Origin of the sequence: Pseudomonas bohemica, assembly GCF_002934685.1 — a bacterium.
Lineage (GTDB): Bacteria > Pseudomonadota > Gammaproteobacteria > Pseudomonadales > Pseudomonadaceae > Aquipseudomonas > Aquipseudomonas bohemica.
On the sequence record NZ_NKHL01000109.1, the window covers coordinates 7,655 to 63,609 of the forward strand.

At 60.4% G+C, this 55,955-nt stretch carries 55 protein-coding genes, 2 pseudogenes and 1 riboswitch (1 of these 58 cut by a window edge); of the genes and pseudogenes, 30 read left to right on the forward strand and 27 right to left on the reverse strand.

Annotation, left to right across the window (positions count from 1 at the left end):
* On the forward strand, positions 1–444 hold a 444-nt coding region (locus tag CE491_RS30270; RefSeq protein WP_199885117.1), incomplete at its 5' end, for a lysis system i-spanin subunit Rz.
* Positions 445–846: 402 nt separating this feature from the next.
* Here the strand turns inward: CE491_RS30270 and CE491_RS14765 are convergent.
* From CE491_RS14765 to CE491_RS14810, 10 genes and pseudogenes are all read right to left on the reverse strand, one after another.
* Positions 847–1,224, reverse strand: a complete 378-nt coding sequence (locus CE491_RS14765; protein ID WP_110949065.1) for a hypothetical protein — start codon at positions 1,222–1,224, stop codon at positions 847–849.
* 169 nt (positions 1,225–1,393) lie between these two features.
* The gene (locus CE491_RS14770; protein ID WP_110949066.1) at positions 1,394–1,609 is read right to left on the reverse strand and encodes a hypothetical protein; all 216 of its coding nucleotides are present in this window, start codon (positions 1,607–1,609) and stop codon (positions 1,394–1,396) included.
* Positions 1,610–1,780: 171 nt separating this feature from the next.
* Positions 1,781–3,742, reverse strand: a pseudogene (locus CE491_RS14775) (transporter substrate-binding domain-containing protein); the annotation flags it as partial.
* A gap of 8 nt (positions 3,743–3,750) precedes the next feature.
* Positions 3,751–4,374 carry a response regulator transcription factor gene (locus CE491_RS14780; protein WP_110949068.1) on the reverse strand — a complete coding sequence of 208 codons (624 nt, stop codon included), beginning with the start codon at positions 4,372–4,374 and terminating at the stop codon, positions 3,751–3,753.
* Positions 4,375–4,756: 382 nt separating this feature from the next.
* Complete coding sequence (locus CE491_RS14785) at positions 4,757–5,155, reverse strand: response regulator (RefSeq protein WP_110949069.1); 399 nt, start codon at positions 5,153–5,155, stop codon at positions 4,757–4,759.
* Between the two features lie 313 nt (positions 5,156–5,468).
* Positions 5,469–6,803: a deoxyguanosinetriphosphate triphosphohydrolase gene (locus tag CE491_RS14790; RefSeq protein WP_110949070.1), complete on the reverse strand. Its 1,335-nt coding sequence runs from the start codon at positions 6,801–6,803 to the stop codon at positions 5,469–5,471.
* An 84-nt stretch (positions 6,804–6,887) separates the two neighbouring features.
* Positions 6,888–8,051, reverse strand: a complete 1,164-nt coding sequence (locus tag CE491_RS14795) for an EAL domain-containing protein (RefSeq protein ID WP_110949071.1) — start codon at positions 8,049–8,051, stop codon at positions 6,888–6,890.
* 122 nt (positions 8,052–8,173) lie between these two features.
* Entirely contained in the window at positions 8,174–8,515 is a 342-nt protein-coding gene (locus CE491_RS14800) for a hypothetical protein (RefSeq protein ID WP_110949072.1), read from the reverse strand.
* Entirely contained in the window at positions 8,512–8,898 is a 387-nt protein-coding gene (locus tag CE491_RS14805; RefSeq protein ID WP_110949073.1) for a phage holin family protein, read from the reverse strand. Before CE491_RS14805 ends, CE491_RS14800 begins: the two co-directional genes overlap by 4 nt.
* 5 nt (positions 8,899–8,903) lie before the next feature.
* The gene (locus tag CE491_RS14810) at positions 8,904–9,218 is read right to left on the reverse strand and encodes a DUF883 family protein (RefSeq protein WP_110949074.1); all 315 of its coding nucleotides are present in this window, start codon (positions 9,216–9,218) and stop codon (positions 8,904–8,906) included.
* Positions 9,219–9,573: 355 nt separating this feature from the next.
* Here CE491_RS14810 and CE491_RS14815 point away from each other — a divergent pair, with 355 nt between their 5' ends.
* Both CE491_RS14815 and CE491_RS14820 read left to right on the forward strand, forming a co-directional pair.
* Positions 9,574–10,782 carry an ammonium transporter gene (locus CE491_RS14815; RefSeq protein WP_110949075.1) on the forward strand — a complete coding sequence of 403 codons (1,209 nt, stop codon included), beginning with the start codon at positions 9,574–9,576 and terminating at the stop codon, positions 10,780–10,782.
* A 322-nt stretch (positions 10,783–11,104) separates the two neighbouring features.
* Positions 11,105–11,356 (forward strand): glutaredoxin family protein, encoded by a 252-nt coding sequence (locus CE491_RS14820; protein WP_110949076.1) that lies wholly within the window; start codon positions 11,105–11,107, stop codon positions 11,354–11,356.
* A gap of 27 nt (positions 11,357–11,383) precedes the next feature.
* On the opposite strand, the gene CE491_RS14825 is transcribed toward CE491_RS14820, so the two are convergent.
* Entirely contained in the window at positions 11,384–11,647 is a 264-nt protein-coding gene (locus CE491_RS14825) for a hypothetical protein (protein WP_234407603.1), read from the reverse strand.
* Between the two features lie 442 nt (positions 11,648–12,089).
* On the opposite strand from CE491_RS14825, the gene CE491_RS14830 reads away from it, so the two are divergent.
* Positions 12,090–12,980 carry a pseudouridine synthase gene (locus CE491_RS14830; RefSeq protein WP_110949078.1) on the forward strand — a complete coding sequence of 297 codons (891 nt, stop codon included), beginning with the start codon at positions 12,090–12,092 and terminating at the stop codon, positions 12,978–12,980.
* A gap of 71 nt (positions 12,981–13,051) precedes the next feature.
* A complete protein-coding gene (locus CE491_RS14835; protein ID WP_110949079.1) occupies positions 13,052–13,852 on the forward strand; it encodes a DeoR/GlpR family DNA-binding transcription regulator in 801 nt (266 codons plus the stop codon).
* 29 nt (positions 13,853–13,881) lie between these two features.
* Here the strand turns inward: CE491_RS14835 and CE491_RS14840 are convergent, their stop codons facing one another.
* Positions 13,882–14,511 (reverse strand): histidine phosphatase family protein, encoded by a 630-nt coding sequence (locus tag CE491_RS14840; RefSeq protein ID WP_110949080.1) that lies wholly within the window; start codon positions 14,509–14,511, stop codon positions 13,882–13,884.
* A gap of 212 nt (positions 14,512–14,723) precedes the next feature.
* On the opposite strand from CE491_RS14840, the gene CE491_RS14845 reads away from it, so the two are divergent.
* The 6 genes from CE491_RS14845 (at position 14,724) to CE491_RS14865 (ending at position 20,434) form a co-directional block, all read left to right on the forward strand.
* Positions 14,724–16,076, forward strand: coding sequence for an MFS transporter (locus CE491_RS14845; RefSeq protein WP_110949081.1), 1,353 nt, complete (start codon positions 14,724–14,726; stop codon positions 16,074–16,076).
* Between the two features lie 49 nt (positions 16,077–16,125).
* Positions 16,126–17,085 (forward strand): 3-hydroxyacyl-CoA dehydrogenase family protein, encoded by a 960-nt coding sequence (locus tag CE491_RS14850; protein ID WP_110949082.1) that lies wholly within the window; start codon positions 16,126–16,128, stop codon positions 17,083–17,085.
* A 179-nt stretch (positions 17,086–17,264) separates the two neighbouring features.
* The gene (locus CE491_RS30980) at positions 17,265–17,390 is read left to right on the forward strand and encodes a hypothetical protein (protein ID WP_267894487.1); all 126 of its coding nucleotides are present in this window, start codon (positions 17,265–17,267) and stop codon (positions 17,388–17,390) included.
* A gap of 110 nt (positions 17,391–17,500) precedes the next feature.
* Entirely contained in the window at positions 17,501–18,691 is a 1,191-nt protein-coding gene (locus CE491_RS14855; protein WP_110949083.1) for a GAF domain-containing sensor histidine kinase, read from the forward strand.
* Between the two features lie 91 nt (positions 18,692–18,782).
* Positions 18,783–18,951, forward strand: a riboswitch (yybP-ykoY riboswitch).
* A gap of 3 nt (positions 18,952–18,954) precedes the next feature.
* On the forward strand, positions 18,955–19,521 hold the full coding sequence (gene mntP, locus CE491_RS14860) for a manganese efflux pump MntP (protein ID WP_110949084.1): 567 nt from the start codon (positions 18,955–18,957) through the stop codon (positions 19,519–19,521).
* 79 nt (positions 19,522–19,600) lie between these two features.
* Positions 19,601–20,434, forward strand: coding sequence for a hypothetical protein (locus CE491_RS14865; protein WP_110949206.1), 834 nt, complete (start codon positions 19,601–19,603; stop codon positions 20,432–20,434).
* 111 nt (positions 20,435–20,545) lie between these two features.
* Here CE491_RS14865 and CE491_RS14870 read toward each other — a convergent pair.
* Positions 20,546–21,472: pseudogene (locus CE491_RS14870) on the reverse strand (DMT family transporter); the annotation flags it as partial.
* 74 nt (positions 21,473–21,546) lie between these two features.
* Here CE491_RS14870 and CE491_RS14875 point away from each other — a divergent pair.
* The gene (locus CE491_RS14875; protein WP_110949086.1) at positions 21,547–22,401 is read left to right on the forward strand and encodes a LysR family transcriptional regulator; all 855 of its coding nucleotides are present in this window, start codon (positions 21,547–21,549) and stop codon (positions 22,399–22,401) included.
* Between the two features lie 128 nt (positions 22,402–22,529).
* On the opposite strand, the gene CE491_RS14880 is transcribed toward CE491_RS14875, so the two are convergent.
* Both CE491_RS14880 and CE491_RS14885 read right to left on the reverse strand, forming a co-directional pair.
* Positions 22,530–22,841 (reverse strand): cupin, encoded by a 312-nt coding sequence (locus CE491_RS14880; RefSeq protein WP_110949087.1) that lies wholly within the window; start codon positions 22,839–22,841, stop codon positions 22,530–22,532.
* A gap of 34 nt (positions 22,842–22,875) precedes the next feature.
* Positions 22,876–23,646 (reverse strand): class I SAM-dependent methyltransferase, encoded by a 771-nt coding sequence (locus CE491_RS14885; RefSeq protein ID WP_110949088.1) that lies wholly within the window; start codon positions 23,644–23,646, stop codon positions 22,876–22,878.
* Positions 23,647–23,820: 174 nt separating this feature from the next.
* On the opposite strand from CE491_RS14885, the gene CE491_RS14890 reads away from it, so the two are divergent.
* Positions 23,821–24,174 carry a LysR substrate-binding domain-containing protein gene (locus tag CE491_RS14890; RefSeq protein ID WP_199885118.1) on the forward strand — a complete coding sequence of 118 codons (354 nt, stop codon included), beginning with the start codon at positions 23,821–23,823 and terminating at the stop codon, positions 24,172–24,174.
* On the opposite strand, the gene CE491_RS14895 is transcribed toward CE491_RS14890, so the two are convergent.
* Positions 24,108–25,004, reverse strand: a complete 897-nt coding sequence (locus CE491_RS14895) for a LysR family transcriptional regulator (RefSeq protein ID WP_110949090.1) — start codon at positions 25,002–25,004, stop codon at positions 24,108–24,110. The genes CE491_RS14890 and CE491_RS14895 overlap by 67 nt on opposite strands.
* A gap of 112 nt (positions 25,005–25,116) precedes the next feature.
* On the opposite strand from CE491_RS14895, the gene CE491_RS14900 reads away from it, so the two are divergent.
* Positions 25,117–25,980 (forward strand): aldo/keto reductase family oxidoreductase, encoded by an 864-nt coding sequence (locus CE491_RS14900; protein WP_110949091.1) that lies wholly within the window; start codon positions 25,117–25,119, stop codon positions 25,978–25,980.
* 102 nt (positions 25,981–26,082) lie between these two features.
* Here CE491_RS14900 and CE491_RS14905 read toward each other — a convergent pair whose 3' ends face one another.
* Positions 26,083–27,009, reverse strand: coding sequence for an SMP-30/gluconolactonase/LRE family protein (locus CE491_RS14905; RefSeq protein WP_110949092.1), 927 nt, complete (start codon positions 27,007–27,009; stop codon positions 26,083–26,085).
* Between the two features lie 327 nt (positions 27,010–27,336).
* On the opposite strand from CE491_RS14905, the gene CE491_RS14910 reads away from it, so the two are divergent.
* The 4 genes from CE491_RS14910 (at position 27,337) to CE491_RS14925 (ending at position 31,763) form a co-directional block, all read left to right on the forward strand.
* A complete protein-coding gene (locus tag CE491_RS14910; RefSeq protein ID WP_110949093.1) occupies positions 27,337–28,278 on the forward strand; it encodes a hydroxymethylglutaryl-CoA lyase in 942 nt (313 codons plus the stop codon).
* Positions 28,275–29,474, forward strand: a complete 1,200-nt coding sequence (locus CE491_RS14915; RefSeq protein ID WP_110949094.1) for a CaiB/BaiF CoA transferase family protein — start codon at positions 28,275–28,277, stop codon at positions 29,472–29,474. The genes CE491_RS14910 and CE491_RS14915 overlap by 4 nt, the downstream gene beginning before the upstream one ends.
* An 88-nt stretch (positions 29,475–29,562) precedes the next feature.
* Positions 29,563–30,882: an MFS transporter gene (locus CE491_RS14920; RefSeq protein WP_234407604.1), complete on the forward strand. Its 1,320-nt coding sequence runs from the start codon at positions 29,563–29,565 to the stop codon at positions 30,880–30,882.
* Between the two features lie 116 nt (positions 30,883–30,998).
* On the forward strand, positions 30,999–31,763 hold the full coding sequence (locus tag CE491_RS14925; RefSeq protein ID WP_110949095.1) for an IclR family transcriptional regulator: 765 nt from the start codon (positions 30,999–31,001) through the stop codon (positions 31,761–31,763).
* Between the two features lie 45 nt (positions 31,764–31,808).
* On the opposite strand, the gene CE491_RS14930 is transcribed toward CE491_RS14925, so the two are convergent.
* Positions 31,809–32,558 carry a creatininase family protein gene (locus CE491_RS14930; protein WP_110949096.1) on the reverse strand — a complete coding sequence of 250 codons (750 nt, stop codon included), beginning with the start codon at positions 32,556–32,558 and terminating at the stop codon, positions 31,809–31,811.
* 13 nt (positions 32,559–32,571) lie between these two features.
* Positions 32,572–34,293, reverse strand: coding sequence for an amidase (locus CE491_RS14935; protein WP_110949097.1), 1,722 nt, complete (start codon positions 34,291–34,293; stop codon positions 32,572–32,574).
* A gap of 319 nt (positions 34,294–34,612) precedes the next feature.
* On the opposite strand from CE491_RS14935, the gene CE491_RS14940 reads away from it, so the two are divergent.
* Positions 34,613–35,596, forward strand: coding sequence for a GlxA family transcriptional regulator (locus tag CE491_RS14940; protein WP_110949098.1), 984 nt, complete (start codon positions 34,613–34,615; stop codon positions 35,594–35,596).
* A 23-nt stretch (positions 35,597–35,619) separates the two neighbouring features.
* Here CE491_RS14940 and CE491_RS14945 read toward each other — a convergent pair whose 3' ends face one another.
* Entirely contained in the window at positions 35,620–36,216 is a 597-nt protein-coding gene (locus CE491_RS14945) for a cupin (protein ID WP_110949099.1), read from the reverse strand.
* A gap of 333 nt (positions 36,217–36,549) precedes the next feature.
* Here CE491_RS14945 and CE491_RS14950 point away from each other — a divergent pair, with 333 nt between their 5' ends.
* Both CE491_RS14950 and CE491_RS14955 read left to right on the forward strand, forming a co-directional pair.
* Positions 36,550–37,887, forward strand: a complete 1,338-nt coding sequence (locus CE491_RS14950; RefSeq protein ID WP_199885119.1) for a PQQ-dependent sugar dehydrogenase — start codon at positions 36,550–36,552, stop codon at positions 37,885–37,887.
* 208 nt (positions 37,888–38,095) lie between these two features.
* On the forward strand, positions 38,096–38,977 hold the full coding sequence (locus CE491_RS14955) for a DMT family transporter (protein ID WP_199885120.1): 882 nt from the start codon (positions 38,096–38,098) through the stop codon (positions 38,975–38,977).
* A gap of 24 nt (positions 38,978–39,001) precedes the next feature.
* On the opposite strand, the gene CE491_RS14960 is transcribed toward CE491_RS14955, so the two are convergent.
* The gene (locus tag CE491_RS14960; protein ID WP_110949101.1) at positions 39,002–39,898 is read right to left on the reverse strand and encodes a DMT family transporter; all 897 of its coding nucleotides are present in this window, start codon (positions 39,896–39,898) and stop codon (positions 39,002–39,004) included.
* 134 nt (positions 39,899–40,032) lie between these two features.
* On the opposite strand from CE491_RS14960, the gene CE491_RS14965 reads away from it, so the two are divergent.
* The 5 genes from CE491_RS14965 to yghU all read left to right on the forward strand — a co-directional run bounded on the left by CE491_RS14965 (position 40,033) and on the right by yghU (position 46,274).
* Entirely contained in the window at positions 40,033–41,367 is a 1,335-nt protein-coding gene (locus CE491_RS14965) for an aminotransferase-like domain-containing protein (RefSeq protein ID WP_110949102.1), read from the forward strand.
* Positions 41,368–41,541: 174 nt separating this feature from the next.
* Positions 41,542–42,237, forward strand: coding sequence for an ATPase (locus CE491_RS14970; protein WP_110949103.1), 696 nt, complete (start codon positions 41,542–41,544; stop codon positions 42,235–42,237).
* A gap of 276 nt (positions 42,238–42,513) precedes the next feature.
* Complete coding sequence (locus CE491_RS14975; RefSeq protein ID WP_110949104.1) at positions 42,514–42,924, forward strand: ester cyclase; 411 nt, start codon at positions 42,514–42,516, stop codon at positions 42,922–42,924.
* Between the two features lie 116 nt (positions 42,925–43,040).
* Complete coding sequence (locus tag CE491_RS14980) at positions 43,041–45,260, forward strand: bifunctional diguanylate cyclase/phosphodiesterase (protein WP_110949105.1); 2,220 nt, start codon at positions 43,041–43,043, stop codon at positions 45,258–45,260.
* A gap of 174 nt (positions 45,261–45,434) precedes the next feature.
* Positions 45,435–46,274, forward strand: a complete 840-nt coding sequence (gene yghU, locus CE491_RS14985; RefSeq protein ID WP_110949106.1) for a glutathione-dependent disulfide-bond oxidoreductase — start codon at positions 45,435–45,437, stop codon at positions 46,272–46,274.
* A 95-nt stretch (positions 46,275–46,369) separates the two neighbouring features.
* Here yghU and CE491_RS14990 read toward each other — a convergent pair whose 3' ends face one another.
* Positions 46,370–48,475: a TonB-dependent siderophore receptor gene (locus tag CE491_RS14990; RefSeq protein ID WP_234407606.1), complete on the reverse strand. Its 2,106-nt coding sequence runs from the start codon at positions 48,473–48,475 to the stop codon at positions 46,370–46,372.
* A gap of 318 nt (positions 48,476–48,793) precedes the next feature.
* Here CE491_RS14990 and CE491_RS15000 point away from each other — a divergent pair, with 318 nt between their 5' ends.
* From CE491_RS15000 to CE491_RS15015, 4 genes are all read left to right on the forward strand, one after another.
* The gene (locus tag CE491_RS15000) at positions 48,794–49,057 is read left to right on the forward strand and encodes a hypothetical protein (protein WP_110949108.1); all 264 of its coding nucleotides are present in this window, start codon (positions 48,794–48,796) and stop codon (positions 49,055–49,057) included.
* Between the two features lie 49 nt (positions 49,058–49,106).
* The gene (locus CE491_RS15005; RefSeq protein ID WP_110949109.1) at positions 49,107–49,346 is read left to right on the forward strand and encodes a hypothetical protein; all 240 of its coding nucleotides are present in this window, start codon (positions 49,107–49,109) and stop codon (positions 49,344–49,346) included.
* 22 nt (positions 49,347–49,368) lie between these two features.
* Positions 49,369–49,509, forward strand: coding sequence for a hypothetical protein (locus CE491_RS30275; RefSeq protein WP_199885121.1), 141 nt, complete (start codon positions 49,369–49,371; stop codon positions 49,507–49,509).
* A gap of 163 nt (positions 49,510–49,672) precedes the next feature.
* Entirely contained in the window at positions 49,673–51,895 is a 2,223-nt protein-coding gene (locus CE491_RS15015; RefSeq protein ID WP_110949111.1) for an OsmC domain/YcaO domain-containing protein, read from the forward strand.
* Between the two features lie 147 nt (positions 51,896–52,042).
* Here the strand turns inward: CE491_RS15015 and CE491_RS15020 are convergent, their stop codons facing one another.
* The 5 genes from CE491_RS15020 to CE491_RS15045 form a co-directional block, all read right to left on the reverse strand.
* On the reverse strand, positions 52,043–52,564 hold the full coding sequence (locus tag CE491_RS15020; protein ID WP_234407607.1) for a GNAT family N-acetyltransferase: 522 nt from the start codon (positions 52,562–52,564) through the stop codon (positions 52,043–52,045).
* Between the two features lie 165 nt (positions 52,565–52,729).
* Positions 52,730–53,092 carry a hypothetical protein gene (locus tag CE491_RS15025; RefSeq protein WP_110949112.1) on the reverse strand — a complete coding sequence of 121 codons (363 nt, stop codon included), beginning with the start codon at positions 53,090–53,092 and terminating at the stop codon, positions 52,730–52,732.
* A 385-nt stretch (positions 53,093–53,477) separates the two neighbouring features.
* Positions 53,478–53,984: a thioredoxin family protein gene (locus CE491_RS15035; RefSeq protein ID WP_110949114.1), complete on the reverse strand. Its 507-nt coding sequence runs from the start codon at positions 53,982–53,984 to the stop codon at positions 53,478–53,480.
* Between the two features lie 314 nt (positions 53,985–54,298).
* On the reverse strand, positions 54,299–54,580 hold the full coding sequence (locus CE491_RS15040) for a hypothetical protein (RefSeq protein WP_110949115.1): 282 nt from the start codon (positions 54,578–54,580) through the stop codon (positions 54,299–54,301).
* A gap of 104 nt (positions 54,581–54,684) precedes the next feature.
* Positions 54,685–55,955 carry the 3' portion of an NAD(P)/FAD-dependent oxidoreductase gene (locus CE491_RS15045; protein WP_110949116.1) on the reverse strand. 553 nt of this gene lie beyond the right edge of the window, so the window shows 1,271 of its 1,824 coding nt (coding positions 554–1,824); its start codon lies off the right edge, out of view; its stop codon occupies positions 54,685–54,687.

The window sequence follows — 55,955 nt, forward strand, 5'->3', positions numbered from 1 at the left end:
CTCTGGCAGGCCAACGCATACGGGAAGGTGATCGCCACCAACGAATCCAGTTACCAAGCCGACCGGACGCTGATCGCCAATGCTGCCTCAGCCCAGGCCCGCGATGCCCTGGCCAAACAGCAGGAGGCAGAATCTCGGGCCGCTGCCAGCGATGCCAAATACACGAAGGAGAAGGCTGATGATCTTGCGAAGAACGAATCTCTGCGCCGTGCTGTGGCTGATGGCACTCGCCGGCTGCGCATCGCCGGCACCTGCTCAACTGGTTCCGGTAGCAGCAACGTGTCCAAGACCACCAGCACCGCCAGCGTGGGTGATGCAGGCACCGTCGAACTCCCTGCAGCAGTTGGACGATCTGTTCTCGATATCCGAGCCGGAATCATCGCCGACCAAGCAGCCCTGAAGGCGGCACAGGCGTATATCCGGGATGTGTGTCAACGAATGTGATCCGCTCTTGCTTATCGATTGCCGACTCATTACCGGACCAACGGTACGCTAACAACTGAACGCTAACCTCAGGTGTTGCTCAATGTATAAGGTAAATCATTGCCTCATCATGCAGGTTAAGCACATGAGCAGCTCAGATAGGTTGTTGAGATGGCATTCTTTGTGGCGTTTGGATGGCCCCCAGGTTTATTGCAGGATCTGCGACTCGAAGCGGCATGAGTCTGAGGCAGCGTTGCCCTTCGAGCACAGCCGGAAGTGCGGGTACGAACGCTATGACGCATTTCCCTGGCAAGACCTCAACCGTATCTCAAAAGGTTTTTCAGTCCAAAATGGTTAAGCCACGACGCCGGTAGTGTTCAGTGCCTATCGTGAGGCCCCGCTTGTCGTGGCGCCTGCCAAACATTATGGATGACTGCCAAGTTCCATAACCTGGCTGTTCGCCTCAATCCTTTTGTGCGCTTCCTCCCGCTGAACCTTGTGAATTTGTTCAAGTTGATCGCGGCAGCTTTCCAGGCCCCTGATTCGATTGCCCATCAGTGCGTTTTCGCACAGGCAGTCGGACAGTCGCGCTTCGGTCTCTTTAAGTTTGGCCCGAAGGCTGTTGCGCTCGATCGCCAGTTCATTGTGCATGTCGATTAGCTTGTCCTGGTTCTTCCTGTGCCGGACCAATTCGGTTTGGAGGTCGTGGCACTCCTCCTCGAGCAGGTGAACGTATCGGCGCATAATTTCTTCCGGCGTCGGGTTACCCGGCCAGTTCTCAGCGTCGTAATCAATGGTCATGGGTGAATCTCTGATCGTGTTTGGATCCACAATAATCGAGGCGTTGAGAAAAATGCCAGCCGGGCTGACGAGTTGCAGTTGGGGATTGGTGGAGCGGTCGGCAGAACGCCAGGGGAAAGAGCTCAGCAAGGGAGAGGGGATAGAGATCGGCAGCACGCCCTGAAGAGGGCTAGCCGTCGAGATCCGTCGAGGGATATTCCCCACTGAGAATATGCGCAAGTGCGGTTGATCGCTGGATGAGTGACTGCATATTGATTCTCGCTTCCGCTGCCATGTCACTTCGTCCCAACTGCTCGGAAACCTCCGCGAGTTCGTTGATCGCCGCGGCGATCTCAATCTGGCATTGGACCAGGTTCGAAAGAGCTTCAGTGTACGCGTCCCTCATCGTGAACCTCCTTCGCCCTGGCGCGTTGCCAATGCCTCAAGAGTGGCTGAAATTATCCCCAATAAGCAACCATGAAAGACCGATTTTATTGGGGTTTTATCGCGCGTAAATCACCGGATGAAAATCAGTTATTATTGAGTATAACCTTTTGATAAATATTGAGAATATAGATAAAGCTGTCGTGTCCTCGGCCATTACCTGTTGGTAATCGGCGACATACTGCCGGGCTTCCTGAATATCGCTGAGCGTGCCGTCGAGTATGCTCTTGCCGATGACCTCTTCGCGCTTGGCCGAGAATGCGGTGAGGTAGCTCTCGTTGCACATCTGCAGCAGCCCGGCGCGATCGCGCACATAGATCGGATGGGGGGTGCCGTTGACCAGCGCACTCATGAATTCGAACTGATCGTTCAAGGCGCGCTCGGCCCGTTCGCGTTGCTTGATCTGGCGGCGCATCCACGCATTCCATGCCAGAGAACCCAGCAGTAAGAGGCCCGCGCCAATGACGATCTGATAGACCAGCAATTGATAGTCTTTCCAGGCACCTCGGCCGGAGGGCATGTAAGTGCGCCAGCGATTGTTGATCACCGACAGGTCTTCCGGCGCGATGCTTGACAGCGCCTTGTCGATGATGCCGCTCAGCTCGGTGGCATTGCGCGAGGTGGCCATGGCGATGCGCGCGGGCTCGCGGCCCACCGTGACGCGCATTTGCAAGGCGTCGTTCAGGCCGCGCGAGGATATGAAATAACTCGCGCTGAACAGTGAGGTCACCGCGCCCTCAACGCGACCGTGGGCCAGCAGGTCCAGGGCCTTGGCCGGGTTGTCGACCTCCACCGGGTAAATTCGCGGGTGGGCCTGCTGCAGATATTCCAGCACCGGGCTGCCCAGGGTGAGGGCGACGCGTTTGCCTTCCAGCTGATCGAGGTTGGAAGGACTGGAGGTTTCCTTGCGGGTGACCAGTACGAAGGCGTTGTCCATGTAGGGGCGGCTGAAGTTGAAGCGGTTTTGCCGCTCGTCACTGGGCACCATGGCGCCGATCAGGTCGGCCTGACCCTGAGAAAGGCGACTCATCATGTCGCGCATGCTCGGGGCATGGCTGACTTCGAAACGCAGCCCGGTGCGCAGCTTTATCAGATCCAGCAGATCGGCGGTGACTCCGCGGAAATTGCCGCTGGCGTCGAAAAAGGTCAGGGGGGCGTAGGCGTCATTGATGACCACCCGGACCGTGGGATGCTGGGCGATCCAGCGTTCCTCGCGCTGGGTCAGCTGCAGTTTCTGATCGGTGAGCAGCAGATCGGCGCCTGCGCCCCAGCGCTTGGATATGGAAAGCCGCTCCTCGATGGGAATGCCCTTTAGGATCAGGTTGATCACATCCAGCAACGAAGTGTTGTCGGCCTTTACGGCAAAGCTGAAACCGTTGGGTTCGTGCTTGCCGAAGTTGGCCATTTGTACGTTGTTCAGATAGCCCTTGTTGATCACGTAATGGGTGGAAATGGCATCGCCCAGAAACACGTCCGCCTGATTGAAGGCGACGGCGTTGATCGCGCTCTGAAACGAGGGAAAGGTCTGCAGGCTGGCCTTCGGATACAGAGCGCTGATCTCGTTGGGCGGCAGGTAGTGATAAACCATGCTCAGGCGCAGACCGTTGAGGCCGTCGGTCAAACCGCGGGTTTCCCCGGTTCGGGTGACCAGGACCGGCTGGTCCACCGCGTAGGGCGACGACAGCTTGATGTCGGATCTGGTTGCCTCATAGCCATTGGCGCTGCCCAGAATGTCGACTTCGCCGCTGAGCAGAGCCTCGATCGCCTCGTCCCGGGACTCATAGCGCAGGACCCTGATCGGCAGATCCAGCGCCCGCGCCAGAATGCCCGCGTAATCTGCCGTGAAACCCTCGTAGTCGCGCCCTGTGGGAGTCATGTCAAAAGGTGGGTAGTCCGGGGCGGAGGTGCCCAGAATCAATTCGCGCTTGTTGCGCACCCATTGCCACTGCGCCCGATCCAGCGTGACATCCATGTGTGCCGGATTGGCACGACTCAGCAGGGTGTAGCGTTCGGCCACTGCCGAATGGGCCTGGGCACTGATACTCAGACACGCAACTACGATCACTATCCAATAGTCCTTTAACCCCTTCGGCATCCTATCTCTCACACTAGCGAGTTGCGTTTTGCCATCTCTATAAGTTCTACCAGAGTTTTGGCTTTGAGTTTCTGCATTAAACGGGTTTTGTAAGTGCTCACCGTCTTGTTGCTGAGAAACATGCCCTTGGCAATTTCCTTGTTTGTTCGCCCTTGAGCAAATAACTGGAGGACCATCAATTCGCGATCATTGACCAGTTTGAAACGTTCAAGTTCGTTCGGGTCGCCATCGCCGGTCGATACCCCGAGTGCCTGGCTTGGGAAATAATTGTAGCCGGAGAGTACGGCTTTCACCGAGCTGACCAGTTCACTGAGGTCTTCCTGCTTGCACACATAGCCGGCTGCACCCGATTGCATGCAGCGTATTGCAAATAAACTTGGCGCCTGCGCAGTCAGTACCAGAATCTTGGCTGGAAGGTTCATCGCATTGAACCGCGCCAGCACCTCCAGGCCGTCCAGCTTGGGAATGCTGATGTCGAGGATGATCAGGTCCGGCATGCATTCGCGGACCATTTGCATTGCATCCACACCGTTATCGGTCTCCCCGACGATCTCATAATTTTCGTTCTCCAGCAGCATCCGGATGGCGAGGCGAATGACAGGATGATCATCGATGATAAAAACTGTGTTCATAATTCAATCCATAACGAGCAGCGAAGAAAGCGCGCACCTTATCTCAGATGCTGGAAGGCGCGCATGAACAGAAAGGGCTCACAGCCCTATATAGGAAAGTTCCTACAAAAATTAGCGTATTACCGTACGTCAATAGCCAGGTAGCCCGAAAATGTTTAAAGAATTCGAGATTTTCCAATACGCGAAAAGTTATCAGGAAACGAGTGTTTATTGCGATTCGGAATGATCCTACATTGATGTCAGGAACCGGCTACATAACTAAACCTGTTATGTTTTTGATACAGCGCTGGCCGCCCTTAAATCGAACATTTCCGCAATATGACAATACAATTCGTTATTGGGTTGGTAGCGGTGCAAGCGCGAGTGAGATGTTTCGAGGACGTCAGCGGTCACTGGGCGCAGAAGAAACAAGCCGCAATAATTCAAGCGTGTTCAAGGGCTTGATCAGGCAACCGAGCAAGGGGAGGCCGTTCTTGATCGCCTCGTTTTCGATGTCGAGCAGTTGCGAGGGCTCAAGGCCGCTGAGCATCACGGCATGACGGATCAGGCCCTGGCGAGCGGCGATGTCGATCAGTTCGACGCCGCTCATGTCGGGCAGGCGCTGGTCGCATAGCAGCAGATCGTAGGGTTCGGCACTGCGTTCGAGTGCTGCGATGGCGTCGCCGGCGTTTAGGGCGGGTGTCAGAAAATACAGGCCGTGGTTGTTGAGCAGGATTTGCAGCGAGATGAGCTGAAACGGGTGATCCTCTACCAGCAGAATTCGAAGATTGTGTTTGGACATCGGGCTTTCCTGACGAAGCGATGGGCTCGCATCGAGGCGCGGGCACAGGGCGGGGCGCTCGATTGGAGCATGCATGGGTGAGGTGCTATGGCGGGTGAGGGAATGAGTCGCCTGCGTTCACGGGCTGGCGGATTATTCGGCAGAGGTCAGGGAGCGGCGATAGGGTGTTTCCGGGGTCTGCGTGGGAAGTTTCCGAAGATTTGGTTTTCTTTTCCTTTGTGCATGAAAAGAAAAGCCCGATCTCCACTAGGATTTCGGGCTTTTGCCAGTAGCCTGAGCGGTATCGGCTAGCTGATTTCGCTGAGCGGGATACTCATTGGATGGGGCTTGAACGACCGGTCATCTCGCGCGCCATCTCGCTGGCATAGCTGTCGGTCATGCCCGCGATGGAGTCGATGACTCGCAGAAACGACGTGTGCAACGGCCATGTTGGGTCGGGCGCGTTGTTGCCGAGCAGATCAAGAATGCGCCGGCTCTTGAACGACGGCGTGTGCCCGCCGTACTGTTCCAGCGCCGCGCCGCAGAAAGCGTTGAGCAGGATCTCCAGGGTGGTGTAGGCGCCGATCTCGTGCAGGGTCTTGCGCTTGTCCTGGAAGATTTTCTTGCGCGCCATGTCCTTGGCGTTGAGCACGCAGCGTTTGGCCGGGCCATGCATGTGTTCCACCAGGTCACCCTGCAGCGTCCCGGCCAGCAGGGCGTCCTGCTGCTCGACGAAGGCGCGGGCGGCAGCATTGGTCAGGTGCTCTATAGCCTTGCCGCGCAGGATCGCCAGCTTGCGTCGGCGCGAGTCGTCGGGACCGAGCTGACGGTAAGTCTCCGGGAGGTCGTCGCCCACCAGTCCCAACAGCAGGGATTCGACTTCCGGATAGCTAAGCAGCTCCATTTCCAACCCGTCTTCGAGGTCGATCAATGCGTAGCAGATGTCGTCGGCGGCTTCCATCAGGTACACCAAGGGATGCCGCGCCCAGCGTTGCTCTTCCAGCTGTGGCAGGCCCAGCTTGCTGGCGATCTGTTCGAGGATCGCCAGCTCACTCTGGTAGCAGCCGAACTTGTGTTTCTTGTAGCCCAGCGAATCGGCATGGCGCGCGGTCCACGGGTACTTCAGGTAAGTGCCGAGGGTGGCGTAGGTCAGGCGCGTGCCGCCTTCGAACTGGTGATATTCCAGTTGGGTCAGCACGCGAAAGCCCTGGGCGTTGCCTTCGAAGTTGAGGAAGTCATCGCGTTCGACGTCACTCATGGCATCGAGCCAGCCGCGGCCCGCCGCCTGTTTGAACCAGTTGCGGATCGCGTCTTCGCCAGAATGGCCGAAAGGTGGGTTGCCGATGTCGTGCGCCAGGCAGGCCGATTGCACGACCATCCCCAGATCACTCGGCTCGCACCAGTCGGGCAGGGCGCTGCGCAGGGTTTCGCCGACGCGCATGCCCAGTGAACGTCCGACGCAGCTGACTTCCAGCGAGTGGGTCAGCCGCGTGTGGATGTGATCGTTGCTGGTCACCGGGTGGACTTGGGTCTTGCGTCCGAGGCGGCGGAAGGCACCGGAAAATATGATGCGGTCATGGTCCTTGTGGAACGGACTGCGCCCCAGTTCTTCAGGGCTGTGCAAGGTCTTGCCGAGGCGCTCGCGGGTGAGCAGGGTCTGCCAATCCAAGGCCGGTACTCCATCGAGTGATTACCGGCCTAGCTTCCCGGTTCGTTCAGCGGGCTGCAAGCAGAAGATCGCGGCACTGACGAATCAAAAGCCTGCTGCATCGACGTCAATCAGCAGCAGGCGTTGACCGTTATCGAAGAACTGTCCGGCAGTCAGGCAATACTGGTTGCTCGTGGCGTCGCGGTAGGTATTGGACAGGGTCAGGCGGCGCTCATGCCAGCCCTCGGCAAGCAGATGATAGAAGTAGGGGCGCCATGACCAGTTGTGCCCCATGTAGCGGGTGTCGGCGATCCAAACACCGTCGCGCAACTCCAGATTCGGCGTGAGTTGCGTGCCATGTCGGTCGCACTGATAGAAGCGCAGCAGCCAGGGATAGTCCTGCACATCCGGGAGGTTTTCCAGTGGCGCGTCACCCTCGGCCCATGCCTGGAGCCGCTGCATAAGCTGGCTGAGCTGTTTGCGCAGGTTCATCCAGCGCTCGCGGTCCACCACCTTTTGCATCACGTAGCGATCACGCAATTCGGCGAAGCGTTCGACGAAAGCGTCGGCGAGGAAGAAGTCTTCCTCGGCCTGAGCGAAGAGAAAGCCTTGAACGTAGCGAGAACCGCATTCGAGCGCGAAATTCAGTTCTGCCTCGGTTTCGACGCCTTCGGCAATGATCCAGCAGCCGGTTTTTTCTGCCATCTGTGCCAGGGCCCTGACCACATCACTGCTGGGGCCACCACGGGCTGCGGCCTGGAACAGACGCATGTCGAGTTTGAGGATGTCCGGCTGCAACGCCAGTACGCGGTCAAGCTGGGAATAACCGGCGCCAAAATCGTCGATGGCGATGCGAGCGCCGGCCTCACGGTAGCGCGCCACCACTTCGCTCAGGCGCTGGCTGTCGCCGCCCAGTTCGGTGATCTCGAAAACGATTCGTTGCGCAGGAATGCCGTGCTGCTGCAGCTGCATAAGGCTGGGCAGCGGCTGGCCCGGGCGCATGCGACTGATCCAGCGCGGGGAAATATTCAGGCTCAGAAACCAATCGTTCGGCACTTCATGCAACCGCCCCAAGGCGTCATCGCGAATCAGTCTATCCAGCCGGCGGAGCTCTGCCGCAGGTCTTCGCGGATCGGCGAACAGAGGACCTACCGATTGCAGGCGGCCGTCTTCCTGACGCAGACGTCCCAGTGCTTCGACCCCTGCAATACGGCCCGTGGCGGTATCGATGAACGGCTGAAAGCAAGCTAGCGGTTGCCCATCGATCACATGGCCTCCTTAGGGGTTATTGGCTTTGTTGTTCAGACGAACGCCGCAGCTTCGTCCCCCGTGAATCAGGGGACAAAGATGCGGACGGGGTTTGTTTGCAAGAATGCAGCCAAATGGCCAGCTCAGGGGCGTCGACCGGAACTCTGGATAATGAGCCTGATGATCGGCATGAGACTGGCGCTCAGTTTGATCAGCCGCGTGACGCGGCCGGTGCGTTTGCTGCGCGCGCCTTTACCCGTGAGGAAGCCCAGCAGCGATACCGCTCCGACACCCCACAACGGCGCATGCTTGATGCCCAGCGAGCCGGGCAGGTTATGGGCCATGCCGCGCATTCGATGCAGAGGTCGCATCAATTGCGTCGATTCGTGACGGATCTCCTGACGATGCATTTCCATGCGCAAGCGGATCAGCGCCTTGCGCAATTCGCGACGATTATGAGTCTGCGGCGAATCAGGGGTACTCATGGCATCAGTCGCTCGCGGTCGTTGGCCAGTTCTTCCAGGGTGGAATGAAACGGCGAAGATTCATCGAATATCGCGGCCCTCAAGCGCATCGCGCAGAACAGTGCGGCGAGTGTATAGAAGACGCAAAGGCCGATGATGCCGGCGAGGCGATAGCTGTCCCACACCAGAATCAGCAGCAGCGCCGACAGCCCGATCAGCAGCAGCAACGCGAACACCAGCGCCAGCCCTGCAAACAACAGCAGACTGACGGTGCGCGCTTTCTGTTCCTGCAGCTCAATGCCGAACAGCTCGATATGACTGTGCAGCAAGCCCAGAAACGCTGCCCCCAAACGGCGAGGCGAGGAAGTGTTGTCGGTCTCGGTAGGACCTGTCCCTGGTGTCATAACGATCAGCGCCTGGTAGCCAGCAGACCCAGCAGGAAGCCGACACCGGCAGCGATGCCTACTGACTGCCACGGATTGGCCTGTACATATTCTTCGGTCGCAACCACTGCTTCCTTACTGCGCTCGCGCAAAGTGGCTTCGGCCACGGCCAGTGTCTCACGTGCACGCACCAGGCTTTCATTGATCTGGTCGCGCAGCTCGTCAGCCTGTTCCCCGGCCAGAGAGGCCGTGTGTGCCAGCAGCTTTTCCGTGTCGGCAACCAGTGTCTGGAAATCTGACATCAAAATGTCCTGGGCGTTCTCTGCTGTAGGGCGAGCCATAGTCTTCTCCGTGTGGGTGGCGATATTGGCTTTCGAGTATGGCCTATTCCTGAAGGTTCATTCCAATTGCCGCAAGTTGCGATCTCACCGGCTGGTACAGCTTTTGCTTCTCGCTGGTGCGCCAGGGAGGCGGGGTGCTCCAATGCGGAGCGCATCTGTCGGCAAAACGCCGAGACATTGACCCAAAACCATAAAATCGACAAAAACGCCTTGGCGTGCAATTTTTCTGTCTGCTGGCGTGCGCCAAATCGGTTCGCGCTGACTTCGCGTTGCGCCAGTTTGGTGCCATATGTGCGGTCGGGACGGAAGGTTGTTCTGCCTTGGTGCTTTTCATCACTTGCAGGCCTGCCCCTCGATGGAAAATGTGCAAAGTGCGGTGGACACCCTGATCCACAGCTCCAACACCCTGTTTATCCTGATCGGCGCGGTCATGGTCCTGGCCATGCACGCCGGTTTTGCCTTTCTGGAAGTCGGCACGGTCCGGCAGAAGAATCAGGTCAACGCGTTATCGAAAATTCTCAGTGACTTTGCCGTATCGACCCTGGCGTATTTCTTCGTGGGCTACTGGATTTCCTATGGCGTCAGCTTCCTGCAGCCTGCCAGCGTGTTGGCGACCGATCACGGTTATGGGCTGGTGAAGTTCTTCTTTCTGCTGACCTTCGCCGCGGCCATTCCCGCGATCATCTCCGGCGGCATTGCCGAGCGCGCACGCTTCGCACCACAGTTATGCGCGACGGTCTTGATCGTGGCGTTCGTTTATCCGTTCTTCGAGGGCATGGTGTGGAACGGCAACTTCGGCCTGCAGGCCTGGTTGCTGAAGACTTTCGGCGCCAGCTTTCATGATTTCGCAGGCTCAGTGGTGGTTCATGCCATGGGTGGCTGGTTGGCGCTGGCTGCGGTGACGCTGCTCGGCGCCCGCAACGGCCGGTATCGCGACGGCAAGCTGATGGCCTATCCGCCGTCGAGCATTCCGTTTCTGGCATTGGGCTCGTGGATTCTCATCGTCGGCTGGTTCGGTTTCAACGTCATGAGCGCGCAGACTCTGGACGGCGTCAGCGGGCTGGTCGCGGTCAACTCATTGATGGCGATGGTCGGCGGCACGGTCGCGGCGCTGATTGTCGGGCGCAACGACCCAGGCTTCCTGCACAACGGTCCGCTGGCCGGGCTGGTCGCGGTGTGCGCTGGCTCCGACCTGATGCATCCGGTGGGCGCACTGATCACCGGGATCATCGCCGGTGCGCTATTCGTCTGGTGCTTCACTGCGGCGCAGGTGCGCTGGAAGATCGACGATGTGCTGGGCGTCTGGCCGCTACATGGCCTGTGTGGGGTCTGGGGTGGCGTGGCCTGCGGCATCTTCGGCCAGACCCGTTGGGGCGGCATCGGCGGCGTCAGTCTCATCAGTCAGTTGATCGGCAGTGCCTTGGGCGTGCTGATCGCGCTGGCCGGGGGCTTGCTGGTGTATGGCGTGATCAAATTGTGCCTGGGATTGAGGCTCAGCCAGGAGCAGGAGTACTACGGCGCGGACCTGTCGATTCACAAGATTGGCGCCGTCAGTCACGACTGATGCATGAGGTAAGCGCTTGGCTATGCTTACCCCCGAGCGCGTGGGCATGGCCGGATGCAGCGCTAACCATTTCTGATTTTTCGCATTCCTGAAGAGGGGGTCTGGCGCAGGGGCGTGCCGGTGCCGGGCGTGGTCCTGTTTCACAGGACCACCGTGGAGCGCAGCACCGGCGCTTCCTGTTCAAACGCGTTTCGCTTTCGAGCAGCCGGTGCTCGATCGAGGCAGCGACTACTCCAGACGACGCGTCCGTCTCGACGGGATTTCGGGCCGAGCCTAAACTGGCCATCCAGCTTCTGAATTTCTGTATGCAGAGGGCCAGAACATGCCACCGGAATGCCAACTGTTCGGAACACCGGGGTGTCATTTGTGCGAGGCCGCCGAGGCCGAGTTGATGCCCCTGGTGGAGCATGGCCTGTTGGTCGAATTGGTGGATATCGCTGAGAGCGAAGCGTTGGATGACGCTTACGGCTTGCGCATCCCGGTGTTGCGACGCACCGACACCGGTGCCGAACTGGACTGGCCGTTCGACACCGGGCAGGTGGTGGTGTTCTTGCGCGATCAGGTCAGTGGCTGAGCAGCAAGGCTCCGCTCAGCGACCCGGTCAGAGATACTGAGTGTCGACGACCATCGCTTTGGCGACCGCTTCTTTCTGCGCTTCGCTCATGCCATCCCAGACATGGACTTTGGCGTAGTAGCCAAGACCGGCAACGATATACAGGCTCAGGGTGAAGACGATGAACACCGACATGAATGTCCAGCGCCCTACATCGTTTTCCTCGTCGGAGAAGGATTGCGAGTAGCCTTCTTCGCTTTCAGAGGTGCCGGTGGAAAGGCGTTTGATCCATTGGAACAGTTGAACCAGCATGTGCATAACCTCAAAGTTGAAATACAAAATCTGTCGTGGGCAGTGCAGGACACCGGGGTGTCTCGAGTCTTCAGTGCCGACGTTGCAAGTCCGGCGTTCGCGCTTGGAGGCGCTGAACAAACGCTGAAAACGAAAAAAGCCCGTCGAGGACGGGCTTTCTTTTTATGAGTTCAGGTCTGACAGGCGTTTTCGAGTTCGATCATGACGGTGATCATGTGGATTCGGTTTCGCGCCTGCTTGCCGATTTGGAAACATTTTAGAACAAATCATTTTCCGCTTCTACCGCTGTCATGTAGATGTCTGACAACTGGTATGTCTTGAGGCTGCGACAAATCGTCGCGCGCGGTTGCAACGCTCGCGCAGGGCGAGTCGCATAATTTGCCAGGGCCAGGTGATAATGCCGGGCATGTCGTGTCCGCCACCCCCGATCCTGAGTTGCCCCATGTCCGAATCCTTTTTCATCCCCGCCGCGCATCAGGCCAGCACCCTTTATCTGCCGCCGGGTCCGTGGCTCACGGTGCTCGATTGCCTGTGTGAGCGATTCAGTGCGATCAGCCGGGAGCAGTGGCTTGACCGGATCGCCCGCGGTCGGGTGCTCGATGCCCAGGGCCAGCCTATCGCTCTGGATCTTGCGTATCGCGAGGGATTGCGCATTCATTATTTTCGCGAAGTGCCTAATGAGACGCCAATCCCGGTGCAGGAGCAGGTCCTGTACGCGGACGAACATCTGGTGGTCGCCGACAAACCGCACTTTCTGCCGGTGACACCTGCCGGGGAATATGTCGAGCAGACCCTGTTGCGGCGGCTGATTCGCACTTTGGACAACCCCGATCTGGTGCCGCTGCATCGCATAGATCGTCATACCGCAGGCCTGGTGTTGTTCTCCGCCAACAAGCAGAGCCGTTCGGCGTATCAAGCGCTGTTCCCGACCCGACGCATCGACAAGCGTTACCAAGCCATTGCCCGCGCGCTGCCTGAGCTTGAGTTTCCCAGGGTGCATAAAAGCCGGTTGGTGGATGGCGAGCCGTTCTTTCGCATGCAGGAGGGGCAAGGGCAGAGCAACACCGAGACGCGAATCGAGGTGTGCGAGCGCAATGGGGATCTGTCGCGCTACGGCTTGTATCCGGTGACCGGCAAGAAGCATCAGTTGCGGGTGCACATGGCTGCGTTGGGCGCGGGTATCTGCAACGACCCGTTTTACCCGGAGGTCATCAAGGACGCCGTGGATGATTACGACAAGCCCCTGAAACTGCTTGCACAGGGATTGCGTTTCGTCGATCCGGTCACCGGTGAAGAGCGGTTTTTCGAAAGCCGGATCAAGCTGGATTGGTAACTCCGGGTTCGCCACCGCAGTGTCAGCGATGTACGTTAATCTACGCCTTCAACCCAATCCCAAGAGCCCTCATGAACGAAGATCGACTCCCGTCACCTGATGCCCCGCCGATCCAGCCGGCCCAGCGTCGCGAGATGATCATTCGCCGGTTGCGGCGCGAGCAGACCCTGAGCGTGTTGCAGCTCACCGAAATCTTCAATTGCTCGCACATGACCGTACGCCGCGACATCGCGCTGCTGGAGCAGGAAGGTCTGGTGTTCTCGGTGCCTGGTGGCGTGCGCCTGGCCAGTCAGATGGTCAACGAGCCGTCCCATCACAGTCGGGTGATCCTCGAGCCGGAACAGAAGCGGCGCATGGCGGTGATCGCCGCGCAGTACCTCAAGCCGGGAATGGTGGTGTACCTCGATGCGGGCACGACGACCCTGTGCCTGGTGCCGCACATCATCGAGCTTGGCGCAATCACCGTGGTCACCAATGACTTCAGCATCCTCATGGCGCTGTCTGAGGCGCGGCACGTGAAGGTGATTCATACCGGCGGGGAGCTCGATCACGACAACATCACCGGTATCGGCACGTTGGCGGCGGACACGTTGCGCAATCTCGCTACCGATATCGCGTTTATCTCCAGCAGCTCCTGGGATCTGCAGCGCGGCATCACCACGCCGTCGGAGGCCAAGGTCGAGGTGAAGAAGGCCGCTATCGCCGGTGCCTCGCAAGTGGTGTTGATGGCGACCAGTTCCAAGTACGGCACCTTCGGCATGTACCGCGTGGCCGGTCTTGAACGTTTCGATCCGATCATCTCCGACGACGCCCTCACCCCGGATTCCGCTGCGGGTATTCGCCGATCCGGCATTGAACTGATTCTTGCCTGACGGTCCCTACACGCCGGCCATTGAGAAGGTCAGCGGCTGCCATCCATCGCCGTGCTGACCTGCATCCAGGCAAAGCGTCCGCCGCGAATCATCAGCACCTGGTCCTGAGGAATTTCCAGTAGCGGCACCTCAACGTCCGGCACCTGAGTCAACAACGCCAGGCAGCTGCGCAGCACGCCGGCGTGAGCCACCAGCACCGTGTCCCGTCGCAATGAATCGAGCAGGCTGCCCACTCGCTCGAAGACATGAGGGTAGTTCTCGCCGCCCAACGGAATGAAATTCAGCGGATCGGCCTGACGCGCTGCGAAACGCTCGGGCTGACGCTCGGCAATCTGCTGCCAGTCCAGGCCTTCCCATTCTCCGAAATGAATTTCCACCAGACGCTCGTCGGTTCGGTAATTCCCGGCGTCGAGCGCAAGTTGCTGACGAACGATTTCCATGGTCTGCCGCGTACGCCCCAGAGGACTGGCGATGAAGTCAGTCTGTGAGGCATCCGGCAGCAGCCATTTCAGGCAGGTCCCCGACACCACAGCCTGGCCCTGACCGACGCTGTTCAGCGGAATATCGCGGCGCCCCTGCAGCAGGCGTCTGGCATTCCAGTCGGTCTCGCCGTGGCGAATGAGATAGAGGGTGGGAGAGGTCTGGTCGCGGTTATCCATCAAAAATCCCGAGTGTGAAAAGTAATAGCAATCTTGTTAAATATTAACGCATAATGCTTGACATTGTTAAAAAATAACAACTAATGTTGTCCTGTCACGCCACACGCTTGATGACACAACCGCGTTGCTCATGACAGAGCGCAAAGGCCGACGGCCTGCCGAGGACGTTCGCGCGCTTTGCCTGTCCCAATAAAAATAACGGAGGCAGCTTCATGTCTACACTCGACGGCACCCTGGTTGGCGGTTCTGCCAGCCCCAATGTTGATTCGGTAGCGCAAACCGCCGCGCAACCCACAGCGCATCAGCTCAGGCAGCGCCGCCGGGCCTCGGTGGGCAGCCTGATCGGTACTACCATCGAGTGGTACGAGTATTACATCTACGGGGCCACCGCCGCGTTGGTGTTCCCATTGTTATTTTTTCCCACCCATGATCGGCTCGTTTCGCTGATGCTGTCGTTCGCCTCCTTTGCCATCGCTTTCGCGATTCGTCCGATCGGCGCTGCAGTGTTCGGCCACTTCGGCGACCGGGTAGGGCGCAAGACCACGCTGATCGTGACCCTGGTCATGACCGGCCTGGCGACCTTTCTCATCGGCTTGCTGCCCAGCTACGAAAGCATCGGACTGTGGGCCCCGGCGATTCTGATCCTGCTGCGTCTGATCCAGGGATTCGGTGTCGGCGGCGAGTGGGGCGGCGCGGCCTTGATGTCGCTGGAATGGGGCGATCAGAAGAAACGCGGCGCGGCCGGTGCCTGGCCGCAGCTGGGTACGTCCATCGGCCTGATCCTGTCGACATCGGCGGTAATGGGCTCGAGCTATTTCACTGGCGAGCATTTCCTTGAGTGGGGCTGGCGCATTCCGTTCCTGCTGTCGGGGGTTCTGGTGGTGGTGGGCTTGTTCGTGCGTCTGTCCATCGAGGAAACCCCGTCGTTCGCGGCGAAGAAACAGAGCCAGCAGATCGAAAAAAGTCCGCTCAAATTCGTGGTCAAGCACCACTGGCGCGAGATCGTCAAAGTGGCGTTCCTGCGCATGTCCGAGCAGATGCCGTTCTACATCTTCACTGCGTTCATTCTCGATTACGCGACCCAGACCGCACACGTCTCGCGCACCTTCGTGCTGCTCGGGACCCTGGCGGCCGCGGTACTCGACCTGATCCTGCTGCCGATCTTTTCCAACCTGGCTGATCGTGTGGGGCGGCGCACCATGTATTACACCGGTTGCGCGGTGCTGATTCTCATGGCGTTCCCGTATTTCTGGGTGCTGAACTCCGGTAACGAGACCTGGATCTTCATCGCCATCACGCTTTCGCTGGTGCCTCACGCCATCCAGTACGGCGCACAGGCGTCGCTGATTTCGGAACAGTTTCCGGTGCACGTTCGCTACACCGGCGCGGGGGTTGGTTATCAGATGTCCTCGCTGGTGGCAGGCGGTCCGGCGCCGCTGATCGCTTCGTTCCTGTTGGTCAGTTTTGGTTCCGGGTATGCGGTAGCCGCGTACCTGGCGTTGGGTGGCGTGGTTGCCGCGCTGGCCCTTTCGAGTCTCAAGGACCGCAGCGATCAGCACCTTTGATCGGCGAGTCTTTCATTTATAGCTTGGGTATTGAGTTGGGAGTTAGGTCATGACCATCAAGAAAATTGCGGTTGTCGGTTCCGGTTACATGGGCGGAGGTATCGCTCAGGTTCTGGCTTTGGGCGGTGCGCAGGTGGTGTTGGGCGATGTGTCCGGCAGTGTCGCCAGGGACAATCTGGAGCGTTTGCTCAAGCAGGGCAAAGCGTTCGCCGAAGCCGGGTTGTTTCCGGAAGATGCCCATGAGCGTCTGACCGCCAACCTGAGCGCCGCCGGTTCCATCGAGGAGGCGGTCGAGGGCGTGGATTACGTTACCGAAGCGGTGTTCGAATCCCTGGAGGTCAAGCGCGACGTGCTGGGGCGTGTGTCGGCGGCCTGCGCGGCTGAGACCATCATTGGCACCAATACCTCGGCGATTCCGATTGGTGAACTGGCCAAGTTCGTCAGTCATCCGGAGCGGTTTATGGGTGTGCACTGGATGAATCCGGCGCCGTTCATTCCCAGCGTGGAACTGATTGCCAGCGAGCACACCTTGCCTGCCCATGTCGATACGCTGGAAGCGCTGATCCGTAAGGTGGGAAAAGTGCCGGCGCGGGTGGCCGATACCCCCGGTTTCGTCGCCAACCGTCTGCAGTTCGCCCTTTATAAAGAGGCGGTGATGGTGGTGGAGGAAGGGTTGGCGACGCCGGAACAGGTCGATCTGGTGGTGAGCAATGCCTTTGGTTTTCGCCTGGCATTGTTCGGCCCGTTTGCCATTGGCGACATGGCCGGGCTGGACGTGTATGCCTCGTCCTACAAGACCCTGGCGGGTACGTATGGCGAGCGACTGGCGGCGCCGAAAGCCTTGCAGGATCTGGTGGACGGCGGCAATTACGGACTGAAAGCCGGGCATGGCTTTCTGGACATCGACCCCGCGAAACGCGCTGAATTGCTGGCCTATCGCGACAAAGCCTATGCCGCGTTGAGCAAGCTACGCGCTGAACTGGGTCCGGCCCCGGGTTTAGTGAGCTGAGTTCGACAGTATTGGATTCGATCATCGGCCAACAACGGTTGCGCTCGTAAGCGCGTGCCGGCGTGGTAGGAATACACTCGCCACGCATGGTCGGCAATCGCTGGGCGCGCACCGGCAGGCTTTTTCCGATAGTCATGCATTGACCCGAGGAAACCGTCCAGGGACAAGGCCGCTACATCGTGCCGGTAAACGATGGCAGCGCCTTCATGGCCGCCGGGTTGGCAGGGGGGATCTGGCTTGCGGTCTACATGGCCAGCCACTCTGGTGCTGGGCCGTACGAATTGCTCATGGAAGGTGGCGATTGACCCGGATTGGGCAATGGCTCAAGCAGCAAGTTGGGTTAAGATCAGTGCGCGGCGAATCCTGCCGGCGGTGACGAACACGTTGCTCACTCATCTTCCATGCGGCGACCGTTATGCCCGAAACCTCCCCGTTTGCCCAAGACATCGCCTCGGTTGCGAAGATCGACGCCGTTCCGATCATCCTGAGCATGGTCAAACACGTGACTGGCATGCGCTTCGCTGCTATCGCTCGGGTCACGGACCAGCGCTGGGTCGCGTGCGCAGTCGATGACTCGATCAATTTCGGCCTCGAGCCCGGCGGCGAACTGGTGCTGGAGTCGACTATCTGCCACGAAATCCGGCAGAGCCACCAGCCCGTGCTGTTCACCCATGCCAGCGAGCACCCGTTTTATTCGCTGCATCACACCCCCCGCACCTACCAACTGGAAAGCTACGCCTCGATTCCCATCGTCAAGGCCAATGGCGAGTTTTTCGGGACTCTTTGCGCCATCGACACCGTGCCCGCGCACCTCGATGAAAATGCCGTGCTCAAGACGCTGACCCTGTTCGCCCAGTTGATTGCCATGCATCTGGACCTGCGCCAGGACCTGGAGAAATCCGAAAAAGCATTGGCCGACGCCACTGAAGCGGGGCGTCTGCGTGAGCAATTCATCGCGGTGCTGGGCCATGACCTGCGCACACCGCTCAGCGCGATTCGCATGAGCGCCGATCTGCTCGAAACCCGGCTCCACGACAAGCGCGAGCGCGGTCTGGCCAGCGCCATTCGCAAGAGTTCGCAGCGCATGGGAGCGCTGATCGAAGACGTGCTGGATTTCGCTCGTGGCAAGCTGGGCGGCGGGATTCCGGTGCGGCGCACGGTGGTCGATGACCTGCAAGGCGTCTTCATCTCGGTGGTGGCGGAGATCTGTGCCTCTGAGCCAGAGGTGCAGATCCATCAGAACATGGCCATTCCATCGGGCATTTATTGCGATCCGGCGCGGGTGGGCCAGTTGCTCTCGAATTTATTGGGCAATGCGGTGAAGCACGGATCTCGGGAATGCCCGGTCGAGGTCACGGCGTATATGGATGACAGCGAGTTCGTGCTTTCGGTCACCAACCAGGGTGCCTGTATTCCCGAGGCATTGATGCCGTTGTTGTTTCAGCCATTCAAGCGTTCCGAAGGGGGAGCCAGAGAAGAGGGGCTTGGCCTGGGATTGTATATCGCCGCGCAGATCATGAATGGCCATCGCGGCACGCTTTCTGTCAGTTCATCGACCGAACAAGGCACCTGCTTCGTTGCGCGTTTTCCGGCAAGACTGGAGTAATACGCGCCGACGGGGTGCGGGTTCGTTCCGCGGATGCATTAAACGTCTGCCGTTTATATTTTTTTCACATGAATGTGCCTATAGTGGCCACCCTTGTTGGGGAGTAGCCTGCTCTGGAGCCTTGGTTCAGAGCGTTCGCGTCAACATTCTCGGCTGCATGCCGTGGTGCGAACACTTTCGGGTTGGCGAGACCGACGGTGCATCCATACCCAAAGTCGGGCGTGTGGTTGCGTCGTTGACTCATAGCCCGACTGGACGTCACCGTGAACCCTATTTCCCTTATCTTCCTCGCCCTGGCTATGTCCACCGACGCTTTCGCAGCGGCCATCGGCAAGGGGTCGAGCCTGCGCAAGCCGCGTCTGACCGAGGCGTTGCGCACCGGTTTGATTTTCGGCGCTATCGAAGCCATTACCCCCATCGTCGGCTGGGCCATCGGTCAGGTTGCGACCCGATTCGTCGAAAGCTGGGACCACTGGATAGCGTTCGTGCTGTTGCTGGTGCTCGGGCTGCACATGATCTACAACGGCGTCAAGCACGACGACGAAGCAGAAGAGAAGCCTGACCAGCACTCGTTTCTGATTCTCGCCGTCACCGCGTTCGCCACCAGCATCGATGCGCTGGCGGTGGGTGTCGGGCTGGCCTTCGTCGACGTGAACATCCTCGTTGCCGCTGCGGCGATCGGCATTGCCACCACGGTTATGGTCACCCTTGGCGTGATGCTCGGACGGGTATTGGGCACGGTGGTCGGCAAACGCGCCGAGATTGTTGGCGGCATTGTGTTGATAATGGTCGGCGCAACCATCCTTTATGAGCATCTGTCGGCAGTCTGATTCAATGAATAAATCACTCGAAATTCCCACCCTCATACCTGTGAACCCCACCCGCCCGCCCAAGCGACTGTTCACGCTGATGCTGGTCGTGCTGGGCCTGCTGGTTCTCGCGGCGGCGGGCTTTTTTGCCTGGCAAAGCTTTTACCCGGTGCAGGCCACCGACGGCTGGCGGTATCAGGTCCTGCACAAGGACGTGCCCAAGGCTGCGGGGGTATTGTCCGCCAGCGATGGCTCACTTGTGGTCAGTCAGGAGCTGCGGGACGGCATGGGCAGCATCGTGCGCATCATGCCGAACGGTAAGCGGGTGACGCTCGTAGAGGGGCTGTCCAAGCCTGATGGCATGATCTCGGCGCGCGGTGGCTGGGTGTTCAGTCAGGAAGTCGAGGGCGCGATGGTCAACTTCTTCAAGAACGGAGAGGTAACCGCGCTATTCAAGGGCGCGGATGTGCAGGGGCTATGGAACGAGGGTGATGACCTGTACGCCATCGAGGATCGTAAGGGCGATGGCCGACTGCTGCGATACCACTGGGGCGATGGCACGCTGACGGTGCTGCGCGAGGGGCTTTCCGAAACCGAGTCCATCACCCGCTGCACCGATGGCCGCATGCTCTACACCGAAAAGGAGAAGGGCGTGGTGCATCAACTGACCGAGGACGGCAGTGATCCGGTGGTGCTGAGCGACCTCAACCAGCCGACGTTCCTGATGTGCGACCGGCGCGGCCTGTGGATCAGCGAAGACGCCACTCACCGCGCACGGCTGCTGTTGATCGATCCTCAGGGCAAGCGTCAGACCATTCTCTCGTTTCTCAAGGCTCCCCAATCCATCGTACCCACTGCCCGCGGGACTTACCTGCTGGCCGAAGGCGGACGCGATCGTATTCTGGAGCTGGTGCCAGGGCAGGGCGCTCACTGAGGTGGCAGGCAGTCAGCGTTGTTCGACTATCGCCTCCGGTGAGGCGATGTTGCTGCTGTCCGAACGACCAGGGCCAGGCTGAAGTGGCATTGAGCCTTCTGGAACGCGCTTCGCCTGCCGCGCTTGCGCACGCACCACCAGCCAGATTCCGATGGCGGAAATGGCCATCCCGGACGCCATTTGCCAGGACAGCGGCTCATCGAACATGGCCCAGGCCCACAGCATGGTCAGGGGCGGGCTGAGGTACAGAACGCTGGCGACCCGTGTGGCGCTGGCACGACGCAGGCAGATCCAGTACAGACCGTAGCCGCCGATGGTCGACAGACCTACGGTCCACAGCACACTAAGCGCAAAGCCCATGTTGGGGATGGGCAGCAGACTGCCGCGCGTGCCTTCGATGGCGGCAAAGGCAAAGCTGGAAACGAAGCATTGAAGCCACAGGCTGGACAGCAGGCCCATGGGCTCTGACGTGCCCGCGCGTTTTTGCCAAAGGGTCGCCACCGCGAGCGACAGCATGCCTGCCAGCGGAAGTCCGTACGCCCACAACGGCGCGTTGCCCCAGACCAGAGCGCCGTGAGTCACCCACACCACACCTATCAGGCCGATGACCAACCCCGCCCAGACCTGTCGAACCAGCCGCTCGCCGAGCACCACCGCTGCCAGCACTGCCATGCCCAGCGGCAGCAAGTCCGCGAACAGCGCCGCCAGCCCTGCCGGGACGCCCAGCGCGATACCCTGGGTGACCCCCGCCAGGTAGCCGCCCATGGCCAGCAGGCCAATCCCGGCATTTTTCAGCAAGACGCCAAAGGGTGTCTGACGCAGTTGCCTGGTGACGAACGGAAGCAGGACGAGGCTGACAACGATGCAGCGCCAGAACACCACCAGCAGTGCCGGGGCGTAGTCGATGGAGAGACGTGCGCCAATGAAGCCCGAGCTCCAGGTCAGTAGCAGCGCGGCCTCGAGCAACGGCAGCGCAAGTGTCTGACGCCAATGGGAGCGTGTCGGTGTGTTTTTTGAGATCGAAGTAGGCTGGTTCATTTCCACAGGCTACGGAATCGGCGTAGTCTAATAAATCAAAATAATATGCAGCAGTTATTCACAAAGGTTAAAGCATGACAGCAATCCTCGACATCGATCTGGTTCGCACCTTTCATGCCGTTGCGCGTATCGGCAAGTTCAGTGCTGCCGCCGAACAGTTGCATAAAAGCCCGGCGGCGGTAAGCGTGCATATCCAGCGTCTCGAGACGGTGGCGGGCGGTCGGCTGCTGAACCGCGATAACCAATCGGTCTCCCTGACTGCGCTGGGCAAGCGCCTTCTGGTGTCGACCGCCGAGCTGCTGCGCGCCCATGACCAGGCGTTGGCTGACTTGCACGGCACTGACCTGGCGGGGCGAATAACCCTCGGTGTACCCGACGAGTACGCGCTTCACGTCATCAAGGAGATTCTGCCGACGTTCACGGCAGCCTGGCCGAATGTCGTGCTGGAACTCAGGACCGCGCCCAGTTATGCGCTGAGAGACCAAGTACAGCGCGGCAAACTGCAGACCGCCGTCATTGCTCAAAGCAAAGGGTATTCAGGGGCAGAAACACAGGTGCTGGTCGCCACGACCCCTGTGTGGGTAGGGCCGATCAATGTCAGCCTGGCGTCGCTCGATCCGCTGCCGTTGGCGGTTCACGCTGCCCAGTGCCCTTATCGCCAGGCAATGAACGAATCGCTCAAGGACGCTGGCCGCCGCTCCCGCATCGTGCTCGAAAGCCCCTCCAATCAAGCGGTCAAGGCATGCGTGGAAGCAGGACTGGCAATCAGCCTGATCGACCGCGCCAAGGTCACCGAACAGATGCAGATCCTTGACGGCCTGCCGGTCATTGCCGAGCACGAGGTGGTGTTCCTGCGCAGTCAATCTTCGCAGGGGGACGAGGCTGTCGATCTGCTTTCTCGGGCAATGCAGCAGTATTTCCGGATCTAGCCGTACATTGAAAGCGCGTGGAACATATCTGTAGCTGCGGCTTGCCAGCGGTGCCCGCGGGGGATCGCTGCCGTCGGCGAGCCGTGCTGCTAAAACTCGACCAGTGTTTGTCGTGGTTTTCGACGCCGTCAGACGCTTCCCTCGCTCTCCACCACCAGAATCCGCGCCACACCGAGGGGGTGAGCGACATGGGCGGTGCCGACCGAAGCGTAAAACACGTCGCCGGTTTCCAGGATCGTCGACTGCTCGAGGCCATCTGCCTTGTAGTGCATTTCCACACGACCATCCAACACCGCGAAAACTTCCTGGCCGTCGTTCACATGCCAATTGTACGGCTGGTCGGTCCAGTGCAGGCGTGTGGTGATACCGTTCATGTTGGCGATGTCCAACGCGGCCCAGGGACGCTCGCCGGTAAACGATTTACTGCGGATGATCTTCACGCGGTTTCCTTCAGTCAATGAATCGATCAGTCAGTCAATCCAGGCGACGGCACAGGTAGGCCTGGGTCTGGTACGGAAACTCTATGGTCTGGCGGCCGCGCAGGGCGGGGTGGGTCTGAATCAGTTCGCGCAGTTGCCCGGTGACGACAGCCTTGCCGGCCTCCGGCAGCGCCGCGATGAAGCTCACCGACAGGAACCGGTTCATGATCACGGTCTCGGCAGTGCCGCAATGGCTGTAGTTGAAGCAGGTCGGTTCAGGCTGCGCGAAATACGGTCCGTTGAATGGCAGACGCCAGTTGCCGGTGTGAAAGCGCGGCGTGTCACCTTCGTACGGGGTGATGATCCGGGTGATGTCGGCGACCCAGTCCACCGATTCGTCGCGCACGTTCCAGATCAGACCCAACCGACCCCCGGGCTTGAGCACACGATGAATTTCGGCCAGTGCAGCTTCATTGGCAAACCAGTGGAAGGCTTGAGCACAGACCACTGCGTCGGCGCTGGCATCGGCCAGGGGCAGGGATTCGGCAGTGCCGTGGACAATGGTTGTATCGGGAAGACTCTTGGCGAACTCCTGGCGCATGGGCTGCAGCGGTTCGACGGCAGTCAGGTGATCGGTCAGCGGTTTGAGCAGTCGGGTGAATTTGCCAGTTCCGGCGCCCAGATCCACCACCGCCGACTGCGCGTCGATGCCCAGCGTATACCTGAGCCAGGTACTCAGTTCATCCGGATAATCCGGCCTTCCCTGGGTGTATGTGCCCGCTTGCGTTGAAAACCCCACCTGAGCTGCTTTGTGAACGACTGGCATGGTCGGCAATCCTCTTCGTGGAAAAGTGGCCGGCGCATTATGTGGCAAATGGCAAGCGCGCATCAGCCGATTCTCGGGTTCTCGATTAATTCCGATCGCTCGTCAATCCACTGTCGCTCAATGGAATTGCACTGCAGCGCGGGTGCTCACGTCCTGGGCGAAGTAGCCGGACGCATGGGCGGCGAAGTCACAGTGGCCGGCGTGCCTTCTGTCGTGCGCTCTTTTCTGCCGCAGGTCTTGCGCGAATTTCACGAATGCTATCTGCGCATCGTCATCGGCGTGACGGACGAGGGCGCAAGCGAAGTGCTGTCCAGCGTGGTGTGCAACGAAGCCGATTTGGGCCTGAACAATATCGGCGTGCAGCAAGCCAGCATTGAATGCCAGCCGGGGCTCAGAGAGCCGCTCCTGCCGGAAGGCTCTCATTCGCGTGTAGGCAACAACCGTCGACCACCTGGCCCGTTTCAGCCCTCCTTGATGAAATCCACAAACGCCCTTAACGGCGACGGCACGTATCGGCGGCCGGGGTAATAAAGAAACGGGCCGCTGAATGTCTGCCACCAGTCTTCCAGCACCGGCTCCAGCGCGCCGCTTTCCAGGTGCGGGCCCAGCCAGTCTTCGAACAGAAAAACCACGCCCAGGCCGTCGACGGCGGTTTGCACGGCGAGGTCGACGGCGCCGGCGATATTGACGACCAACGGGCCGGTCGGGTCGACGCGGACGATTTCGCCGTCCTTTTCGTACTCCCACAACGGCATCGAGCCGCTGGGGAATTTGCCCCGCAGACAGTCGTGGTCGAGCAGGTCCCGTGGGTGTTGCGGGCGGCCTCTGGCGTTGAGGTAGGCGGGCGCGGCGGCAGTGGCGAAGCGTTGGAAGCGCGGGCCGATGGGTACGGCGATCATGTCTTGTTCCAGGCGTTCGTCGTAGCGAATCCCGGCGTCGCAGCCCGCCGCCAGCATGTCGACGAAGCTCTCTTCGACGATGACTTCCAGGCGGATATCGGGATGTGCCTGCAGGAACGGGGTGACGATTGCTGGCAACACCAGCCGCGCGGCACTGGCGGGGACGTTGAGTTTGAGTGTGCCGGAGGGGCGATCGCGAAAATCGTTGACCACGTCCAGCGCCGACTCCACTTCGCCGAGCGCAGGCACGATGCGCTCCATCAGCCGCGTGCCTGCTTCAGTGGGCACCACGCTGCGGGTGGTGCGGTTGAGCAGCCGCACGCCAAGGCCCGACTCGATACGCCGCACGGCGTCACTCAGGCTCGACGTCGATTTGCCGCTCGCCCTCGCACCTTCGCGAAAGCCACCGGCCTTGACTACGGCCACGAAAGCCATCAAATCCTGAATATCCGCTGCCATTACCCGCCACCATTGTCCGATAAGCCGTACAGCCCGTGCCGATTGCACCCGATTATCGATCGGTGGGTCAACGCCTATAGTGGTTGGACTCACCTTGATAGAGGCAAATGACATGAGCGACGCCAGCAAAGCAGGTACTTTCCAGATCGGCGACCGGACCGTGAACCGCATGGGTTACGGCGCGATGCAATTGGCGGGGCCAGGGGTGTTCGGGCCGCCCAAAGACCCGAAAGCAGCGCTTGCCGTGTTGCGTGAAGCGTTGGCGCTGGGCGTAAATCACATCGACACGTCCGACTTCTACGGCCCTCACGTCACCAACCAGTTGATCCGTGAGGCGCTGCATCCTTATGCCGATGATCTGACGATCGTCACCAAAGTCGGCGCCAAACGTGGTGACGACGCGTCGTGGAACCCGGCACAAAGTCCGGCCGAACTGGTTCAGGCGGTGCACGACAACTTGCGCAATCTGGGCCTGGAGGTGCTGGACGTGGTCAATTTTCGCGCATGGGGCAATATGCATGCGCCGGACGAAGCCTCCATCGCCGAGCAATTCACGGCGCTGGCCGAGCTGCAACAGCAAGGGCTGATTCGGCATCTGGGCCTCTCCAACGTCAGCGCGGTACAGGTCAAGGAAGCGCAAGCCATTGCCCAGGTGGTCTGCGTGCAGAACCATTACAACCTGTCCCATCGCGACGACGAACAACTGATCGCGCAACTGAGCGAGCAGGGCATCGCCTACGTGCCGTTCTTTCCACTGGGCGGTTTTACGCCTTTGCAGTCGGATGTGCTGGCCAGTGTCACCCAGCGCCTGCAGGCGTCGCAGCTGAATGTAGCATTGGCCTGGCTGCTGCAGCGCTCGCCGAATATCCTGCTGATTCCGGGTACGTCTTCCGTAGCGCACCTGCGGGAGAACCTGACAGCCAGTGAGCTGAAGATCGCGCCGGAACTGTTGGCCGAGCTGGATGCAGTCGCCTGAGCATCGGCAGGACAGCGACGTTTTGGGTGCCAGGCATGCTCGCTTTCTTCGGCCCGAACGAAACCCCGTGCGCAGGGCGCACAGGGTCTCGCGCGTAACGGGTTAGCGGTGGGAGAACATCGGTTGGCCGGCGTGTTCCAGATCGGCCACCAGAATCGAGCCGGTGGATGAGTCGGTGATGAACAACTGCCGGTTGCCCTCGCCACCGAACGCCAGATTGGTCAGGGTGCGACCTTCAGTGCAGCTGCGAATCCGGTACAGCGGCACGGCATGGGGATCGAACACCCACACGCAGCCATTGCCAGCGTCGCAGACATACAGGTTGCCTTGGGCGTCCAACGCCATGCCGTCGGCACCGCTGACACCTCCGGCCATGGCCGTGAAAATCCCCACTTTGCTGGTGCCGCCGTCACGCTGAATCGGCAGGCGCCAGACCGCGTTGCCACGGGTCATCGCCACGAACAGCGCGTTCTGCGCCAGGTCCATCACCAGCCCGTTGGGGCTCGGGCCGTTATCGATCAGGCGCGTCAGACTCTCTTTTTCCAGATCGTAGGCGTACACGCGGCCGGTCGGGTCTTGCTGGCCGGTTTGCCCCTGATCGGTGAAATACAGCTTACCCCCGGCATCGAAGAACAGGTCATTGACCCCTTTGAAGCCCTCGCTGCGGCTGTGGGTGAGGAAGGGCGTCACTGCGCCGGTTTCAGGGTCCAGGGTGAGGATTCCCTGCTTGTAATCGGCAATGAAGATCCGGCCGTCACGATGAATTTTCAGGCCGTTGGGCCAGCCATCGTATTCGGCGATCAGTGTCCAGTTACCTTGTGGATCGATGCGCAGGACCCGGCCGTAGGGAATGTCGGTGACGTAGAGATTGCCAACCAGATCGAAGGAGGGCCCTTCGAGAAAGCTCTTGACCCGTTGTCCGGGCTTGTTGGCGCGTACCCAATCGGAGTTTCCGTCTCTCCAGAATGGCTCCGGCAATGTGGTGAACACGCGGGTCGGCAGGTCGCGAGGCGGGGCATACAAACTCACAGGATCAACTCCTACGGGACGAACAGGGAAAGCACCGATCTTGAATGTGCCGAAGCCGTTTCGCTATGTTGTTATTGTTCTGTCAGACAGAACGGTGTGTTTTCTAATAGAACAAATGTCGACTTTATCTTTTCGACTGTCAACCCGTTGTTAGCAGCAGACTACTCACCAGAAGCCTACCAAAGTCGATGCCTTCGGTTCCGAAGCCGGCCCGTGCCGCGGGTGCCATTCCACGCATTGACATACCGACTGTGTACGCTCATGATTATTTCAGAACATCGTTCTGCTAGATGGAACAGCCGCAATCTAATTCCCGGAGACCCGGTGATGAACCATAAAAACAACATCGACATCCTTATCAGTGAGGTCGGGCCCCGTGATGGGCTGCAAAGCGTCGGCGCTACCATGCCGACAGCCCTGAAGCTCAAGTGGCTGACCGCTCTGGCCGATGCCGGGCTGAGGGAGATCGAGGTCGGCTCTTTCGTGTCGCCCAAGCTATTGCCGCAGATGGCGGATGCGGCCGAGCTGGTCACCCATCTGCGCCAACGCCCGCAGGTGTTCGTCACCGCGCTGGTGCCGAATCTCAAGGGCGCCGAAGCGGCATTCAACGCTGGGGTGCAGAAGATCACCCTGCCGATTTCCGTCAGCGAGCCGCACTCGCTGGCCAACATTCGCAAGACCCATCAACAGGTGTACGACGAAGTGCGTTCGGTCATCGCCCTGCGCAATGAGCGTTTTGCCCATGTGGAAGTCGAGGCCGGGCTGTCCACGGTGTTTGGCTGCACGATTCAGGGCGAAGTGCCGGAGGACGACGTGATCCGCATGGCCTTGACCATGGCGGAACTGGGCGTCGATGAAGTCGGGCTGGCCGATACCGTCGGCTATGCCAATCCCGCTCAGGTCCGTCGTCTGTTTACCCGCTTGCGCAACGAAATCGGTGGCAAGGCGGGCAGCGCGCATTTTCACAACACCCGCGGCCAGGGGCTGGCGAACGTGGTGGCAGCACTGGACGTCGGTGTCACCACCATCGATGCCTCTCAAGGCGGCATTGGCGGCTGCCCTTACGCGCCCGGCGCTTCGGGCAATATCGTCACCGAAGATTTGGTCTACTTGCTCGAATCCATGGGCCTGCGCACCGGCGTCGATATCGACAAACTGGTCGCCGCGCGCCAATGGCTGATGCAGGGGCTGCCGGGCGAGCCTTTATATGGCTTCATCCCCGACGCGGGCGTGGGCAAGAATTTCCACTATGCCGGAGGCGCCCGATGAGCCTGCTCAACGACAAACTTCAGGCCTTGCCGCTGACTGGCGTGCGCGTGATCGAGTTCGTGCACATGGTCATGGGCCCGACCTGCGGTCTGGTGCTCGCGGACCTGGGCGCTGAAGTGATCAAAGTCGAGCCGACCCCCGAAGGCGACAACACCCGGCGCCTGACCGGTTCCGGGGCTGGCTATTGGATGACCTACAACCGCAACAAGAAAAGCTTCGCGGTCGACATCAAGACCGAGGAAGGCATGGCAGCGGTGCGTAAGCTGATTGAAAGCGCCGACGTGGTCACCGAGAACTTCCGCCCCGGCGCCATGGAAAAGCTCGGCCTGGGCTACGAGGACGTGAAGGCGATCAAACCCGACATCATCTACAGCTCCATGAAAGGTTTTCTCCCCGGTCCTTACGAACACCGCACCGCGCTGGATGAAGTGGTACAGATGATGACCGGTCTGGCCTACATGACCGGCCCCGAAGGCCGACCGTTGCGCGCTGGAGCTTCGGTCAACGATGTGATGGGCGGCATGTTCAGCGCCATCTCGATCCTGGCCGCGCTGTGGCAACGCAAGCATACCGGGGAAGGGCAGTTCGTGCAGACCGGGCTGTTCGAGAACTCGGCGTTTCTGGTCGGCCAGCACATGATGCAAATGGCGACCACCGGCAAGCCTGCCGCGCCGATGCCCAGCCGGCTCTCTGCGTGGGCCATCTATGACGTGTTCGACACCCGTGATGACGAGCAAGTGTTCGTGGGCGTGGTCAGCGACAGCCAGTGGCTCAATTTCTGTCGCAGTTTTGGATTCGATGCCTTGGGGTGCGACCCGGAGCTTGCGAAAAACACCCAGCGTGTCCAGGCGCGGGCGAAGATTCTGCCCACGGTCAAGGAGCGTATGGCGCAGATGACCAAGCAGGAAGTCATGACCCTGTGCGAACAGGCCGGGCTGCCGTTTTCGCCGATCCAGCGACCGCAGGATCTGTTCGAAGACCGCCACCTGAACGAGTCCGGCGGGCTGGCGCATCTTGCGCTGGAAAGCGGCGAACAGGTGAAGGTGCCGATGCTGCCGTTCGAGATGAATGGGCGCCGTTTCGATACCCGGCTCAACGTACCGCAGCTGGGCAGTCACTCTGCCGAGCTGCTTGAGCAGATGGGTTACGCAGCGGGTGATATCGAGGCGCTGCGCGGGCGTGGCATCGTCCGCTGAAACGCCCCCTGGAACGGACTCCCGAGTAAAGTCGCTGGCGGACATTCCGGCCGCCAGCCTTATAAAAACAATGTTGAGGAAACCGGTCATGGCTATTGTCACGACACCCCCGCACAGCAGCACCAACAGCAGCGTGCAACCACTGAATGCCGAGCAGACCCGCGTCTTGCACAAAGCTGCCTGGCGCCTGATTCCCTTGCTGGCCCTGGCGTACTTTTTCAACTATCTGGACCGCACCAGCGTTGGCTATGCCGCGTTGCAGATGACCGAGCAACTGGGCCTGACCGCGACGCAGTTCGGCCTGGGTGCAGGCATCATGTTCTTCGGCTATTGCCTGTGCGAAGTGCCGAGCAACCTGGCGATGTACCGCTTCGGCGCGCGTCTGTGGATGGCACGGATCATGATCACCTGGGGCCTGGCTGCCGCCGCGACGGCGATGATCGTCGGGCCGTACAGCTTTTATGCGGTGCGTCTGGTGCTCGGCATCGCCGAGGCGGGCTTCTTCCCAGGGGTGATCTTCTTCCTGACCCTGTGGTTTCCGGCGCAGTACCGCACGCGGGTGCTGGCCTGGTTTACCGTCGCCACGCCGATTTCTTTTCTGGTCGGCGGCCCGCTATCGATCTGGCTGTTGCAGATGCATGGCCTGTTGGGGCTGGCCGGCTGGCAATGGATGTTCCTGATCGAAGGCGTGCCGGCCTGCATTCTCGGGTTCATCACCCTCAAGGTGCTGACCAATCACCCCGCCGAGGCTAAATGGCTGACGGCCGCCGAGCGTGACGTGCTGACCGGCCTGCTGGCTGAAGAACAGAGCAAGGGCCAGCACAACCACGGCTTCAAGGCCGCGCTGAAAGACCCGCGGGTGTGGATTCTCAGTTCGATCACTTTCAGCTTCACCCTGGGCTCCTACGGCATCGGCATCTGGTTACCGCAGATGCTCAAGGCCCACGGCGTGGAAGTGAGCATGATTGGTTGGGTCGCCGCGATTCCTTACTTCTTCTCCACGGTAGGTCTGCTGATCTGGGCCAAACACGTCGATCGCACTGGCAAGGGCATTTTCAACCTGACGCTGGCGATGTTGCTGGCCGGGTTCGCGTTGCTGTTCGCCCTGAAGATGGATGCGCTGATCCCGGCACTGGCGGGCATCACCTTGGCGTTGGTGGGGACCATCGCGGGCAAGACCATCTTCTTCACGCTTCCGGGCAAGTTCCTGCGCGGTCAAGCGGCGGCGGGCGGCATCGCCCTGATCAACGCCATCGGGGCTTTCGGCGGGTTCGTCGGGCCGTATCTGATGGGCTTTTTGAAGGACTACACCGGCTCCTTCACCGCCGGCCTCATGGCCATGGGCTGCATCATGTTCGTGGCCGCGGCGATGGTGGTTTCGCTGCGGTTTTTCCTGCGCGAAGAGTGAGGGCCAGGCAGTTTTTTTCGATAGGGATCGAGCACCTCTGATATTGTCTTGCGGGCGGGCAGGGTGGCCTTAAAGCCATCCTTCGCCCGCCAGCGATAAATCGACAATGAGTGTCTATGAATACCGAATCCGAAAAGAACCTTCCCGACCAGGCCGCTAATGCAGAGGGTGGGGTAGCGGCAGTCGACCGCGCATTCGCCATCCTGTCGGCCTTCAATATCGATCAGGACTCCCTGACCCTGGCGGAAATCGCCCGGCGTACGGGGCTGTACAAAAGCACGATCCTGCGCTTGATCGCCTCTTTGGAAAAGGCCGGTTTCGTTCGTCGCCTCAGCGATGGTCGTTACTCGGTGGGGCCCGAGCCTTTGCGGCTGTCACAGCTGTACCAGACCTCGTTCCGCCTTCGCGACGTGATTCATCCCTTGCTGGAGTCGATCACCGAGGAAAGCGGCGAAACCTCTTCCTTTTATGTGCTGGAAAACGGCAGCCGCGTAGTGCTGTTTCGGGTCGAACCCAAGCGCGCGGTTCGTGTTTCGGTCCTGGAAGGCGCGCGCTTTACCCTGCAGACTGGCGCATCGGGCAAGGTCCTTCGTGCGTTTTCGCGCAATGCCGATCCTTCGTTGACCGAGGTTCGCGAGCGCTTCTGGGCTTGTTCGTTCGGTGAGCGCGATCCTGAGACCACCGCTGTGTCGGTGCCTGTGTTTTCCATGGGCCATGAACTCAAGGGCGCACTGACCTTGTCGGGGCCGTCTGATCGACTGGTGAAGGAACACATCGAGCATGCTGCCTCGATTCTATTGCGCAACGCAGCCATCGCCACCAGTGCGCTGGGCGGCAGCGATGGGGAGTTGCGAGAGGCGTTGAAGCGGCTGAACCCCTGACGTTCGACACACTTGGAGCCACTTTTGCGGCGGCTGCAAACGTCGTCAGCCGGGAACGGATTCCCGGCTGAACGCATCGACTTCCCGCACCAGGCCCTTGGCCGCCAGCATCACCAGTTCACCGCCTTTTTCCGGAGTGGCCAAGGCCGGGTCCGAACCCATGCGCCCGTCGGGGAAACGTGCGCGAAAATCGCGGGCCTCCCGAATCGGACCTGTCGGGGCGATTTGTGGCGAGTAGGGCGCGGATTTGATCGCATCGGGATACGCCCACTGAGTCACGGCGATTTCTGACGGCGTGGCATGGGAGCCGTGGCCGGTCGGGAATTGCTCGTGGGCCAGCCTGCCGACGCCTTCCAGATCCCACCAGTTGCACAGCTTCAGCGCAAAACCCGCTGGACGACGGGCAAAGCTGGCTTCGGCGTACAACTCCGAGAAGGCCGCTTCGATCGAGGCAATATTCCCGCCGTGGCCGTTGAGGAACAGGATCTTTTCGAAGCCGTGGCCGGCCAATGAGCGTACCCAGTCGCCGATGGCGGCGATGAAGGTTGAAGGGCGCAGGGAAATGGTGCCGGGAAAGCCCAAGTGGTGCTGCGCCATGCCGATATTGAAGGTCGGGGCGATCAGGATGTCTGCGCTTTTCTGTGCTTGATGCGCGATGATTTGCGGGCACATCCAGTCGGTGCCCAAGAGGCCGGTCGGACCGTGCTGTTCGTTGGAACCGATGGGCACGACGATGGTACGGCTGCGGGTCAGAAACGCTTCGATCTCCAGCCACGTCGACGAATGTAAAAGCATGGGAAATCCTCTCTCAGGCGGGCTCGTTTTGGGGGGTCAACGGCGGGGTGCGCGGCGGCACCTTGCGCTTGCTGCCCGTCGATTCAAACGCCGACGCCAGGCGCAGCAGCGTCGAGTCGTCATAGGCGCGACCGGCGAAAGTCAGTCCCACCGGCATGCCGATGTCCGGCATCACGCCCATCGGCACGGTGACCGTCGGCACGCCCAGATGGCGAATGGCGAGGTTGCCGTTGGCGACCCACACGCCGTTGCTCCAGGCGATGTCTGCCGACTGAGGGTCAACATCCGAATTGGCAGGCGCAACGTCCGCCACCGTCGGGAACAAGACCGCATCCAGCCGCAACCCATCCATCCATTCTTCCAGGTCGATGCGCCGGGTTTTCTCCAGGCCGCGCAGGCCATCGGCCAGGGTCTCGATCTGGTCCCAGGGCCTGATGCCGCGCTCGGCCATGCGCACGTATTCGTCCATGCCCGCGGCCAGATCGCCTTCGCGATTGGGCAGGGTGCCGGGGTCGTGAGGGAAGATTTTCGGTCCGTCTACATCAACCAGTCGGTTTAACTTGGGGTCGCCGTTGGCGCGCAGGAAATCATCGAACGCCCAGGCGGTCAGGTCCCACAACTCGTGGTGCAGGAACTCTCTGGAAACGATGCCGCGGTTGTACACGGTCGGTGTGCCGGGGCGATCGCCTTCGCAGTTGGACACCAGCGGGAAGTCGACTTCGATGACCTCGGCGCCGGCCGCTTCCAGCGCCTTGCGTGCTTGCTGCCACAGGCCGATCACCGATGGACGGGTGTTGATGCGTTGCCCTGTCGGGCCGCCGATGCCGGGAGCGTCGCTGGTGCCTGCTTCAGGGTCGGCATTGATGTACATGCGTGGCACGCCGAGACGTTTGCCTGCCAGCGCGTCGGCTTTCACCGCCAAGTCAGCGTAGGAGGCCGGGCGCACGGAAGCGACGCTCGGGATCGGCACCCAGGGCTGCAGCCGCCAGAGATCGCCACGGGTGTCAGGGTCTTCGGCGACCACCACGTCGAGCACTTCGAGCAGGTCGGCCATGGTTCGCGCGAATGGCACGACCACGTCCATGGTCGGGGTCAGCGGCCAGTTGCCCCGCACCGAGATCACCCCGCGCGACGGCGTGTAGGCACACAGCCCGTTGTTGGACGCCGGCCCGCGGCCGCTGGACCAGGTCTCTTCGGCCAGGCCGAATGCGGCGAAGCTGGCAGCGGTTGCCGTGCCTGCGCCGTTCGAAGAGCCGGAGGCAAAAGGCGCGGTGAGGAATTGCGCGTTATACGGGCTTTGCGCGCGACCGTAGACGCCGCGCTGCATGCCCCCGTTGGCCATCGGCGGCATGTTGGTCTTGCCCAGGCAGATCGCGCCGGCCGCGCGCAGGCGCTCGATAGTGAACGCGTCGCGATAGGCGACCAGATCGGCGAAAGCCGGGCTGCCCGACGCCGCGGTCAGGCCCTTGACCAGGTAGCTGTCCTTGGCGGTGTAAGGGATGCCGTCGAGCGGGCCGAGGGTCTGGCCGTTCGCGCGGCGTGCATCGGCAGCCTGGGCTTCTTTCAGCGCATCAGGGTTGAGCACGACAACCGCGTTGAGCGCTGTGTCGGTTTCAGGGCCGTCGTAGGCGTCGATTCGGGCCAGATAGGCTTGCACCAGTTCCACCGAAGTGGTCTGGCCTGACTCCAGCGCGGCGCGCAACTGGGCGATGGAGACTTCAGTGACTTCGATCATAGGGTCACTGCCAGTGCTCTGGAATGAAGGGAACGGGATGTTTCGAATGGACTTTTCATTGTGCTTTCCGTTTCGTTGCGTGCTTTCGGGCAAAGCCGGAGCAGTGTACGGGTAGTGCGGGTGCTGTATTTAACACCAAGTACAGCGGCGCAGGCAGGGGGGATCGTGGCGATCTCTCGGAACGTCCACGAACGGTACGCGGTCTCGAACTCAACATCGTCCAGCCTCTACCGCAGGTGATCGTTGACCGTTACTCTCTGCCGAGCGAATTCAGGTGACGAGGCGAACGTTGAGCGAAAGACGAGAGTTCAGTGGCGGCATGAAGGGCAAGAACCTTCGTTACCTGGACGATGATAAGAAAACGCCAGGTGCGACCACCCGCGCCGGATTCCTGTTGCTCGAGCATTTCTCCCTGCCGGCGTTCACCCAGGTGCTGGACACCCTCGTCACCGGTAACCTGCTGCGCCCGAAACTGTTTTCGTCGCGCACGTTCGGGCTGCAGGAAGGCGAGGTCGTCAGTGATCTGGGGCTGGTCATTCGCCCCGACGCTCGGCTTGATGCCACGGCGCTGAAAGACCTCGACCTGCTGGTGATCTGCGGCGGCTATCGCACGGAACTCAAGGCCGACGACGCGCTGATCCATCTGCTGGTCAGCGCTTGCGAGCAGGGACTGACATTGGCCGGACTTTGGAATGGCGCGTGGTTTCTCGGTGCGGCCGGTTTGCTCGAAGGCTATCGGTGCGCGATCCATCCCGAGCATCGTCCGGTGCTGGCGGAGATTTCCAGAGTCACTCATGTCACCAGCGAGCCGTTCGTGGTGGACCGCGACCGGCTCACCGCTTCCAGCCCGTCCGGGGCCTTTCATATGGCGCTGGAGTGGATCAAGGCGCTGCACGACAAGGCGCTGGTGGAGGGCATCGAAGACATCCTGTCATTCGAAGAGTCACGCTATCGACGTATAAAACCCAGCCGGCACATCTCGATGAGTGCGCCGCTCAGGGAAGTCGTCAAACTGATGGACGCCAACCTCGAAGAGCCGCTGGAAATGGAACAGTTGGCGGTTTACGCCGGGCGCTCTCGGCGGCAGATCGAGCGTCTGTTCAAGGAGCAACTGGGGACTACGCCGCAGCGCTACTACCTCGAGCTACGCATCACTGAAGCCAGGCGTCTGCTGCAGCACACCGAGCTGTCCCAGGTGGAAGTGCTGGTGGCGTGCGGATTCGTTTCGCCGAGTCATTTCAGCAAATGCTACAGCTCGTACTTCGGCTACCGGCCATCGAGGGAAAGACGCCTGGTGAGGTGAACGGCGGACGACGTACGGCTGGCTCAGGCCAGAGGCCAATAAGTGCTCAAAGGCGGCGTCCGCCCTGTCACCGGGTCGGTTTCAGGAAACGGCAGCTTCGCCATACGCTCGACCATCGCCTCAGTTGGCGCTTCACGGCAGATGTCCCAGTTCTGACCTGGCGGGTAGCCGCCGACCACCAGAAAATCTTCGCTGGCCCACAGGCGGCAATGGCCGGTGCCGGTGGGCAGCAACACCACATCGCCCTTGTTGACCGTTACCTCATGGCCATTCGGTCCGCCCAGCATCAGCCGGGCACTGCCCGCCGCGAAGCCGAGTACTTCATGGGCCGTGGAGTGGTAATGGTGATAATCGAACACGCCGTCACGCCAGGCCGGTTTCCAGCCGTTGCGGGTGAACAGCGCCTCCATTGCCGATGCCACATCGCCCTCGGTGATCACGTCGGTGTAATGCAGTACCGGCAGGCGCGGGTTGTTCGGCACCCAGTCGTTGCGTTGCAGCAAAAGTGTTTTCGGTGCTTGCATGGTTTTCGCCCAGGCAAAACCGGTCGGCAGCGCTAGCGAACCTGCGCCGAGGACCAGTGCCCCTTTGATGAAGTTGCGTCTGTCGAAGGTCGTCATGAGCATTTCTCCCGTTTCAGCTGACCTGCTCACGCCCATCGGCGTTCCATGAAACATGCACGCCTGATGCAACACGGCTTGCCGGCGGCGGATTGGCGAGCGCCACGGCCGGAAGGCCTGTGCCAGACGCACGCATTCGCAGCGCCAGCCAGCCTGGAAGGGAACCCTTGAGCCCACGGCGCGGTCGGTTGATTCGTGCCTGAAGATCAAATGTCATTTGTGACACGTGAACTGTTCGGCGTTGGGAGACAGGGCAATACTTCGCAAGACTTTGAAAAATCAAACTTTGAAAATTCAGCAAGGCCCACGGATGGCCGCCGCGAGGTTCCAATAATGATTGCAATGCATCGATTTGCACTGCTGATGACCGCTGCCATGTTGCTCAGCGCCTGTGGAGATACTTCCAAGTTGCCGTTCCAGGCGGGCATTGGTCCCAAGCCACAGTTGCCTGAGCCGACCAGTTCGTTGATTCCGACGCTGAAAGTGTCCAAGGCCGTGGGCTGGAGTGGCAGCGACACGCCCAAGGCGCCCGACGGTTTCAAGGTGCAGGCGCTGGCCGATAACCTGCAGCACCCGCGCTGGCTGTACAAGCTGCCGAACGGTGATGTGCTGGTGGCCGAAAGCAACACGCCACCCAAGCCTGAAGGCTCGACCGATGGCGGCACCGGCCTGATGGCCTGGGCCAAGCGCACCGCTTCGGGCATCGTCATGGGCCGCGCGGGGGCCGAAGCGCCTAGCGCCAATCGCATCACCCTGCTGCGTGACGCCGACGGCGATGGCAAGGCCGAAGTGCACAAGGTGTTCATCAGTGGCCTGACCTCGCCCTACGGCATGGTCCTGGTGGGCAACGAGCTGTTCATCGCCAACGCCGATGCCGTGGTCAAAGTGCCGTACACCGAAGGCCAGACCGAAATCACCGCGACCCCGGTTAAGGTCACCGACCTGCCGGCGGGCATCAACCATCACTGGACCAAGAACATCATCGCCAACAGCGACGGCAGCAAGCTCTACGTGACAGTCGGCTCCAACAGCAACGTCGGCGAGAACGGTATCGAGGCTGAAGAGGGCCGCGCGGCGATCTGGGAAGTCGATGCCAGGACCGGCCAGAAACGCCTGTTCGCCAGCGGCTTGCGCAATCCCAACGGGCTGATCTGGAAGCCGGGCAGCACTGAGCTGTGGACCGTGGTCAACGAGCGTGACGAAATCGGCAGCGATCTGGTGCCCGACTACCTGACTTCGGTGAAAGACGGCGCCTTCTACGGCTGGCCGTGGAGCTATTACGGCAACCACGTCGATGCTCGCGTGCAGCCGCCGCGCCCGGACATGGTGGCCAAGGCCATCGCCCCGGACTATGCGCTGGGCACTCACGTTGCGCCGCTGGGCCTGACTTACTCCAACGCTCGCGGCATGCCGGATAGCTTCGCAAACGGCGTGTTCGTCGGCGAGCACGGCTCGTGGAACCGCAATCCGCAAGCCGGCTATAAAGTCGTGTTCATTGGTTTCCAGAACGGCCAGCCGTCAGGCATGCCGATCGATTTTCTCACTGGGTTCCTGAATGCCGATGGTGAAGCGCAAGGGCGTCCGGTGGGCGTGATCCTCGATCAGCAAGGCTCGCTACTGGTAGCGGACGATGTGGGCAACAAGGTCTGGCGGGTCAGCCGCAACAAATAGCCGCTGATGGAAGCAGCGCGGCTTGCCGGCGGGGGCTTCTTTGAGATTGCTACCGCCGGCAAGCCGAACTGCTACAGGGGCCTGGGCGCAGGCGCCAATCTGCGTGTTGGACGGCGGAGCCACCTGTGGTGTACTTCGCCGGATGATCTGCATATTCAGGCTCTGCACACGTAAGCTGTGCACACTTATTCAGTCCCCGGACGGCCCGATGAATGCTTCTACCCGTTCCCACAGCCACGTCATCGGCATGTGGTTGATGGTCGGCGTGACCTTTATCTTCGCCAGCCACGATGCACTCTCCAAAACCCTGATCCTTGCGCTTCCCGTGATATTCGTGGCCTGGGCGCGTTATCTGATCCACACCCTGCTGGTCACCAGCGTGATCCTTCGGGAAAAGCGCAAAGACGCCTTCCACACCACGCGTCCCTGGCTGCACCTGCTGCGGGCGGTGTTCCTGCTGGGCGACAGCCTGACGTTTCTGTTCGGCCTGACCCATGTGCCGTTGGCCGAGTCCACGGCGCTGGTGTTTCTGGCACCGGCCTTCGTGACGATCCTCTCGCCGTTGCTGTTCGGCATCAGGGCAGACCGTTTGCAGTGGCTGTCGGTTGTCATCGGGTTTGTCGGCGTATTGGTGGTGATCAACCCGGGCGGTGATGGATTTTCGCTGTGGATGCTGTTCCCGCTGGCGTGTGCCTTCTGCTTTGCGGTTTATCAGATGCTCACGCAACTGGCCGGTGAGTTGGACAGCCCGTCGGTGTGCAGCTTTTATGTAGGTGTGTTCAGCACCGCGTTGCTGAGCCTCGCGGTGCCGTTTTTCTGGGCTGCGCCAAGCCCGTCGCAGTGGCTTATGTTGCTGGTGCTGGGCAGCCTGGGGTTGTCGGCCCATTTCCTGATCGCCAAGTCGTATCGCTACGCGTCGTCGTCGGTGCTCGCGCCATTGGGCTACCTGCAGATCGTCTTCGCCACCGGCTATGGTGTGGTGTTTTTCGACAGCTATCCCGGGTTGTCCTCAGCGTTCGGCATGGCACTGATCTGCGTGAGCGGGCTGCTGGTGTACGCCAAACGCACATCGGCGGTGGTCACCAACTGAGCCGAGGCGCGGGCTGGGTGTCGGTCAGCGGGAGAATTTGCGCGCGCCCGCCACGCACAGGATGACTGCAACCGTCACCACGATCATGCCGAGGCTGACTCGCTCGTGCAGCAGGGTCGCCGCCAGCGCCAGGCCGAAAAACGGCTGCAGCAGTTGAAGCTGACCCACCGCTGCAATCCCGCCTTGCACGAGCCCGCGATACCAGAAGATGAAGCCAATCAGCATGCTGAACAACGAGACGTAGCCCAGGCTGATCCACACGGCCAGGCTGATGTGCGCGACGGAAGACGGCGCGGTGAGCCAGGTCAGGGCCAACATGACCGGCAATGAAAGCACCAGCGCCCAGCAGATCACCTGCCAGCCGCCCAGGCTCCTTGAAAGCCTGGCACCTTCGGCATAACCCAGCCCGCAGACCAGAATCGCCAACAGCATCAGCAGATCGCCTGCCGGTGAAGCGGTGAGGCCCTGAGACACGGCAAAGCCGACCACCAACGAACTGCCGAGCACCGAGAACAGCCAGAACACCGGCCTCGGCCGTTCGCCGCCGCGCATGACCGCAAACACGGCGGTCGCCAGCGGCAACAGGACAACGAAGACGATGGAATGCGCGGACGTCACATACTGCAACGCCAACGCCGTAAGCAGCGGAAAGCCCACCACCACCCCCAGCGCGACGATGCACAACGGCAGCAGTTGATGCCTGGCCGGGCGCGTTTGCTTGAGCAGCAACAACATGCACAACGCCACCGCACCGGCAATCGACGCACGGGCGACGGTCAGGAACACCGGGGCAAATTCCTGAACGGCGATGCGCGTCGCCGGCAGCGAGCCGCTGAAGATCACCACACCGATCAGCCCGTTAAGCCAGCCGCGGGAGGTCTGGTTCGTACTGCGAGGTTGCAGGTGCGATGCGTGTTCCATGATGGCAGGCTCGATTGAGGCAGTGGTTAATTGGCAGGGTGCAGGGTTATTGCGGCAAGCCCGACCGGTTGCAGTCATCGAATCCTAGGGCGCAGAATCAGCACAATCAAAAAATTGTCATGGATACATCGCCAGTGCCCCGCGCCCGCTACAAGACCATCGTCGATGCCTTTGCCAGTGGTATCGCCTCTGGCGCGTTGCCCCCGGGCACGCGTTTGCCCACGCACCGCCAACTTGCCGAACAGCAAGGATTGGCACTGGCGACGGCGTCCCGGGTCTATGCCGAGCTTGAGGCGATGGGGCTGATCAGCGGAGAAACGGGCAGGGGCACCTTCGTGCGGGAAATCGCGCTGCCGCTCAGTCATGGCGTCGATCAACAAGCGGCAGCAGTGGGTGTGCTGGACCTGAATTTCAATTACCCGGCATTGCCTGGCCAGGCCGAGTTGCTGCGCAGTGGTTTGCGGCAATTGGCGCTTTCGGGGGATCTGGAGGCGCTGTTGCGGTATCAGCCCCATGCCGGGCGAGCCCATGAGCGCGCCTGCATCGCCCGGCATCTGGCGGATCGCGGGCTTGAAGCAGATGCCGAGCACGTGCTGATCGTCAGCGGTGCTCAGCATGGCCTGGCCGCGACCGTCATGGGCCTGCTCAAACCGGGGGATGTGGTCGCGGTCGATGCGCTGACGTATTCGGGGTTCAAGGTGCTCGCCGATGCTCACCGGCTGGAACTGGTGCCCATTGCGCTGAACGAAACCGGTCCTGATCTCGACGCTCTGGAAAAGCTTTGCCGCAAGCGCCGGCTCAAGGCGGTGTATGCCATGCCGACCTTGCACAACCCCATGGGCTGGGTAATGGACCTGCCGTGGCGTGAGCGGTTGGTGCGCATTGCGCGTGAACATCAGCTGCTGCTGATCGAAGACGCGGCCTACGCCTTTCTGGCTGACGCGCCGCCTGTTCCGTTGCGGGCGCTGGCACCGGAGCTGACGGTTTATGTGTCTGGCTTCTCGAAAAACGTCGCCACCGGATTGCGCGTCGGTTTCGTGGTCGCGCCCTTGAACTGGGTGCCTGCTCTGGAGCGAACGATCAGGGCCACCACCTGGAACACGCCGGGTGTCATGACCGCGCTGGTGTGTGGCTGGATCGAGGACGGCACCGTCGCGCGGCTTGAAGCTGAAAAACGCCAGGACGCGATGCAGCGACAGGCGATGGCGAGAAAGGCACTTGCCGGGCTTACCGTCATCGGTCATCCGGCCTCGTATTTTCTGTGGTTGCCGTTGCCCGAAGAGGTGCGAGCCGATCAAGTGGCCGTAGCACTGTTGGCAATGAATGTCGCTGTTTCCACCGCTGAAGCGTTTGCCATTTCCAGCCCTGTTCCTCATGCGATTCGCCTGGCCCTGGGGTCGGTTGAAATGGATGCGCTACAACTGGCGCTGCATAAAGTTCGCCAAATAATCGGCAACTTTGCCTTCTGAGTTAGTGTGGATAAGCATATTGAAAAGTTGCTTTATTCAGGAAAACGTAAAGGACTCTCTCAGTGCGCATACCATTCGTGAAATCGATAGTGAACATCACGGATTGCGAGTTCTTTTTTTCCATTAAACGAGCACGATAGCGTCATACCGCACTGGCTTTAGAAGGACACCGCGATGAGAATTTCAACCCTGCTGACTCTTGTCGCTGCCTTGGCCGGCAATATCGCCTTCAATGCTCCCGTCTATGCCGTAACGTCATCTACAACTGCGGCGGTCGATGAACAGTCCTGCCACTTCATGCCCGTTGCTGACAGCGGCGTTGCCCTCAGACATTCGCAGTCGGTGGGTGTGCTTTACAGCGAAAACACCGTCAGCACGCTCCAATATCTTGAGCACTACCACTCGGTTGCGTTGAACGGCGTGAAGAACGGGGCGCTGGATTCCAGAATTCGCGAAGCGTTCGTCAACAGTTCCGATCCTAAACTGGCGATCGACTGGCTCAAGGCGTCGATTGCCAAGGAATTCGCTTCCGTCACTGTGTACGACAATCTGGATGCATTGATGCAGGCGCGGCCTGACGTGGTGGTCACGCTCGACACTTACAACCAGCTCGTCACCCAACGCAACAGCAAGGTCGAGGCACGCTTTATCGCCACGTTCTACGACTCGAACCTGCAATACATCGGCAAGGCCGAAGGCCTGGGTGCAAAAGAGCTGAGCTCGGTGTGGGTCCACGACAAAGCCGCCCCGGAAATCGCCGCGCAGATCGATCAACAGCGTGATTTGCAAATCCATGCGCTGAAGCAGTTCGATGCCTCGCTCAAGGCGCTGGTGACCTCGGGTGCAGTGGCGCAGGTTGCGGGGAATTGATTGATACGCTGATCAAGTCCCTGTAGCAGTCCGGTTGCGTCAGACTCGGCTAAACGAGCACAAAAAAACCCGCTGCCACCTGACAGGCGCCAGCGGGTTCTTTGTGCGTGGTCGTCTACTGGCTGTCGGACTCTTGTTGACCGCATAAGGGTGCCCTTGAGCGGCACCGCGCCCATGCCGGTATTCAGCGCTTCGCCACCGCTTGAACTATCCTCCCCACCACGCGCCCAAAATCCCAAAGGCTTGAAGCCGCAGCGACATGACAAGGAACCACCCATGGCCGAACCAGAAATCCTCAACCTGTACCGCGCCTACATCGACTGTCTCAATCGTCAGGACTGGCCTGCGCTGGGCCGTTTTGTCGATCAGAATGTGCATTACAACGGTGAGCGCATCGGGCTGTCCGGTTACCGGGAAATGCTGGAAAACGATTTTCGCGCCATCCCCGATCTGCAATTCGTCATCGACCTGCTGATGGCCGATCCGCCACGCATTGCCGCCCGGCTGTGCTTCGATTGCACACCGTTAGGGGAATTGTTCGGGTTTGCGGTCAATGGCCAGCGCGTCAGCTTCACCGAGAACGTCTTCTATGAATTCAGCGACGGGCGCATCCGCAACGTGTATTCGGTGATCGACAAAGCGACTGTCCAAGCGCAGCTGACTCACGCGTCGCAGAATGACCGCTAGCCCCTGCATACACGGACAGTTACGATAGCCATTGGCAATCATCGGTCGTCGTCGGCGCGCTTGGTTGCCCGGTCCAGAGCGAGTCGCTGCGTTCGTTGAAGCATTCAGGTGCCTGCATGTTTAAACCCACACTTGCCAGCTGGGCCGCTACCCGTCGCAGCCGCCAGTTGATCCTGCGCCTCCTTCCGGCAATCTGCGCGTTGCTGTTGCTGATTGGTCTGAGCGGTTACCTGTTGGTGCAGAACGCCCTGAATCAGGATCGCGACGTGCAGCAGCGCTCACGCACGTTCATTTCTCGCACGCTGGAACAAGTGCGCAATGAAGTGGGGCGCAATATCATCAACTACGCCAAGTGGGGCGAGGCGTATCGTCATCTGCACATGACTGTCGACAAGGTCTGGGCGGACGAGCAGCGCAATGTCGGCGCGGTGCCCTACGAACTCTACGGCTACAACGGCGTGCTGGTGATCGACGCGCAGAATCGGACCCGTTACGCGGTGATCGATGGCAAGCCGTCGATGATGCAGGCCAGTGACTGGCTCGACGGCGATCTGGACGCACTGATTGCCGATGTACGATTGTCCACCCATGAAAACGACGGGCTGGTGCGCGTGTTCAAGGTCGGCGGCGTGCCTGCGCTGTTGGCGGCCGCGACCATCAGCCCCGTGTCGGACCCGATGATCGAACCGGTTCCCGGCCCCATGTCGGTGATGATGTTCGTCTCGGTCCTTGACCCCGCCAAGTTGACCCATTTGAGTGAGACCTACGGCTTGCCGACCATCGCGGTTTCCCAGGGGCCGAAGGACGGTTACGATCAGATGCCGCTACTGGACTCTGACATTCAGCTGGCCTGGATGCCACCGAAACCAGGCATGGATCTGCTGCGCGAGACCTTGCCGCTGTTTATCTCCGGGGTGCTGGCGCTCGCTTTGGTGCTGGCGATGTTGGTGCGCTACGCGTTGACGTCAGCCCGCCAGATCGATGCCCAGTTCGAGGCGTTGCATAGCAGCCAGCTGGAATTGAGTGGCAGCGAGCAACGTTTTCGCCAGCTTTCACTGCATGATGCGTTGACGGGCCTGCCTAACCGTCTGCGCCTTTATCAGTTTCTCGCCGAGCATCTGGACCGGTCGGTCAGCTCGCCATTGACCTTGCTGAGCCTGGATCTGGACCGCTTCAAGCCGATCAACGATGCCTTGGGACATGCCATCGGTGACCGCGTACTGCAGGAGGTCGGCCGTCGCTTGAGCGCGCATGTTCGGCCGGGCGGGATGGTTGCGCGTCTGGGCGGCGATGAATTCATCGTGGTGCTGGCAGGGGAATTCGGGGAGGGTGATCCCGCCGAATTCTGCGCGATGCTGGTGGAGGACCTGTGTCGGCCGTTCGAGGTGGATGGGCAAACCGTGTTCATCGGCACCAGCATCGGTATCGCCCAGGCACCGACCCACGCGCAAACGGCTGGCGATCTGCTGCGCATGGGCGACATCGCGCTGTACCAGGCCAAGGCGGCCGGGCGCAATACCTGGTGTTTCTATGCCGACAGCATGAGGACCCAATTGCTGGCCCGTCGGCAGCTTGAGCAGGAGCTGCGTGAAGCGTTGCTCAGCGATCAGTTGCGCCTGCACTATCAGCCGCGTTATGCCACGGTCAGCGGCGCACTGCGCAGCTTCGAGGCGCTGGTGCGCTGGCAGCATCCGGAGCGCGGGCTGCTGCCGCCGGACACCTTCATCACCCTGGCCGAAGATACCGGGCTGATCCAGCCTTTGGGCCGTTGGGTGCTCGATACCGCGTGCCGGGAAGCCATGACCTGGCCGGACGGCATCGGCCTTTCGGTCAATCTGTCGCCCGGCCAGTTGGCGGAGAACGAAGACATCGTCGCCGTGGTTGCCGCAGCCCTGCAAGACAGCGGTCTGCCCGCCAGCCGTCTGGAACTGGAAATCACCGAGCGCGTGTTGCTGGACCACGCGCATGCGGCCCCGGCCACGCTCACCGCCTTGAGGGCGCTGGGTGTGCGATTGAGTTTGGATGATTTCGGCACCGGTTTTTCGTCGCTGGGGTATCTGCGCAAGTACCCGCTGGACGGCATCAAGATCGACCGCAGTTTCATCTCCCACATGACCGAGCGCGGCAACGATCAGGCCATCGTCGAGGCAATGATCGATCTGGGGCGTTCACTGGGCATGACCGTGACCGCCGAAGGCGTGGAAACCCTGGAACAACTGGAGTGCCTGCAACGCCATCCCTGTGATGAAGTTCAGGGGTTTCACTTCAGCAAAGCGCTCCCCGCGGATCAGTTGGGGCTGCTGTTTGCCAGGGCGGCACCGCGTTCGACCCCCTGAAAACGCGGGCCGGCATTCGGCGCACGCCGGACGATTGAAATGTGGTTGAGTCGCCCCAAGGTAACCGCATACCCTGAACCGCTCACCATCACCCCCCGGTCTGAACATAGCCCGCAGCCCGGTCTGCGGCCCTTCATGGTTCACCGTCAGTGACTCACTCTAGAGGTTTGTTTGATGACTAAAGCAGCGTACGTTCCTCCCAAGGTCTGGAAAAACGAAGCCGATTCCGGCGGCCAGTTCTCGAAGATCAACCGCCCCGTCGCAGGCCCGACCCATGAGAAAACGCTGCCGGTCGGCAAGCACCCGCTGCAACTCTATTCGCTGGCCACTCCCAACGGCGTGAAGGTCACCATCATGCTCGAAGAGCTGCTTGCGCTGGGCAAGACAGAGGCCGAGTACGATGCCTGGCTGATTCGCATCGGCGAGGGCGAGCAATTCTCCAGTGGCTTCGTCGAGATCAACCCCAACTCCAAGATTCCCGCGTTGCTCGATCGCAGCGTCGAACCGCCCGTGCGCGTGTTCGAGTCCGGTTCGATCCTGCTGTACCTTGCGGAAAAGTTCGGCGCCTTGCTGCCGACCGATCCGGCGGGGCGCACTGAGACCCTGAACTGGCTGTTCTGGCAGATGGGGGCGGCGCCGTACCTGGGTGGCGGCTTCGGGCACTTCTACGTGTATGCGCCGGAGAAGATCGAGTACGCCATCAACCGCTTCACCATGGAAGCCAAGCGGCAGCTGGATGTGCTGGACCGTCGCCTGGCCGAGAGTCCTTATCTGGGCGGCGAGGCGTACAGCATCGCCGACATCGCGGTGTGGTCGTGGTATGGCCAACTGGTACGCGGCACGGTGTATTCGGCGGCTGAATTCCTGGCTGCCCAGGAGTACACCCACGTGCAACGCTGGGCTGAAACCATCGCCAACCGGCCCGCGGTGGTACGCGGCCTGCGGGTCAACCGGACTTGGGGCGAAGAGAGTGAACAGGTGCCGGAACGGCATTCGGCGGCGGATCTGGACTGACGCTTGCGAGCAACCCAATGAGCTGTAGCAGTCCGGCCCGCCGGCGGTGACGGCGTGGAAAACGCCATCGCCGACAAGCCGGACTGCCGTCGTTTTCAGTAGGTCCAGGTCAGCGACGCGGTCAGGTTGCGCGGGGCGCCGTAGTTGGCACTCGTCGCGCTGTTATAAAGCGACATCAGGTATTTGCGATCGGTGACGTTGTTCAGGTTGAGCGACGTGCTCCAGTGCGGGTCGATGTCGTAGCTGGTCATCAGGTCCACCAGCGCATAGGCGTTTTGCCGGATGGCGCTGTTGGCATCGTTCTCGACCGGTCCCTGCCAGGTCACACGCGTGCCGACTTTCGCGTTCGGCATGCCCGGCAGGCGATAAGTCGCCATACCGCGCAAGCTGTGGGTCGGCACGTACTTGCGGGCCCGATCGCCGTTGTCATCGTCGATGCGCACATAGGTGTAGCCCGCGAGCAGGTCCAGACCCGGCAAGGCTTCACCTGAGGCCTGCAGTTCGATGCCGTGGCTCTTATAGTCCAGCGCGTCGTAAACGCTTCGGCCGCCGACAAAATCCACGTACTCGGAAACGTTTTCCTGCTTGGTCTTGAACGCGGCCGCCGTCAGGTTCAGACCACTGTCCAGGCTGCCCTTGATGCCGATTTCCTCGCTGGTGCCTTCCAGCGGATCGAGCATCCGGCCGTCCACGCCCACTTTGTATTGCGGGCTGTAGATCTGGGTCCAACTGCCATACACGCTCCACTGATCGTTGAGGTCGTACACCAGGCCGGTGTAAGGCGTGACCTTGCCGTGTTCGCGGGTATGGTGATCGACCCCGTAATCCAGCCCCTTGCCATCGGCGCTGAGCATCCGCGCGCCGACGATCCAGTGCAGGTCATCCATCAGGCTGAAGCGCGCACCGGCGTACAGGCTTTTCTGCGTATCGCTGAAATTCTGGTTATTGGTGTCGAAGGTGTAATCCAGCGATGGGCGCACCAGGGAGCCGGCCAATGCGCCGGAAAAACTGACGTTGTAATAGCCGTCGGCGTCGGCGTCGATGTCGTGCTCGTTGGCCTTCAAGTGCGTGCGGCCATAGTTGGCACCGATGGTCAGCTCGTGATCGCGGCCAAACAGGGTGAAGGGGCCGGACAGTTGCGCCTCGCCGATCAGCTGGTCGGTTTTGCTGGTGATGTGGGTGGCATAGGCGAGTGCGTCGTCGCCGGTGACGCTGTCGATGTAGAACATGTCCGTGTCCTGGTACTGGCGAATGCCGGTCACCGACAGCTTGCTGCTCCAGCCATTGCCGAAGTCGTGCTTGAGCTCGGCAAAGGTGCGTTGGGTATGCACGTTCCAGTAGGTCCACGGCTGGCCGACGTTGGCGCTGCGGCCGCTGTAATGGATAGGGTTGCCATCCGAATCGGACAGCGGCAAGTTGCCCCAGCTGCTGGCGTTGGAGTCGCTGTTGTGCTGGGAGAAACCGACGGTCAGGGTGTCGGCATCGGAGAGGTCGAAGTCCAGCAGGCCCGCGGCCACGTTGATCTCATGGCTGTAGCGGTCCAGGTAGGAATTGCCCTTGTCGTGGGCATAGATGAAACGCCCGCGCACATTGCCGCTGTCGGTCAGCGGGCCAGAGACGTCGACGTCCACTCGACGGTTGTCCCAGGATCCGACGCTGGTGCCGATTTTTGCCTGCCAATCCCTGGTCGGACGTTTGCGCACGAAGTTGACGGTGGCTGATGGATTGCCGGTGCCGCTCATCAAACCGTTGGCCCCGTGCAACACGTCGATCTGCTCGTACTCGGCCAGATCCTGGTCGCCCACCAGCAAGTCGCCGGTGAAGGGCATGCCCATGCCGTCGTATTCGAAGGTGTTGATGTCAAATCCGCGCGAGGTGAACTCGGTGCGATCGGTCTCGATCTGCTCGACCGTCACCGACGGCGCCGCGCGCAGGGCCTGTTTAACGCTGTTCATCCTGAAGTCGTCGATCTGGTCGCGCGTCACGGTGGTGACTGCCTGTGGCGTTTCCTTGTCCGACAGCCCCAGCCGCGTGGTGCTGGTAGCGGTTTTGCCCTGATAGCCCTGACTCTGATCGTCGGCTTGTGCGCCATTGCTCTGGATCTGTGTGGAGGGAAGGGTGATTTCATCAGCCGCATGGGCGACAGACAGAACGCTGCAAGTACCAGCGAGCAACAGACTGGCAGGGAGGCGGGCTTTCAAGGTTCGTTTCCTGGTCAATGAGCAAAAATGATTGTTAATGGAAATGCTAATGAGAAATATACACAATTGGTAACGAAGTTTTTACAGATTTTTTACATCTTGCAAAGCGGTCTTCACGAGGACGCGCACGTTCACGGCACAACGCGAGTACGAAAAGTCACTGAGGCCCGTGAGATGTTCGTAAGAGGGGTGATCGCGTCCTTATCCAAATCCAAGACCCTGGAAATTCCGACAGATTGCCTGGAGGCCGCACGGATATTGTCTAGGCTCGGATTTGATGGGTAATGAATACCCAGCAGTTCAGACAGGAGTTTCAATATGCGTAAGTTGATTTCGTCAGTTGCCGTCACCCTTTTACTCACCGGTTCGGCCATATCGCTGGCATTTGCCGAGGGTGAGGTAGGCGAGGGCGTACGGCACGACAATCGAGAGCTGGACAAGGGCGTCGAGCACGATGCCAGTGAAGTCGACAAGGGCGTCAAGCACGACGCCAGTGAAGTGGACAAAGGGCTCAAGCACGATGACGACGAGCGGCACAAGGCCGACAAGCATGTCGACAAGGAAGCCAAGAAACACCTCTGATACCCGCCAGGCAGGACCCCGACTGCAATCGACTCATAAGGAACGTGATATGCGATTTTTTACCCTCTGCCTATTGACCGCTCTCGCATTGAGCAACGCTGCCTTCGCCAAGGACGATCATCACGAATGTGAAGAGGCTCTGGGCAAACTCAAAGCCACCACGGATGCTGATTACACCGCCTCCGGGCATCACGAACATCAACAGGCCAAAGCCGCCCATGAATCCGGTGACTACAAGAAGTGCGCCGATCAGGCGAACAAGGCACTTACACATCTGAAGCAGAAGTGACCCATCAGATAATGGTGAACCCATGAAGAAGCTTACGTTGGCGATCCTGTTCGTGCTGTGTGCCGGATGCCAGTATTTCAGCTATCAGGACGATAACTGCACCAATGACCCGGATCAGCCCGCCTGTGATGGCAGCCATCCGGTCGAGGGCCACCGCAAGTAACCCCCCCATACCAAGGAGCGAACCAGCCCTGCTGTCAGCCAACGGCAAAACGTTAAAGCGTTGCCGTTGACTGATGGCGGCCAGCGGCCGGAAAGCGCAAGACTTCCGGCGTGAAACCCGGATAATGGCCGCCAATTCGTTTTTCGCTTCTGGTAATCCCTCCATGGAAATCAAGGTCAACTTTCTCGACAATCTACGACTTGAAGCCAAGTTCGACGACTTCACGGTGATCGCCGATCAGCCCATCCGCTACAAAGGCGATGGCTCGGCGCCGGGACCGTTCGATTACTTTCTGGCTTCGTCGGCCTTGTGTGCGGCCTACTTCGTGAAGCTGTACTGCCAGACGCGCAACATCCCCACTGACAACATTCGTCTTTCGCAAAACAACATCGTCGACCCGGAAAATCGCTACAACCAGATCTTCAAGATCCAGGTCGAATTGCCCGCCGATATCTGCGAAAAGGATCGCCTGGGCATCCTGCGTTCCATCGACCGTTGCACGGTGAAGAAGGTGGTGCAGGCCGGGCCTGAGTTCGTGATCGAGGAAGTCGAGAATCTGGACGCCGATGCTCAGGCCTTGCTGATGCCTGCGTCCACGGTCGAGGGGGCGAGCACCTACATCGCGGGCAAGGATCTGCCGCTGGAAGAGACCATCGCCAACATGTCGGGCGTTTTGGCGCGGCTGGGCATGAAGATCGAAATCGCCTCGTGGCGCAATATCGTGCCGAACGTGTGGTCGCTGCACATTCGCGACGCCCATTCGCCGATGTGCTTCACCAATGGCAAGGGCGCGACCAAGGAAGGCGCGCTGGCCTCGGCATTGGGCGAATTCATCGAGCGCCTGAACTGCAACTTCTTTTACAACGATCAGTTCTGGGGCGAAGACATCGCCAACGCCGAGTTCGTGCATTACCCCAACGAGCGCTGGTTCCAGCCCGGGGCCAACGACGCGCTGCCGAGCGAGATTCTCGACGAGTACTGCCTGAAGATTTACAACCGCGACGGCGAACTGCGTGGCTCGCACCTGTACGACACCAATTCCGGCAACACCCAGCGAGGTATCGTTTGTTTACCGTTCGTGCGTCAGTCGGACGGCGAGACGGTGTACTTCCCGTCCAACCTGATCGAAAACCTGTACCTGAGCAACGGTATGAGCGCGGGTAACACCCTGGCCGAAGCCCAAGTGCAATGCCTATCGGAAATCTTCGAGCGTGCGGTCAAACGCGAAATTCTCGAAGGCGAACTCGCTCTGCCGGATGTGCCGCAAGAGGTGATCGCCAAGTACCCCGGCATTCTCGCCGGCATTCAGGGGCTGGAAGAGCAGGGCTTCCCGGTACTGGTCAAGGATGCGTCGCTGGGCGGTGAATTCCCGGTGATGTGCGTCACCCTGATGAACCCGCGCACCGGCGGCGTGTTCGCATCCTTCGGCGCGCACCCAAGCTTCGAAGTGGCGCTTGAGCGCAGCCTTACCGAGCTGCTGCAAGGCCGCAGTTTCGAGGGCCTGAACGATTTGCCGCAGCCAACCTTCGAAGGCCACGCCGTCACCGAGCCGAACAACTTCGTCGAACACTTCATCGATTCAAGCGGTGTGGTGTCGTGGCGGTTCTTCAGTGCCAGGGCCGATTACGAATTCGTCGAGTGGGACTTCTCAAGCGAAGGCGCCTTCAGTGGAAAAGAAAGGGCCAATGCCGAAGAGGCTGCGGCGCTGTTCGGCATTCTCGAAGACATGGGCAAGGAAGCCTACATGGCCGTCTACGAAGACCTAGGCGCGACGGCCTGTCGCATTCTGGTCCCGGACTATTCGGAGATCTACCCGATCGAGGATCTGATTTGGGACAACACCAACAAAGCGCTGCTGTTCCGTGCCGATATTCTCAATCTGCATAACCTGAGCAAAGTCGGCCTGCGTACGCTGGCCCAGCGCCTGGAAGACAGCGAGCTGGATGACTACACAGACATCACCACGCTGATCGGCATCGAGTTCGACGACAACACCGCGTGGGGGCAGTTGACGATCCTGGAGCTGAAACTGCTGATCTATCTGGCCTTGCAGAAGTTCGAAAAGGCCAAGGATCTGGTGGAAGCGTTCCTGCAGTACAACGACAACACCGTCGAGCGCGGCCTGTTCTACCAGGCTGTGAACGTGGTGCTGGAAATGCAACTGGACGAAGATCTGCAACTGGCCGACTACGAAGTGAATTTTCGTCGGATGTTCGGCAACGAGCGCATGGACGCGGCGATCGGTTCGGTGGACGGCAGCGTGCGCTTCCACGGCCTGACGCCGACCAGCATGAAGCTGGAGGGGCTGGACCGGCACCTGCGTTTGATCGACAGCTACAAGAAGCTGCACACGGCACGTGCCCAGGCAGCGGGGTTGTCGCGATAACGGCTGACCCCACAGGTTTTCTGCAAGCACCGATGCTGTAGTGCGCGCTTGCGCTGGAATGAGTCGATCAGACCCTGCACGGATCGACTGTTCTGCCGGATCGCGGGCAATCGCGCCTCTGCAAAGCGCCGGCTGGAAACAGCCGGTTCAGAGGAGGCGAACGAATCGACGTTCGCTGCCGGTCGGGCTTTCGTCCGAGGTGGCGCGGGCGAACCCGCAGCGGTCGAGCACCTTCGCCGACCCGATATTCTCTTCGTACACATAGGCAATCAACTGCGTCAGCCCCCAGCGCTCGCGTGCCTGTTGAATGAGGTGCCTGAGGGCAAGCGTCGCCAATCCCCGTCCACCGGCGTCTCGAGCGACGCGATAGCCGACTTCCGCCGCTTGCGGCGGGGTGTGGATGTTCTTCAGGTTGGCTCTGCCCACGATCCTTGCGCTGGCATCTTCGATGATGAATGGGTGCCAGGTGCCCGCCGCCAAGCCGGACAGATAGTCTTCGATATGCTCGCTGACACCTTGCACGGAGTAGAACCCAGGATCCCGGGCTTCGATGTGGGATTCGAACCACTCGCGATTTTCGATCTCGAATGCCAGCAGCGCTTCGGCGTCGACCTCTGTCAGTTCACGAATGTGGAAGGATGGTTCTGGATGAGGCATCGGCATGGGCATGGGCACGGGTCCTTGTGATGGACCGCCGATGATGCCGCTTGCTGGCTTGCAGAGCAATCAAACCGCTGCAGCGCCCATTGGCCTCTGAGCACGTTTGAAGCGGTCACATGTATGTGCGGCAGTGGCAGGCCTCGACGGTCAACTGCCACTCATCCGTGACGCCTTTCAGCTTCTCAGATCGGTATTCTTGTCGCCGCAGGGGACTTTTTCTTTCTCGACGGGACGGAATTCGCCTTTCACTTCCAGCTCCCCAAAATGCTGGCCCAGCTTTTGTTCTATATCGCCAACGGCCGAGGTGTCATTCAGGTCTTTTACCACCAGCCACAGGCGCGGCAGGTTGTGAAAATAGGCTTCGTCGATCGTCACGTCCTGGGTCAGCTCCCGGTCCGCACGCCAGAGGCATTCGCGTTGCGTTCTCTCAGGATCCTGTGGCCATGTCTCGGAAGTGGTGAGCCAGATTTCATAGAAATCCTTCAGTTCATCTCTTCCCATTTTTTCCAGTTTTTCCAGCGGAACGAAAGTATTCACGGTGTCACCTGTCAAGCGAGTGGATTTCAAGGCGCGGTGTCTTGCCCACGCCTGGCCCCTGCTTCAGCACTGTCGCAGAGGCGTACCTCTATAGGGCCAGCAAGCGCCGGGGGAGTTCCATCAAAGGAGTGGTGTCATTTGCGACGGCAGCACGATACGGACCTCAAGCTTGCCGCGTTGCCGGTTTGTAAGGTTCAGGCTGCCGCCCCGTTCCAGCACAAGCGCCGGCGTGGCAGGCAGGTCATGCCCCAACTGCCCGTGGGCACCGACAACATCACTCAGGACCGAGTCGGTCAACGATGCGTAGCGACTGTCAGCCTTCGGTGACCGGATGATCGCGGCCGCCGACAAGCCCGACGGCTACAGGAGCGGCTCAGTCGCGGACCTACGGTTTAGCAGCTTCAAATAGCTCGAGCAGATCCCGGACTGTGCTTTCAAGGTACTTGCCTGCCCGGTAGTCCGGCTTGACCGCATCGCCGCCTGCGACAACCTCCTGCGGGCGTTCGACAAAGCGTCCGACTACCTCGAAGCGATCATCGAGTACCAGCACGAACGGGATCGAGATGCGATCCAGCCCTAGGCGCTCTTTCAGCTCGTTTTCGGCGCGCCCCTTGCTGATGATCGCTACATCGATGTTGGGCTGCCTGCGTTGTAGATCATCCAAAACCGTGACGTTGATCTGGCAATCCGGACACCACATCTCGCCCGCAACCAACAGATGGAAGCGACGTTCCATGGCTTTCAAGCGTTGTTGCGAAGAGGGACTGATGGCACTGGCGCTTGCCAGTTTTTGCTGGATGTCGCGAACGGCAGCGATTTGCGCAGGCAGGCCGTGGCTGACGAAGGATTCAAAATCCTCACCGTGGGTGAAGAGTTCCTGGTAGGAGGTCATGGCGGTTTCTCACGTATGAAATCCGATGCGGCATCCCGGCAGAAATACCGGGCAGGGCCAGCACTATCGATAAGTCTGTTTGTGCAGGGCGGTATTGGCCCGATCATAACTGCGCGACGGCATGAATGGTCGAACATCGTCGTTGCCTCAGACGTCTGCGACACGTACGCGGTTCATGACTGAGCCTTTCCGGCAGCCTCTGTGTGGTTGTCCCGAGACGTGCGCACATGATCGATCGACAACGCCGGGATCATGCGATCACCCATGCCCGAGAGGTCGGGTTAAGCCGATCTCGAGTGAGGCCATCGATGGTGTTATTTGCGCCCCTTCGGCTTCACCACCTTCAACCGTGCGATCGCCAGGTTGTGCAGGTACTGCCTCACCGCGTCGTGATGCTCTGCGCTGACGTGATAGCAGTCCAGCAAACCGAGTAGATACCCCTCGGCCATTGCATGGTAGCGAGAGACGCCTTCTTTGGTGTCGCTGGTTTGCAGCTTGGCAATCAGATCGTCGATGCGGGCGCGATTCTCATGGGAGAACCAGCCTTCCTGAGGCGGCGATCCGGTTTCATCCGATAGCGTTGCGTCACGACTCATTGGGACCTCCAGGCAGGGACCGGGCTGTCGCAAGATAGCATTTGAGCGTAACGGCAACATCAGAAAGACGGGTCGCCCAACCCCCGGTTGGGCGACCTTTTCACTCAGCCCTTGTGGTGGCTGACGGCGAGGCTGTAGACGTCTGGATCAAGGCCTTCGAAGCGGGCTTTCAATTGCAGAGCAAGGTACAGCGAGTAGTGCCGCGACTGATGCAGGTTGCCCCCGTGGAACCACAGGTTGTCCTGCTGCGTAGGCTTCCACATGTTGCGCAGTTCGCCCTCATACGGGCCTGGATCCTTGGTCGTGCCGGAGCCCAGGCCCCAGCAGCGACCGACCTTGTCGGCGACGTCCTGGGAAATCAGCTTCGCGGCCCAGCCGTTCATCGAGCCATAGCCGGTGGCGTAGACGATCAGATCGGCCGGCAGGCGGCTGCCATCGTTGAGGACCACGGCATCCGTCTCGATACGCTCGACGCCCAGTCCCGGCGCGCTCTTGAGCTTGATGGTGCCGTTGGCGATCAGCTCCGACGCGCCGACGTCGATGTAGTAGCCAGACCCACGACGCACGTATTTCATGAACAGGCCGGAATCGTCATCGCCGAAATCGAGCATGAAGCCAGCGTTTTCCAAACGCTGGTAAAAGTCTTTGTCCCGCTCCTTGATCGCCGCAAAGACCGGTTGATGAAAGCTCGGCATGACTTTGTAGGGGATCGAGGCGAACAGCATGTCGGCTTTGTCTGTAGTCAGTCCCGACGCCAGGGCATCTTCTGAATAGAGGCCGCCGAACACCAGATCCATCAGGCTGTCGGAGCGCACGATATGGGTGCTGGAACGCTGGACCATGGTCACCTCGGCGCCGTTCTCGACGAGGTCAGCGCAGATATCGTGAGCCGAGTTGTTGGCGCCGATAACCACTGCGCGCTTTCCGCGCCAGGCATCGCCACCGGGATGGCGACTGGAGTGGCGCTGCTGCCCGCGGAACGCTTCGGCCCCAGGGTAACTCGGCACATTGGCGACGCCGGACATACCGGTGGCAAGGATCAGCTGGGTAGGCTGCAACGTCAGTCGCTCGCCATCGCGCTGTACCTCGACTGTCCACTTGCCGGCCTGTTCGTCGAAGCTTGCGCTCACGCATTCGGTGCGCGGCCAGTAATTGAGCTCCATGACTTTGGTGTACATCTCAAGCCAGTCGCCAATCTGGTCTTTGGGCGTGAACACCGGCCAGTGATCGGGGAAGGGCAGGTACGGCATATGGTCGTACCAGACCGGGTCGTGCAGGCACAGTGACTTGTAGCGCCCGCGCCACTGATCGCCAGGGCGCTCGGCCTTGTCGACGATCAGGGTCGGCACGCCCAAGCGCTTGAGTCGCGCGGCGA

Bases quoted from the DNA above. Each gene is read 5' to 3' on its own strand.
- CE491_RS15020 (WP_234407607.1), bottom strand. From the start codon at position 52,564: ATGCCCATGCCGATGCCTCATCCAGAACCATCCTTCCACATTCGTGAA.
- CE491_RS14975 (WP_110949104.1), top strand. From the start codon at position 42,514: ATGGCCGAACCAGAAATCCTCAACCTGTACCGCGCCTACATCGACTGT.
- CE491_RS15005 (WP_110949109.1), top strand. From the start codon at position 49,107: ATGCGATTTTTTACCCTCTGCCTATTGACCGCTCTCGCATTGAGCAAC.
- CE491_RS14950 (WP_199885119.1), top strand. From the start codon at position 36,550: ATGATTGCAATGCATCGATTTGCACTGCTGATGACCGCTGCCATGTTG.
- CE491_RS15015 (WP_110949111.1), top strand. From the start codon at position 49,673: ATGGAAATCAAGGTCAACTTTCTCGACAATCTACGACTTGAAGCCAAG.
- CE491_RS14895 (WP_110949090.1), bottom strand. From the start codon at position 25,004: ATGGCAGCGGATATTCAGGATTTGATGGCTTTCGTGGCCGTAGTCAAG.
- CE491_RS14920 (WP_234407604.1), top strand. From the start codon at position 29,563: ATGGCTATTGTCACGACACCCCCGCACAGCAGCACCAACAGCAGCGTG.
- CE491_RS14840 (WP_110949080.1), bottom strand. From the start codon at position 14,511: ATGGATAACCGCGACCAGACCTCTCCCACCCTCTATCTCATTCGCCAC.
- CE491_RS14855 (WP_110949083.1), top strand. From the start codon at position 17,501: ATGCCCGAAACCTCCCCGTTTGCCCAAGACATCGCCTCGGTTGCGAAG.
- CE491_RS14955 (WP_199885120.1), top strand. From the start codon at position 38,096: ATGAATGCTTCTACCCGTTCCCACAGCCACGTCATCGGCATGTGGTTG.
- CE491_RS14960 (WP_110949101.1), bottom strand. From the start codon at position 39,898: ATGGAACACGCATCGCACCTGCAACCTCGCAGTACGAACCAGACCTCC.
- CE491_RS14970 (WP_110949103.1), top strand. From the start codon at position 41,542: ATGAGAATTTCAACCCTGCTGACTCTTGTCGCTGCCTTGGCCGGCAAT.
- CE491_RS14930 (WP_110949096.1), bottom strand. From the start codon at position 32,558: ATGCTTTTACATTCGTCGACGTGGCTGGAGATCGAAGCGTTTCTGACC.
- CE491_RS14810 (WP_110949074.1), bottom strand. From the start codon at position 9,218: ATGGCTCGCCCTACAGCAGAGAACGCCCAGGACATTTTGATGTCAGAT.
- CE491_RS14820 (WP_110949076.1), top strand. From the start codon at position 11,105: ATGCCACCGGAATGCCAACTGTTCGGAACACCGGGGTGTCATTTGTGC.
- CE491_RS14900 (WP_110949091.1), top strand. From the start codon at position 25,117: ATGAGCGACGCCAGCAAAGCAGGTACTTTCCAGATCGGCGACCGGACC.
- CE491_RS14780 (WP_110949068.1), bottom strand. From the start codon at position 4,374: ATGAACACAGTTTTTATCATCGATGATCATCCTGTCATTCGCCTCGCC.
- CE491_RS14865 (WP_110949206.1), top strand. From the start codon at position 19,601: ATGCTGGTCGTGCTGGGCCTGCTGGTTCTCGCGGCGGCGGGCTTTTTT.
- CE491_RS15035 (WP_110949114.1), bottom strand. From the start codon at position 53,984: ATGACCTCCTACCAGGAACTCTTCACCCACGGTGAGGATTTTGAATCC.
- CE491_RS14935 (WP_110949097.1), bottom strand. From the start codon at position 34,293: ATGATCGAAGTCACTGAAGTCTCCATCGCCCAGTTGCGCGCCGCGCTG.
- CE491_RS15000 (WP_110949108.1), top strand. From the start codon at position 48,794: ATGCGTAAGTTGATTTCGTCAGTTGCCGTCACCCTTTTACTCACCGGT.
- CE491_RS14785 (WP_110949069.1), bottom strand. From the start codon at position 5,155: ATGTCCAAACACAATCTTCGAATTCTGCTGGTAGAGGATCACCCGTTT.
- CE491_RS14830 (WP_110949078.1), top strand. From the start codon at position 12,090: ATGTCCGAATCCTTTTTCATCCCCGCCGCGCATCAGGCCAGCACCCTT.
- CE491_RS14825 (WP_234407603.1), bottom strand. From the start codon at position 11,647: ATGCTGGTTCAACTGTTCCAATGGATCAAACGCCTTTCCACCGGCACC.
- CE491_RS14765 (WP_110949065.1), bottom strand. From the start codon at position 1,224: ATGACCATTGATTACGACGCTGAGAACTGGCCGGGTAACCCGACGCCG.
- CE491_RS14980 (WP_110949105.1), top strand. From the start codon at position 43,041: ATGTTTAAACCCACACTTGCCAGCTGGGCCGCTACCCGTCGCAGCCGC.
- CE491_RS14940 (WP_110949098.1), top strand. From the start codon at position 34,613: ATGAAGGGCAAGAACCTTCGTTACCTGGACGATGATAAGAAAACGCCA.
- CE491_RS15040 (WP_110949115.1), bottom strand. From the start codon at position 54,580: ATGAGTCGTGACGCAACGCTATCGGATGAAACCGGATCGCCGCCTCAG.
- CE491_RS14885 (WP_110949088.1), bottom strand. From the start codon at position 23,646: ATGCCAGTCGTTCACAAAGCAGCTCAGGTGGGGTTTTCAACGCAAGCG.
- CE491_RS14835 (WP_110949079.1), top strand. From the start codon at position 13,052: ATGAACGAAGATCGACTCCCGTCACCTGATGCCCCGCCGATCCAGCCG.
- CE491_RS30275 (WP_199885121.1), top strand. From the start codon at position 49,369: ATGAAGAAGCTTACGTTGGCGATCCTGTTCGTGCTGTGTGCCGGATGC.
- CE491_RS14915 (WP_110949094.1), top strand. From the start codon at position 28,275: ATGAGCCTGCTCAACGACAAACTTCAGGCCTTGCCGCTGACTGGCGTG.
- CE491_RS14925 (WP_110949095.1), top strand. From the start codon at position 30,999: ATGAATACCGAATCCGAAAAGAACCTTCCCGACCAGGCCGCTAATGCA.
- CE491_RS14945 (WP_110949099.1), bottom strand. From the start codon at position 36,216: ATGACGACCTTCGACAGACGCAACTTCATCAAAGGGGCACTGGTCCTC.
- CE491_RS14875 (WP_110949086.1), top strand. From the start codon at position 21,547: ATGACAGCAATCCTCGACATCGATCTGGTTCGCACCTTTCATGCCGTT.
- CE491_RS14850 (WP_110949082.1), top strand. From the start codon at position 16,126: ATGACCATCAAGAAAATTGCGGTTGTCGGTTCCGGTTACATGGGCGGA.
- CE491_RS14890 (WP_199885118.1), top strand. From the start codon at position 23,821: ATGGGCGGCGAAGTCACAGTGGCCGGCGTGCCTTCTGTCGTGCGCTCT.
- CE491_RS14800 (WP_110949072.1), bottom strand. From the start codon at position 8,515: ATGAGTACCCCTGATTCGCCGCAGACTCATAATCGTCGCGAATTGCGC.
- CE491_RS14845 (WP_110949081.1), top strand. From the start codon at position 14,724: ATGTCTACACTCGACGGCACCCTGGTTGGCGGTTCTGCCAGCCCCAAT.
- CE491_RS14770 (WP_110949066.1), bottom strand. From the start codon at position 1,609: ATGAGGGACGCGTACACTGAAGCTCTTTCGAACCTGGTCCAATGCCAG.
- CE491_RS14805 (WP_110949073.1), bottom strand. From the start codon at position 8,898: ATGACACCAGGGACAGGTCCTACCGAGACCGACAACACTTCCTCGCCT.
- CE491_RS14910 (WP_110949093.1), top strand. From the start codon at position 27,337: ATGAACCATAAAAACAACATCGACATCCTTATCAGTGAGGTCGGGCCC.
- CE491_RS14815 (WP_110949075.1), top strand. From the start codon at position 9,574: ATGGAAAATGTGCAAAGTGCGGTGGACACCCTGATCCACAGCTCCAAC.
- yghU (WP_110949106.1), top strand. From the start codon at position 45,435: ATGACTAAAGCAGCGTACGTTCCTCCCAAGGTCTGGAAAAACGAAGCC.